The 43,660-nt window shown below is 64.7% G+C and carries 33 protein-coding genes, 2 tRNA genes and 1 pseudogene; 13 read left to right on the top strand and 23 right to left on the bottom strand.

All coding sequences use genetic code 11. The annotated features are described in order from the left end of the window. Positions 1-176: 176 nt before the first annotated feature. The 3 genes from ABE493_RS14620 to rnr form a co-directional block, all read right to left on the bottom strand. On the bottom strand, positions 177-1,364 hold the full coding sequence (locus ABE493_RS14620; protein ID WP_346499638.1) for a P1 family peptidase: 1,188 nt from the start codon (positions 1,362-1,364) through the stop codon (positions 177-179). An 8-nt stretch (positions 1,365-1,372) separates the two neighbouring features. Next, a complete protein-coding gene (gene rlmB / locus ABE493_RS14615) occupies positions 1,373-2,116 on the bottom strand; it encodes a 23S rRNA (guanosine(2251)-2'-O)-methyltransferase RlmB (protein ID WP_346499637.1) in 744 nt (247 codons plus the stop codon). Between the two features lie 156 nt (positions 2,117-2,272). After that, entirely contained in the window at positions 2,273-4,789 is a 2,517-nt protein-coding gene (gene rnr / locus ABE493_RS14610; protein ID WP_346499636.1) for a ribonuclease R, read from the bottom strand. 116 nt (positions 4,790-4,905) lie between these two features. On the opposite strand from rnr, the gene ABE493_RS14605 reads away from it, so the two are divergent. After that, positions 4,906-4,992 (top strand) — tRNA-Leu (locus ABE493_RS14605). 169 nt (positions 4,993-5,161) lie between these two features. On the opposite strand, the gene ABE493_RS14600 is transcribed toward ABE493_RS14605, so the two are convergent. The 5 genes from ABE493_RS14600 to ABE493_RS14580 are packed head-to-tail and all read right to left on the bottom strand — an operon-like array spanning position 5,162 to position 10,035. Beyond that, on the bottom strand, positions 5,162-6,724 hold the full coding sequence (locus ABE493_RS14600; RefSeq protein WP_346499635.1) for a DHA2 family efflux MFS transporter permease subunit: 1,563 nt from the start codon (positions 6,722-6,724) through the stop codon (positions 5,162-5,164). A gap of 7 nt (positions 6,725-6,731) precedes the next feature. After that, positions 6,732-7,913, bottom strand: a complete 1,182-nt coding sequence (locus ABE493_RS14595; protein ID WP_346499634.1) for an efflux RND transporter periplasmic adaptor subunit — start codon at positions 7,911-7,913, stop codon at positions 6,732-6,734. Positions 7,914-7,925: 12 nt separating this feature from the next. Continuing rightward, positions 7,926-9,398, bottom strand: a complete 1,473-nt coding sequence (locus ABE493_RS14590; protein WP_346499633.1) for an efflux transporter outer membrane subunit — start codon at positions 9,396-9,398, stop codon at positions 7,926-7,928. Continuing rightward, positions 9,395-9,838 carry a MarR family winged helix-turn-helix transcriptional regulator gene (locus ABE493_RS14585; RefSeq protein WP_346499632.1) on the bottom strand — a complete coding sequence of 148 codons (444 nt, stop codon included), beginning with the start codon at positions 9,836-9,838 and terminating at the stop codon, positions 9,395-9,397. Before ABE493_RS14585 ends, ABE493_RS14590 begins: the two co-directional genes overlap by 4 nt. Before the next feature lie 50 nt (positions 9,839-9,888). Beyond that, positions 9,889-10,035: a hypothetical protein gene (locus ABE493_RS14580; RefSeq protein ID WP_346499631.1), complete on the bottom strand. Its 147-nt coding sequence runs from the start codon at positions 10,033-10,035 to the stop codon at positions 9,889-9,891. Positions 10,036-10,052: 17 nt separating this feature from the next. Between ABE493_RS14580 and parC the strand changes: the two genes are divergently transcribed. Together parC and ABE493_RS14570 are read left to right on the top strand one after the other, a co-directional pair. Next, positions 10,053-12,296: a DNA topoisomerase IV subunit A gene (gene parC, locus ABE493_RS14575; protein WP_346499630.1), complete on the top strand. Its 2,244-nt coding sequence runs from the start codon at positions 10,053-10,055 to the stop codon at positions 12,294-12,296. Positions 12,297-12,480: 184 nt separating this feature from the next. After that, complete coding sequence (locus tag ABE493_RS14570; protein WP_346499629.1) at positions 12,481-13,137, top strand: thiopurine S-methyltransferase; 657 nt, start codon at positions 12,481-12,483, stop codon at positions 13,135-13,137. Between the two features lie 181 nt (positions 13,138-13,318). Here the strand turns inward: ABE493_RS14570 and bfr are convergent, their stop codons facing one another. Beyond that, positions 13,319-13,807, bottom strand: coding sequence for a bacterioferritin (gene bfr, locus ABE493_RS14565; protein WP_346499628.1), 489 nt, complete (start codon positions 13,805-13,807; stop codon positions 13,319-13,321). 149 nt (positions 13,808-13,956) lie between these two features. On the opposite strand from bfr, the gene ABE493_RS14560 reads away from it, so the two are divergent. Then, complete coding sequence (locus ABE493_RS14560) at positions 13,957-16,344, top strand: penicillin acylase family protein (RefSeq protein ID WP_346499627.1); 2,388 nt, start codon at positions 13,957-13,959, stop codon at positions 16,342-16,344. A 339-nt stretch (positions 16,345-16,683) separates the two neighbouring features. Here ABE493_RS14560 and ABE493_RS14555 read toward each other — a convergent pair whose 3' ends face one another. The 3 genes from ABE493_RS14555 to asnB form a co-directional block, all read right to left on the bottom strand. Beyond that, positions 16,684-17,112, bottom strand: a complete 429-nt coding sequence (locus tag ABE493_RS14555) for a RidA family protein (RefSeq protein ID WP_346499626.1) — start codon at positions 17,110-17,112, stop codon at positions 16,684-16,686. A 58-nt stretch (positions 17,113-17,170) separates the two neighbouring features. Then, complete coding sequence (locus ABE493_RS14550) at positions 17,171-18,562, bottom strand: cation:proton antiporter (protein WP_346499625.1); 1,392 nt, start codon at positions 18,560-18,562, stop codon at positions 17,171-17,173. A 92-nt stretch (positions 18,563-18,654) separates the two neighbouring features. Beyond that, the gene (gene asnB / locus ABE493_RS14545; protein ID WP_346499624.1) at positions 18,655-20,340 is read right to left on the bottom strand and encodes an asparagine synthase B; all 1,686 of its coding nucleotides are present in this window, start codon (positions 20,338-20,340) and stop codon (positions 18,655-18,657) included. Positions 20,341-20,699: 359 nt separating this feature from the next. Between asnB and ABE493_RS14540 the strand changes: the two genes are divergently transcribed. Together ABE493_RS14540 and ABE493_RS14535 are read left to right on the top strand one after the other, a co-directional pair. After that, a complete protein-coding gene (locus ABE493_RS14540) occupies positions 20,700-21,605 on the top strand; it encodes a tetratricopeptide repeat protein (RefSeq protein WP_346499623.1) in 906 nt (301 codons plus the stop codon). 103 nt (positions 21,606-21,708) lie between these two features. After that, positions 21,709-22,392, top strand: a complete 684-nt coding sequence (locus ABE493_RS14535) for a pentapeptide repeat-containing protein (RefSeq protein WP_346499622.1) — start codon at positions 21,709-21,711, stop codon at positions 22,390-22,392. An 87-nt stretch (positions 22,393-22,479) separates the two neighbouring features. On the opposite strand, the gene ABE493_RS14530 is transcribed toward ABE493_RS14535, so the two are convergent. The 10 genes from ABE493_RS14530 to map all read right to left on the bottom strand — a co-directional run bounded on the left by ABE493_RS14530 (position 22,480) and on the right by map (position 35,761). Then, positions 22,480-24,792 (bottom strand): hypothetical protein, encoded by a 2,313-nt coding sequence (locus ABE493_RS14530; protein WP_346499621.1) that lies wholly within the window; start codon positions 24,790-24,792, stop codon positions 22,480-22,482. A gap of 25 nt (positions 24,793-24,817) precedes the next feature. After that, a tRNA-Arg gene (locus ABE493_RS14525) sits at positions 24,818-24,892 on the bottom strand. Between the two features lie 228 nt (positions 24,893-25,120). Continuing rightward, positions 25,121-25,801, bottom strand: coding sequence for a hypothetical protein (locus tag ABE493_RS14520; protein WP_346499639.1), 681 nt, complete (start codon positions 25,799-25,801; stop codon positions 25,121-25,123). Positions 25,802-25,958: 157 nt separating this feature from the next. Next, on the bottom strand, positions 25,959-26,228 hold the full coding sequence (locus tag ABE493_RS14515) for a hypothetical protein (RefSeq protein WP_346499620.1): 270 nt from the start codon (positions 26,226-26,228) through the stop codon (positions 25,959-25,961). 371 nt (positions 26,229-26,599) lie between these two features. Continuing rightward, positions 26,600-29,488: a diguanylate cyclase gene (locus ABE493_RS14510; RefSeq protein ID WP_346499619.1), complete on the bottom strand. Its 2,889-nt coding sequence runs from the start codon at positions 29,486-29,488 to the stop codon at positions 26,600-26,602. Between the two features lie 57 nt (positions 29,489-29,545). After that, positions 29,546-30,673, bottom strand: a complete 1,128-nt coding sequence (gene dapE / locus ABE493_RS14505; RefSeq protein ID WP_346499618.1) for a succinyl-diaminopimelate desuccinylase — start codon at positions 30,671-30,673, stop codon at positions 29,546-29,548. Positions 30,674-30,731: 58 nt separating this feature from the next. Further along, the gene (locus ABE493_RS14500; RefSeq protein ID WP_313272720.1) at positions 30,732-31,088 is read right to left on the bottom strand and encodes a Spx/MgsR family RNA polymerase-binding regulatory protein; all 357 of its coding nucleotides are present in this window, start codon (positions 31,086-31,088) and stop codon (positions 30,732-30,734) included. Positions 31,089-31,245: 157 nt separating this feature from the next. Further along, a complete protein-coding gene (gene dapD, locus ABE493_RS14495) occupies positions 31,246-32,349 on the bottom strand; it encodes a 2,3,4,5-tetrahydropyridine-2,6-dicarboxylate N-succinyltransferase (protein WP_346499617.1) in 1,104 nt (367 codons plus the stop codon). After that, complete coding sequence (locus tag ABE493_RS14490) at positions 32,349-34,988, bottom strand: [protein-PII] uridylyltransferase (RefSeq protein WP_346499616.1); 2,640 nt, start codon at positions 34,986-34,988, stop codon at positions 32,349-32,351. The genes dapD and ABE493_RS14490 overlap by 1 nt, the downstream gene beginning before the upstream one ends. After that, complete coding sequence (gene map / locus ABE493_RS14485; RefSeq protein WP_062166453.1) at positions 34,985-35,761, bottom strand: type I methionyl aminopeptidase; 777 nt, start codon at positions 35,759-35,761, stop codon at positions 34,985-34,987. The genes ABE493_RS14490 and map overlap by 4 nt, the downstream gene beginning before the upstream one ends. A gap of 370 nt (positions 35,762-36,131) precedes the next feature. Between map and ABE493_RS14480 the strand changes: the two genes are divergently transcribed. The 4 genes from ABE493_RS14480 to ABE493_RS14465 all read left to right on the top strand — a co-directional run bounded on the left by ABE493_RS14480 (position 36,132) and on the right by ABE493_RS14465 (position 40,821). Next, positions 36,132-36,644 carry a Csu type fimbrial protein gene (locus ABE493_RS14480; protein WP_346499615.1) on the top strand — a complete coding sequence of 171 codons (513 nt, stop codon included), beginning with the start codon at positions 36,132-36,134 and terminating at the stop codon, positions 36,642-36,644. 13 nt (positions 36,645-36,657) lie between these two features. After that, positions 36,658-37,479: a fimbrial biogenesis chaperone gene (locus ABE493_RS14475; protein ID WP_346499614.1), complete on the top strand. Its 822-nt coding sequence runs from the start codon at positions 36,658-36,660 to the stop codon at positions 37,477-37,479. A 58-nt stretch (positions 37,480-37,537) separates the two neighbouring features. Continuing rightward, positions 37,538-39,793: a fimbria/pilus outer membrane usher protein gene (locus tag ABE493_RS14470; RefSeq protein WP_346499613.1), complete on the top strand. Its 2,256-nt coding sequence runs from the start codon at positions 37,538-37,540 to the stop codon at positions 39,791-39,793. A gap of 68 nt (positions 39,794-39,861) precedes the next feature. Beyond that, positions 39,862-40,821 carry a Csu type fimbrial protein gene (locus ABE493_RS14465; protein WP_346499612.1) on the top strand — a complete coding sequence of 320 codons (960 nt, stop codon included), beginning with the start codon at positions 39,862-39,864 and terminating at the stop codon, positions 40,819-40,821. Here ABE493_RS14465 and ABE493_RS14460 read toward each other — a convergent pair. Beyond that, positions 40,785-40,907: a hypothetical protein gene (locus tag ABE493_RS14460; RefSeq protein ID WP_346499611.1), complete on the bottom strand. Its 123-nt coding sequence runs from the start codon at positions 40,905-40,907 to the stop codon at positions 40,785-40,787. The genes ABE493_RS14465 and ABE493_RS14460 overlap by 37 nt on opposite strands. Before the next feature lie 221 nt (positions 40,908-41,128). Between ABE493_RS14460 and ABE493_RS14455 the strand changes: the two genes are divergently transcribed. From ABE493_RS14455 to ABE493_RS14445, 3 genes and pseudogenes are all read left to right on the top strand, one after another. Then, the gene (locus tag ABE493_RS14455) at positions 41,129-41,641 is read left to right on the top strand and encodes a Csu type fimbrial protein (RefSeq protein ID WP_346499610.1); all 513 of its coding nucleotides are present in this window, start codon (positions 41,129-41,131) and stop codon (positions 41,639-41,641) included. 8 nt (positions 41,642-41,649) lie between these two features. Next, a complete protein-coding gene (locus ABE493_RS14450) occupies positions 41,650-42,438 on the top strand; it encodes a fimbrial biogenesis chaperone (RefSeq protein WP_346499609.1) in 789 nt (262 codons plus the stop codon). A 1-nt stretch (position 42,439) separates the two neighbouring features. Next, positions 42,440-43,660, top strand: a pseudogene (locus ABE493_RS14445) (fimbria/pilus outer membrane usher protein); the annotation flags it as partial.

The following is a 43,660-nucleotide window of genomic DNA, read 5'->3' as shown; positions in this document are numbered from 1 at the left end:
CTCCGGGAGAGGGGTTGGGGAGAGGGGTTGGGGAGAGGGCTGAGGGGAGAAGCAAAAGCTGAAACGCCAGGAAGCTTATAAGCTCCCCTCATCCGCCCTTCGGGCACCTTCTCCCGCAGGCGGGAGAAGGGATTTCGCCAAGCATCGCTTGGTTCTGCAGCACTCCGAGCACCCTGCTACCTCGGTGCTTCTACTCCATGCCGCCGCAAAACCTCCCGCACCTTATCCAGCGGAATCGCCTCCACTGTCTGCCCATTGCCACTCACCGTGGTCGCCATGAACAAGGCGTTGTAAACCGACTCTTCCACCGCATCCACACTGGCCTGGAACACCGCGCTCATCTGTTCGTTCGCCAGCTCGGTGGTCTGCAACTGTGCGGCATCAAAGCCACGCCGCACCGACTCCGCCGTCGAGAACGCCAGCACATAGTCGCCGCTGCCATTGGATGCCGAACTGCCGGTACGCCCCAGCCCCATCATCCCGCGCGATGCCAGCCGCCGCAGGTTGCGATCCGACAACGGCGCATCGGTTGCCACCACGATGATCACCGAGCCATCGCCGCGATCATCAGCCAACCCGCGCACATTGCCCTGCGCAGCCACTGCATTCTGGAACGCGTAACGGTCCAGCTCACGGCCGACCGGCGCGCCTTCGACCTGCAGCACGCCGCCGAAATTGGCCTGTACCAGCACGCCTACCGTCCAGCCCCCCAGGCTCTCGGGCAGCTTGCGCGATGAGGTACCAATACCGCCCTTCCAGCCGAATGCCACGGTGCCCGTACCGGCACCAACACTGCCTTCCTGCACCGGCCCGCTGTTCGCACTTTCCAATGCCTGGCGCACCGCAGCGGCGGTGATCGGGCGTGCACGGATGTCATTGAGGCCGCCGTCGTTGGTTTCGCCGACAACCACGTTCAAGGAACGCACCTGCTGCATGTCCGGCTGCGCCAGCATCCAGTCGGCCATCGCATCGGCGGCTTTCCACACGCACAGCGTGCAGGTCAACAGGATCGGGGTTTCCAGTTCGCCCAGTTCGTTTACCTGGGTGCTGCCGACAAATTTGCCGAAGCCATTGCCCACGTGCAGTGCCGCCGGCACCCGCGAGCGGTAGACATTGCCCGGGTGCGGCAGGATCGCGGTGACACCGGTGCGTACCGTATTGCCTTCGCTCAACGTGACCTGGCCGACGCGTACGCCGGCCACGTCGGTAATCGCGTTGTTGCTGCCGGGGCTGAAGATGCCGGGCGCAACGCCCAGGTCACGCGCACGTACGCGCGGTGCGTCCTGCGCGGCGGCGCTGAGGACGCAAAGCCCCGCCAGCGCCACAGTCAATCGGAGGAAAAGACGATGCGGCGTGCGGGGCATGGTGTTCCTTACAGGCGTTGGCGGACAGCCTCGAACAATGCCACACCCGTCGCCACGGATACATTGAGGCTCTCAATGTCGCCCGGCATCGGGATGCGCACCAGCTGGTCGCAGGTCTCGCGGGTCAGGCGGCGCATGCCGTCAGCTTCGCCGCCCATCACCAGCGCCACGTTGCCGCGCAGGTCGAGCTTGTGGATGGTGGTGTCCGATTCACCGGCCAGGCCGTACACCCAGACGCCCAGCTTCTGCATGTCCTTGATGCAACGGACCAGGTTGGTGACCGACACCACCGGAATGCTGTCGGCCGCACCGGCGCTGACCTTGCGCACGGTCGCGTTGACCGGGGCGCTCTTGTCCTTCGGGATCACAACGGCGGTAACGCCAGCGGCAGCCGCACTGCGCAGGCAGGCGCCGAGATTGTGCGGGTCCTGCACTTCGTCCAGCACCAGCACCAGCGCCTTGCCTTCGGCCGCTTCGATCAGGCCCTTCAGCTCGTTCTCGTCCCACAGTTTGGGCGCGGCATAGCGCGCAACCACACCCTGGTGGCGGACCTGGCCGGCCACGCCGCCCAACGCCTGGGCGTTGACCTTGCGTACGTCGATGCCCTTGCGCAGGGCTTCTTCCTCGATTTCAACCAGGCGCGGGTTCTTGGCACCGGCCTCGATCAGGACCTCGCGGACGTTTTCGGGGTCTTTCTCGATCGACGAAGCAACGGCATTGACGCCGACGATCCATTGGTTCTGCTTGCTCATGGGCGTCACATGGGGGAATTCTGGGGGGCAATGGTACTACCGAGGAGCGAGTGAAGAGGAGTGAGAGGGGCAGAAACACAGCAGAGCCGCACCGTCCCGGCCAAACAGGGCCGGTGCTCTGCCTCACTTCCCACTCCTCTTCCCTTACTCCTGACCTCAATATTTCTGCTTGGTACGCTTGGCCGGCTTGCCGCGTTCGGGCTGCGGGGTCGGTGCTTCGACCTTGCCGTCCTTGTCCTCGACCAGGCGGAAGTCGATCTTGCGCTCTTCCATGCTGGCCTTGAGCACCAGGATGCGGACCCGGTCGCCAAGCCGGAATTCGCTGCCACGGCGGTCGCCGCTGAGCGTCTTGCGGATGGGGTCGAACTGGTAATAGTCGTGCGGCAGCTGGGTCACGTGGACCAGGCCATTGACCTTGGACTCGTACAGTTCGACGAACAGGCCAAAGCTGGTGACGCCACTGATGACACCATCGAACTGGCTGCCCACGTGCTTTTCCATCCACGCCGCGCGGAAACGCTCGTCCACCTCACGCTCGGCCTCGTCGGCACGGCGCTCACGCTCGGAGCACTGCAGCGACAACGCCGCCATTTCGCGCGGAGTGTAGGTGTACTTGTCGAGCGGGCCGCCGGTCAGCGCGTACTTGATGGCACGGTGTACCAGCAGATCCGGGTAACGGCGGATCGGCGAAGTGAAGTGCGCGTACGCCTCCAACGCCAAGCCGAAGTGGCCGTTGTTGTCCGGCGAATACACCGCCAGCGACTGGCTGCGCAGCAGCACCGATTCCAGCAGTGCTGCGTCCGGGCGCTCGCGCACCTTCTTCAGCAGCTTGGTGTAATCACCCGGCTGCACCTTGCTCCACGGCGGCAGACTCAGCTTGAATTCCTTGAGGAATTCCAGCAGGTCGGCGAACTTGGACTCCGGTGGCCGCTCATGCACGCGGAACGGCGCCGGCACATGCTTGGACAGCAGGTAGCGCGCGGCCTCCACGTTGGCGGCGATCATGCATTCCTCGATCAGCTTGTGGGCGTCGTTGCGCACCATCATGCCGGCCTGGGTCACTTCGCCACGGTTGTCCAGCACGAAGCGCACTTCCGAGGATTCAAACTCGATCGCGCCACGGCGCTCGCGCGCCTTGGACAGGATGCGGTAGAGCTGGTGCAGGTTCTGGATCTGCGGCATCAGCGGGCCGATGAAGGCCTTGGTGTCCGCGTCGTCCTCACCCACCGCCGCCCACACCTGCGTATAGGTCAGGCGTGCGTGCGAGTTCATCACCGCTTCGTAGAACTTGGACTCGCTGACCTGGCCATCGCGCCCGATCTGCATGTCGCAGACGAAGCACATGCGGTCTTCCTTCGGCCGCAGCGAGCAGATGCCGTTGGACAGCGTCTCCGGCAGCATCGGCACGACGAAACCGGGGAAATACACCGAGGTTGCGCGGCGCTGTGCTTCATCGTCCAGCGGCGTACCGGGACGCACGTAATTGGAGACGTCGGCGATGGCTACGACCAGGCGGAAACCATCACGGTTCGGCTCGCAGTAAACCGCGTCATCGAAATCCTTGGCGTCCTCACCGTCGATGGTGACCAGCGGCATGCTGCGCAGGTCCACGCGATTGCCGATCATCGACGCTTCCACCGTCAACGGCACGGCAGTGGCTTCGTCCAGCACTTCCGGCGGGAATTCGTAAGGCAGCTCGTGGCCGTGGATGGCGGTTTCCACCACAAGCGACGGGGTCAGCTTGTCGCCGAGCACGGCGATGATCTTGCCGATCGGCGGACGACGTGAATCCGGTGCATGGGTCAACTCGCAGACCACCAGCTGCCCGTCCTTGGCGCCGCCAGTAGCGTCGCCCGGGATCTGGATGTTGCGCTGGATGCGCTTGTCGTCCGGCACCACATAACTGATGCCGGCCTCCACGCTGAAATGCCCGATCAGGCGGTTGACGCCACGTTCCAGCACGCGGGCGATGGCGCCTTCGCGGCGGCCACGGCGGTCGATGCCGGTAACGTTGGCCAATGCACGGTCACCATGCATCACCTTGCGCATTTCATACGGCGACAGGAACAGATCGTCGCCGCCCTCGTCCGGGCGCAGGAAGCCGAAGCCTTCCGGGTTGGCGATCACCACGCCGGGGATCAGGCTCAACTGGCTGACCGGAGCGAAGCCACCACGGCGGTTCTGCACCAGTTGGCCGTCACGCACCATCGCGCCGAGGCGCTTGCTCAGTGCATCGGCACGATCTGGCTCGGTCAGGCCCAGCTGGGCGGCGATTTCGTCGGCGTTCTGCGGGCCTTCGCAGCGGTCAAGCAACTGCAGGATGGCCTCGCGACTGGCAATCGGCTGCGCGTAGCGCTCGGCTTCGCGCGACGCATAAGGATCATCGAAGGCAGCAACCGGCGGACCCGGCTTGCGACGACCGCGCACGAAACTCTGCGGCGCGGCGTCGTCAGTGAATTTGCGTTTGCCTGGCTTGGCTGGGCCGGAGCGCGCCGGGCCGGCCTTGGCAGGCTTGGCAACGCCTGGCTTTGCGGGTGCGGAAAGACTTTCCGGCATCCATGGCGGCAGCTTGGCCGACTTTGCTTTGGGGGCTTTGCCCGGCGCCTTGCCCGGCTTGCTGCCGGTGGCGGACTTTTGGGCCTTGTCGGCCCCAGTGGTCTTTTTGTTTTTCATCAGCCTCCATGGTACATGGACCCACGTGTACAGGGGTGCGCACAGGATCACCGCAGATGAATGAGAAAAACCGTTGACAAAGATCGCCATCCTCTTCAAACTGCGCGGCCTGAAGTGCCCAGGTGGCGGAATTGGTAGACGCACTAGCTTCAGGTGCTAGCGGGGGCAACTCCGTGGAGGTTCGAGTCCTCTCCCGGGCACCACGACTCAAACGAAACAACCCGCGAAAGCGGGTTTTTTTGTGCCCGCGATCTGCCTTTGAATTGTAGGAGCGGCGTAAGCCGCGAAGCCACTGATCCATACGATCAAAGGCCAGCCCGCGATTTTATTGTTATGGGCTTCGCGGCTTACGCCGCTCCTACAAACCAGGGGCTAGTGCCCGCCTCCCGCCGCTGCACCACCACCCGCACCGAACGGCGGCTTGGCCAGCCACACCAGGCCTATGATCAGCAGGAACACCCAGCCCAGCAGCAGGAAGATGTCGTTGAAGCCCATCTGCGAGGCCTGGTGATTGATCATCTCGTTGAGCATCGCCGCGCCATGCTGCAGGTCGCCCTGCCCCATCGCAGTTACCTGGTCGTGCATGCCCGGGTCGTACAGCGATACGTGCTCGGTCAGGTCCGCATGATGCTGCTGGGTACGACGTGCCCACAGCCAGGTGGTAAGCGATGCGGCGAAGCTGCCGCCCAAGGTCCGCAGGAAGGTAGCCAGACCTGAGCCTGCGGCAATCTCGCGCCCCTCAAGGTCGGACAGCAGAATCTGCAGCACCGGCATGAAGAACAAGGCCAAGCCCACGCCCATCAGCAACTGCACGCCAGCCACGTGTTCAAAGTTGACCTGCAGGTTGAAGCCCGAACGCAGGAAGCTGGTCATCGACAACACGAAGAACGCAATCGTCGCCAGATACCGCATATCGACCTTGTGACCGAACTTGCCCAGCACCGGCGCCACCATGATCGGCAGGATGCCCAGTGGCGCAGTCGCCAGACCGGCCCAGATCGCGGTATAGCCCATGTCGCGCTGCAACCACTGCGGGATCATCAACGCCACCGAGAAGAACGCGGCGTAGCCGACGATCATCGCCAGCGTGCCGGCGCGGAAGTTGCGATGCCGCAGCAGCTTCAGATCGACGATGGGATCCTTGTCGGTAAGCTCCCAGATCACGAACACCGCCAACATCACCACCGCGATGCAGGTCAGCACCACGATCTTGGTCGAGTTGAACCAGTCTTCCTCGTTGCCCAGGTCCAGCATCAGCTGCAGGCAGCCCACACCGATCACCAGCGTCACCAAGCCAACGTAATCCATCTTCGGCCGCTCGGTCTGCTCGACACGATGGCGAAGCTGGCCACCCACAATCGCCGCGGCAATCACGCCCAGCGGTACGTTGATCAGGAAGATCCATTCCCAGCTGTAGTTGTCGGTGATCCAGCCACCGAGAATCGGGCCGGCAATCGGCGCCACCACGGTGATCATCGCCAACAAGGCCAGTGCCTGCCCGCGCTTCTCTCGTGGATAGATCGACACCAGCAGCGACTGGGTGATCGGGTACATCGGCCCGGCCACGAAACCCTGCAGCGCGCGCGATACCACCAGCATGCCCATGCTCTGGGCGATGCCGCACAGCAGCGAGGCAATCGAGAAGGCGATCGTCGCCCAGATGAAAAGTTTCACTTCACCGAAGCGGCGGCTCAGCCAGCCGGTCAGCGGCAAGGCAATCGCGGTACTGACGGCAAACGAGGTGATCACCCAGGTCGCCTGCTGCGAACTGGCGCCGAGGTTGCCGGCAATCGTCGGCAACGAGACGTTGGCGATGGTGGTATCCAGCACCTGCATGAACGAGGCCAGCGCCAGGCCAGCCGTGCACAGGGCTACATTGGCCGGCCCTGCACTGACCGCAGGTGCGGCCGGTGCTGTGGGAGCTTGAGCGGACATGATGACCTCAGCTGGCGCGCGCGGACGGCGGCAGGTTGTCCTGGATGATGCTGTGGATCAGCGCATCGGCATCGTGCAGCTGCTTGGCATAGACCTGCGTGCCGTACACCGTGCCCTTGACGGCATCGGCCGGCAGCACCGTGCCCTTCTGGTCGTGCAGGTTGACCTCGGCCTTCATCGACAGGCCCAGGCGCAGCGGATGCTCGGCCAACTGCTTGGCATCGATGGTGATGCGTACCGGCACGCGCTGCACGATCTTGATCCAGTTGCCGCTGGCGTTCTGCGCTGGCAGCAGCGAGAACGCCGAGCCGGTGCCCAGGCCGAGATTGGTGATGCGGCCCTTGTAGGTCACGTCACTGCCGTACAGGTCCGAGCGCAGTTCCACTTCCTGGCCCAGGCGCATGTGGCGCAGCTGGGTTTCCTTGAAGTTGGCATCCACCCACATCTGTTCGGCAGGCACCACCGCCATCAAGGCGGCGCCGGGCTGCACGCGCTGGCCAACCTGCACCGAGCGGCGCGCGACATAACCGGTCACCGGCGCAACGATGCCGGCGCGGGCGTTGTTGAGATAGGCCTGGCGCAGCTGCGCTGCCGCGGCCTGCACGTCCGGCTGGGTGGCGATGACGGTGTCATCGATCAGCGCGCGGCTGCGCTCAACGCTTTCGCGCGAACCAGCCACAGCGGCTTCGGCAGCGGCCAGTTCGTCGCGGGCATGCGCCAGTTCTTCGTTGGAGATGGCACCAGTAGCGGCGAGGTCGCGGCGGCGAGCGAAATCTTCGCGGGCCCGCTTGACGGTGATCTGGCGTGCGCTCAACTCCGCCTGCGCGCCTTCTGCGCTGCGGTACAGGCCGCGCACCTGGCGCACGGTACTGGCGAGGTTGGCGCGTGCCTGCTGCATGGCCACTTCGGTGTCGGCCGGGTCCAGCTGCACCAGCAACTGGCCCTGCTCTACCTTCATGCCGTCATCGGCCGCAATGGACACAACCGTGCCGGTGATCTGCGGGGTGATCTGCACCTGGTTGCCGCCGACATAGGCGTCATCGGTGTCCTCGGCCCAGCGGCCCATGAAGTAATACCAGGCTGCAAATGCCAGCAGCAGGATCACGATGACGAACAACAGGCCGCGCAGCAGCTTGCCGCGGCGGCTGGGAGCGGCGGCTGCCGCTTCAGGGGAGGAGGTCTGGCTCATGGGGGAGGTGTCTCAGGAATTCGAATGGGCGGTAACGGCGGCAGGTTCGGCAGTGGCGTCGGGCTGGAAGCCCCCGCCCAGTGCCACACTCAGGCGCACCGAGGACAGCAGCCGCTGCGACTGCAGGTTGCTCAGCTGCTGCTGGCTGCGCAGCAACTGGTCCTGCGTGCTCAGCACGTCCAGGTAGTTGCCGATGCCGGCGCGGTAGCGTTGCTGGGCCAGATCATTGGCGGCCTGCGCGGTGGCCTGTGCCTGTTGCTGGGCCTGCACCTGCTCGCCCAGCGAGCGCAGCGCGGCGACCTGGTCGGCCACATCACGCAGTGACTCGATCACGGTGTGGTTGTAACTGGCCACGGCCAGGTCGTAGTCGGCATCGCTGCTGGCCAGGCCGGCACGCAGGCGGCCGCCGTCGAAGATCGGCAGGCTCAGCGCTGGCGCCAGCAGACCGAAGGTGGAACCGCTCTGCAGCAGGCTGTCCAGGTTCTTCGACACCACACCGCCCAATGCGGTCAGGTTGAGGCTGGGATAGAACCGGGTCTTGGCGACCTTGATCTGCTTGTCGGCCGCTTCCACCCGCCAGCGTGCGGCGACGATGTCCGGGCGCCGGCCCAGCAGTTCACTGGGCAGCAGGCTCGGCAGTTGCAGGGCAAGCGGGTTCAATTCACCTGGAACGGCGATGTCCAGGCCGCGGTCCGGGCCCTGCCCCAGCAGCGCAGCCAAGGCATTGCGGGTCGAATCGATCTGCTGCTGCGCGGCCAGCTGCTGCTGGCGGGCAAGCGGCAGACGGGCCTGCGCCTGGGTCACCTGCAGGTTGCTGTCGATGCCGGCGCGGCGACGCTGCTGGGTCAGTTCCAATGTCTTTTCGGCGCGCGTCAGTTCGTCGTTGGCCACCTGCTGCAGCTGCCCGGCATGGGCCAGCTGCACATAGGCCTGGACGATGGCGGCCGACAGATCCAGGCGCGCGGCCTGCGCATCCACTGCTGCGGCATGGCCGCTGTCCACGGCTGCTTCCCAGTTGGCGCGCTTGCCGCCCCACAGATCCACGCCATAACTGAAGTTGGCCACGGCCTGCACGCTGCCCATGTAATCGCCGCCCAGATCACCGGCCATCGATTCAGGCAGGGTCAGGCCGGTATAGCCCGGCGCCAGCGACAGGCTGGGCTTGCGCTCGGCGTTGGCGCCGGCAGCTTGTGCCTGCGCCTGACGCAGTCGGGCGTCGGCCGCGTCCAGCGATGGACTGCTGCGCAGGCCTTCGGCGACCAGCGCATCCAGCTGTGGGTCACCGAGCGCCCGCCACCAGTCGGCGGCCGGGAAACCGGCAGCGCTGAGCGGCGCGCTGGCGAGCGCACGGCCGCCGTGCAGGCTGTCGGCGTCAAGCAGATGGCCCTGCGGTTGCAGGCCACGGCTGCTGGCGCAAGCGGCGAGCGCCAGCACCAGGGCACCCGGCAACAACAGCCGCGTGCATTTCATAGGAGAAGTGTTCATGGGGGAGAAAGGGCGTCCCGTACCCGGGTCAATAGTGAAAACAATTGCTCACGCTCGGCTTCATCAAGGTCGCCCAGGGCCAGATCCATGATCCGGTCGCCACGCACCTTGAGCCGTTCCCACAAGGCCTTGCCGTCATCGGTAACCACCAACTGCAACGCCCGCCGGTCCTGTGCGTGCGGCTCACGGCGCACGGCGCCAAGCGACTCCAGCCGGTCCAGCAACCGGGTCACCGCGCTGGGCACCTGGTTGATGGCCTGGCCCAGCTCGGCGGCGGTGCATGGCGCCAGTTGCGACAGCACCTTGAGCCCGACGTAATGGGTGAAACCGATGCCAAGGTCTTCTTCGGCCATGGTGGCGTCGAGCTGGCGTACCAGCCCATCGCCCACCTGGCGCAGCAGCAGGCCGAAGCTGGTCGGCCGGGGAAAGGGTTCAGTCATGGGGCGGCATTTTATTTCCACCTGGAAATATTCTCAATGGAATATTTCCATCAAGAAGTGAATTCACCGTTACACATATGTCCATAATCGATGACACCGACATCACCCGGATCACCGCCGCGCTTGGCATCGCCGCCGCCATCCGGATAATTGATGGGTCTGGAAGCCGGCAGCCACGCCGCGGCTTCAACGTTCACAGGTAGCACCACCCGCAATGACCGATCCTGCACGCCAAGCTTTCCACGGCTTTGAACAGCAGCCGCTGCGCGAATACGCCGAACGCGCCTATCTTGATTACTCCATGTACGTGGTGCTGGACCGCGCCCTGCCGTTCATCGGTGACGGGCTCAAGCCCGTGCAGCGCCGCATCATCTATTCGATGAGCGAACTGGGCCTGGGTGCTGCATCCAAGCCCAAGAAGTCCGCGCGTACCGTCGGTGACGTGATCGGTAAGTACCACCCGCACGGTGACAGCGCCTGCTACGAAGCGCTGGTGCTGATGGCGCAACCGTTCTCGTTCCGCTACCCGCTGATCGAGGGCCAGGGCAACTTCGGCTCCAGCGACGACCCCAAGTCGTTCGCGGCCATGCGTTACACCGAATCCAAGATGACCCCGATTGCCGAGATGCTGTTGGGCGAGCTGGGCCATGGCACCACCGATTGGACGCCCAACTTCGACGGCACCTTGGAGGAACCGACCTGGTTGCCGGCGCGCCTGCCGCACCTGCTGCTCAATGGCACCACCGGCATTGCCGTGGGCATGGCAACCGACGTGCCGCCGCACAATCTCAATGAGATCGTCAGCGCACTGGTGCGCCTGATCGACGAGCCGGACACGAGCATCGCCGAGCTGTGCGAGCACGTGAAGGGCCCGGACTACCCGACCACGGCCGAGATCATCACCTCGCCGTCGGACCTGCGGAATATCTACGAAACCGGCAACGGCAGCGTGCGTGCACGCGCCACCTTCAAGAAGGAAGGCGCCAACATCGTCATCGATGCGCTGCCGCACCAGGTTTCTCCATCCAAGGTGATCGAGCAGATTGCCGCGCAGATGCGCGCCAAGAAGCTGCCGTGGCTGGAAGACATCCGCGACGAATCCGATCACGCCAACCCGGTGCGCGTGGTGTTGATGCCGCGCTCCAACCGCGTCGATGCCGAACAGCTGATGGGCCACCTGTTCGCCATCACCGACCTTGAGCGCAGCTACCGCGTCAACCTCAATGTCATCGGCCTGGACGGCCGCCCGCAGGTCAAGAACCTGAAGATGCTGCTCAGCGAGTGGCTGCGTTTCCGTCAGGACACGGTGACCCGCCGCCTCAACCACCGCCTGCAGAAGGTGGAGCGTCGCCTGCACCTGTTGGAAGGCTTGCTGGTTGCCTTCCTCAACCTGGATGAAGTGATCCGCATCATCCGCACCGAGGACGATGCCAAGGCCGCGCTGATCGCGCGCTTCGCGCTGAGCGAAGACCAGGCCGAGTACATTCTGGAAACCAAGCTCAAGCAGCTTGCGCGCCTGGAAGAAATGAAGATCCGTGGCGAGCAGGATGAGCTGGCCAAGGAACGCGACAAGATCCTGTCCATCCTGCAGAGCAACGCCAAGCTGAAGAAGCTGGTCAAGGACGAACTGCTGGCCGATGCCAAGAAGTTCGGCGACGAGCGCCGCTCGCCGCTGGTCCAGCGTGGTGCCGCCCAGGCCATCGACGAAACCGAGCTGGTACCCAGCGAACCGATGACGGTCGTACTGTCGGAGAAGGGCTGGGTACGTGCAGCCAAGGGCCACGATGTCGACGGCTCGACCCTGAACTACCGCGACGGTGACAGCCTGCTGGCAGTGGCGCGTACGCGCAGCACCCAGCAGGTGGCCTTCCTCGATACCGAAGGCCGCGCCTATTCCACGCCGGTGCACACCCTGCCCTCGGCGCGCGGCAATGGTGAGCCGCTGACCGGTCGCTTCTCGCCGGCCTCGGGCAGCAGTTTCGTCACCGTGGCCAGCGGCGACAACAACACCCGCTTCGTGTTGGCCTCCACGCACGGCTACGGCTTCGTCACCCGCTTCGAAAACCTCACCGGTCGCAACAAAGCCGGCAAGGCGATGCTCAACCTGTCCACCGGTTCGGCAGTGCTGACGCCTTCACTGGTCGCCAACCCGGAAACCGACCGCATCGTCGCGGTCACCAGCGCCGGCAACATGCTGGCCATTCCGGCCAGCGAGCTGCCCGAGCTGGACAAGGGCAAGGGCAACAAGATCATCGAGATCCCCAAGGCCAAGCTCTCCACCGAGCGCGTGGTGGCGGTGGTTGCGGTAGGCCCGGGCAACACCCTGCAGGTGCGCAGTGGCCAGCGCACCATGAACCTCTCGTTCAAGGACCTGGAAACGTATCTGGGGACAAGGGCGACGCGCGGGCATTTGTTGCCGCGTGGTTGGCAGAAGGTTGAAGGGCTGGACGTCCAGTAACAAAAGAAGGCCGGGCATTGCCCGGCCTTCTTTTTTTCGTTGTTGTAGGAGCTGCGTAAGCCGCGAAGCTGGAAATCCAACCAGCATCAGCCACCACGAATCACCATTGATCCATTGTTCTCGGCTTCGCGGCTCACGCCGCTCCTACAAACAGCCCACCAGGCAATCGCACTCGGAGAACCCCATGCAACCCGACTTCTGGCTGCAACGTTGGCAGAACGGTCAAATCGGTTTTCATCGCAGCGAAGTGATGCCGCTGCTGCAGAAGCACTGGCCCACGCTGGAAATTGCGCACGGCAGCCGCGTACTGGTGCCGCTATGCGGCAAGACCCTGGATATGCATTGGCTGGCCGCGCAGGGCCACCGCGTGCTGGGCATCGAGCTGTCACCGATGGCCATCGAGCAGTTTTTCGCCGAAGCCGGCATCACCCCGCAGCGCCACAGCAGCCACTATGGCGAGCACTACAGCGCCGGGCCAATCGAGATCATCTGCGGCGATGCCTTCGCGTTGGATGCTGGCCTGCTGGCGGACATCGCCGGCGTCTATGACCGCGCCGCGCTGATCGCCTTGCCGCCACACCTGCGTCAGCACTACCGCGACACGCTCTACGCGCAGTTGCCGGTGGGCTGCCAGGGCGTACTGATCACCCTGGAATACCCGCAGGATGAAAAACAAGGCCCACCCTTCTCGGTGGAAGAGGCCGAAGTACAACGCCTGTTCGCCACCCCGTGGCATGCCAGTCTGCTGGAGCGCCGCGACATCCGCGACCAGCAGCCGGATTTCAATCCCGAAGGGATAAGCACGCTATCCACAGCCGTATACAAGCTGCAGCGCCTGTAGTGCCGACCCATGGTCGGCAAGGGCATTACCGGCTGACCTGGTAGTGCCGACCCATGGTCGGCAAGGGCATTACCGATTGACCTGACAGACGCCGAACCAGGGTCAGCAACGGCATTACCGACAGACCTGACAGATTCCGACCATGGGTCGGCACCACAAGGCGGCTTTCGCCGCCTTCAGGTCAATGCGCCGCGGTGCCCTTGGCGTCCATCTTGCTGGTCTGGTACAGCTCCAGGCCAATGCGCTTGATCAGGCCCAGCTGCTTCTCCAGCCACCAGGCATGGTCTTCTTCGGTGTCACGCAGCTGCGCGATCAGGATGTCGCGGCTGACGTAATCACCCTGCGCTTCGCACAGCTTCACACCGGCGGCCAGATTCGCGCGCACCTGGTATTCCACCTGCAGGTCCTTTTCCAGCATCTCCATCACGGTCACGCCCGACTCGAAGGCGTGCGGACGCATGTCCGGATTGCCGCCCAGGAACAGGATGCGACGCAGCAGCGCATCGGCGTGCTCGGTCTCTTCTTCCATCTCGTGACCGATGCGCTCGTACAGCGCCAGCAGGCCCTGATCCTCGTAACGACGGGAATGGATGAAGTACTGGTCGCGCGCGGCCAATTCGCCGCGCAGCAGTTCCTTCAGGCATTCAATGACTTCGGGTTTGCCCTGCATGGGGGTGCTCCTGATGATTCGATGGTGCATAGGGTGCCCCATCTGAAAAGCCAATGATCTAATCGGAATCACTTTCAGTTGCGATTCCCTCTCTTTCGGCTTCACAAGCTGTCTACAATCGCGACAGAACCGCTACCGGGGGTAGGCCTGTGCTGCGTTGGCTGCTGCGTTCGCTTTGGGTTGTATTGGGATTGGTGCTGGTGCTGCTGCTGGTGATCTGGGGACTGCTGCGCGGCAGCTTGCCACAGCTGGACGGGGAACTGGCCCTGCCGGGCCTGTCAGCGCCGGTCAGCATCGAGCGCGATGCGCTGGGGGTACTCACCGTCCAGGCCGCCAACGAGACCGATATGGCGCGTGCCTTGGGCTATGTGCATGCGCAGGAGCGCTTCTTCGAAATGGACCTGATGCGGCGCTCGGCGGCCGGCGAGTTGTCCGAGCTGTTCGGCGCCAAGGCCTTGCCGCCGGACAGGCGCATGCGTGTGCATCGCCTGCGCGCCCATACCCAGCAGAACCTCGGCGCCGCCTTGGGCGGCAAGCGCGATGTCGTTGAGGCTTACCGTGAAGGCGTCAATGCCGGGCTTGCTGCCTTGCCGGTGCGGCCATGGCCCTATCTGCTGCTGCGCCAGCAACCGCGCCCCTGGGAACTGGAGGATTCGGTGCTGACCGGGCTGGCGATGTATGCCGACCTGCAGGACCCGACCAATACCCGCGAACTGGCAATGGCGCGCATCCGTAGCGTCGTGCCGCCGGCGCTGTACGCGCTGCTCTCCCACGACGGCAGCAGTTGGGATGCGCCCTTGTTCGGCGCGCCCCGTGGCGATGCCTTGCTGCCGGACGCGGCAACGTTGGACCTGCGTAATGGCGGCACCGCGCGCGCCCTCACTCCACCGCCTGCTTCGCAAGCGGTCCCCCTCTCTCCCGCTGGGCGGGAGAGAGACGTAGGCGGGCCCCCTGCGGCGGCCGACTCCTTTCCGGGAAGCAACAACTTCGCGGTCGCAGGCGCACTAACCTCAGACGGCCGCGCCATCATCGCCGACGACATGCACCTGGGCCTGCGCGCGCCGAACATATGGTTCCGCGCACGCTTGCGTTATGCCGACCCGACCGCGCCGGAGGGCAAGGTCGATGTCGCCGGCTTCACCCTGCCCGGCCTGCCGTCGGTCATCGTCGGCAGCAATACGCGGGTGGCCTGGGCCTTCACCAACAGCTATATCGACACCGCCGACTACACGACCCTGCCCGCCGATGCGCCGCTGCGGACCTTCAACGAGGCCATTGCTGTTGCCGGTGCCAGCCCGGAAATGCTGTTGGTACGCGAAAGCGCCTGGGGCCCGGTTCTGCATGAAGAGCCGGACGGCCGCCTGTTGGCATTGCGCTGGGTCGGCCAGCAGGCCGGTGCCGTGCGTCTGGATTTCGCCGACATGGCCAAGGCAGCCGATCTGGACACGGCCTTCGCAGTAGCCGATCGCTCCGGTGTCCCAGCGCAGAACCTGCTGGTCGGCGACCGCAGCGGACGCATCGCCTGGCGCCTGATCGGCGCGCGGCCGGCACGGGATCCCTCCTGCCATGCCGATGCAGCCGCGCAACCCAGCTGCCCGCCCTGGCCCATCCGCACCGACCAGGCACCGGCACTGATTGATCCGCCGGATCATCGCCTGTGGACAGCCAACGGCCGCGTGCTGGACGGCGCCGCGCTGGCCGAGGCCGGCGACGGCGGCTATGACTTCGGCGCGCGTGCAAAGCAGATCCGCGACGGTCTGTTTGCCCACGAAAGCTTCAAGGAAGGTGACCTGCTGGCCGTCCAGCTCGACGACCGCGCATTGCTGATGGAGCGTTGGTGGAAACTGCTGCGGCAGACCGTCGAGCACAGCGAAGACCCCGCGCTCAGGCGCCTGGAAGCGGCCAGCCGCCAATGGCAGGGCCGCGCCTCCACCGATTCGGTCAGCTACCGGATGGCGCGTGGTTTTCGCGGCATCCTGATGGACAACATGGAAGGTGCCCTGCTGGCACCTGCAAAGGCGCAGCTGGGCGAGCGTTACATCGCGCCCAATCTGGCCCAGTTCGAGGGCGTGCTGTGGCCCATGCTCAGCGAACGCCCGGCAAACCTGCTACCGCCGCCGTATGAAAGTTGGGATGCCTTGCTGGCTGACAGTGCGCGGCAGCTGGAAAAAGATCTGGCCGCGCAGGGACCCGATCTGACGCAACGCAGTTGGGGCGAACGCAATACCGCGGCGATCTGCCATCCAATCTCGGCGGCATTGCCAGCCTTGTTCAAGCGCTGGCTCTGCATGACAGCAGAACCTCTCGCCGGTGACAGCGACATGCCGCGCGTGGTCGGGCCCAAATTCGGCGCGTCCGAACGCATGGTGGTCTCGCCCGGCCACGAGGCCGATGGCATCGTGCATATGCCCGGCGGCCAGAGCGGGCATCCACTGTCGCCATTCTGGGGCGCGGGCCACGAAGACTGGGTGGAAGGCCGGCCAACCCCGTTCCTGCCAGGCAAGGCGACACACAGCATGAAATTGAGTCCGCGCTGAGAAACCAGCGCACGTCTGCATGCAGACACAGGCAGCCCCAGCTGACATCTGACATCTGACTGTGGGAGCGGCGTAAGCCGCGAAGCTGGATTTACTGAAACACTGGATGCATGTGCAACCTGATGGTGTTCCGGCTTCGCGGCTTGCGCCGCTCCCACAACTGGCGGGGCTGCATGTCATCGGTAGCCCGGGTAAGCGCAGCGCACCCGGGAAACAGGCAATACATCCGCGCACGAAGAGCGAATCGCTGCTGCCATCGATGCGGAACTTTTGAGCTTGGTCAAGCGCAAAAAGCCCCGGGTGCGCTTCGCTTACCCGGGCTACGCCTGCGCATCACGCTTACTTCAGCCGCACCGTCCACTCCACCTCGAGCTTGGCTTCGGCGTCGAACAGGCGGCTGATCTGCACCCAACTGGCGGCCGGATACTTGCCATCGGCAAAGAACGTCTTGCGCTCTGGAATGGCCTTGATCAAGCCATCCATGTCGGTGGTGAACACCGTTTCCTTCACCACCTGGCTGCTGTCCGCATCAAACTGCTGCAGGATTCTCGTCAGCTTGCCGTAGCAGTCACGCACTGCTGCCTGCATGTCCGCGCCCCGGCATGGCACACCCGAAACATGCAGCGTGTCGCCATCGCGCACCACGCCGGTGTAGCCGATATCCGTCTCCCAGCTGCCCAGTTGATGGCGTTCCAGCGGCAGCTCGGCCGCTGTGGCAACAATTGGACTACTCAACAACCCCAGCATCAACAACGGCAATGCGCGCATCGGAAATCCTTTTGAATTGGGAGGAAAAACAGCAACGGAAATAGTTCTACAAAAACACTCAACCGGCCTTTTCCTTGCCGCGCGCACTCCAGCTCAGCAAGGGGCCAGTCATCGCGGTCGTGACCAAGGCCATGATCACCAGTACCGCGAACAGGCGGTCGCCCAGCAAGCCAAGTTCATAACCAAGATTGAGCACGATCAGCTCCATCAAGCCGCGGGTGTTCATCAGCACGCCCAAGCGCAGCGAATCATGGGCCGGCATGCCCGCACTACGCGCGGCGGCAAACGTACCGAGCAACTTGCCGATACTGGCTACTGCTATCACCAGCGCACACAGCCAGAGATCGCTGACCTGCAAGGCATCGGCACGCAGGCGCAAACCGGTCATGGCGAAGAACAGCGGCAACAGCAGGGTCACCGCCAATGGCTCGACCTTGGCGATGATCAGCTCGCGCAGCTGCACATTGGCGCTGGCGGCAACACCGGCGGCAAACGCACCGAACAGCGCGTGGATGCCCAAGGACTCGGTCAACAAGGCACTGGCCAGGGTGAGCAACAGCATGCCCAGCAACCACGCGCCTTCGCGCCCGGCGGCAATCTGTTGCCGCGCAAACCATGGGCGCACTACGCCCAACATCAGCCCGATGAAAACCGTCACACAGGCCAGACTGAAACCTGCTGCGCCCCAGCCGGCCGCCTGTGTGGCCGCCACAATCAACGCGAGCATGCACCAGGCCGTCGCGTCACCCAGCGCTGCACAGGCGATCGCCGTCTGCCCCAGCGGACTATGGGTCATGCCGCGATCAGCAAGAATGCGCAGCAGCACAGGGAAAGCGGTGATGCTCAGTGAGATGCCGATGAACAGCGCAAACGAGGTGAAGCTCACACCTGCAGGGCCGTGCGCCGGATACAGCCAGATCGCCAGCAACACACCACACAGGAACGGCACCGCAATGCCGGCGTGACTGACTGCAATGGCAAAGCGTCGCCGCCCTTGCAGCCGCCCCAGGTCCAGTTCTGCGCCGGCGACCAACAGGAACATCAGCACGCCGAGCTGACTGATCAGCCCCAGAGGGCCCAGTGAGCTGGCCGGGAAAAGTGCGGTCTGCAGCTGCGGGAAGACACTGCCAAACAGCAGCGGCCCCATCATCAGGCCGGCAGCCATCTCACCGATCACTGCCGGCTGGCCGAACCAGCGCAACAGCCGTCCGGTACCCTTGGCTACCAGCAGCAATACCAGCAGCTGCAGCAGGAACAGACCCAGGGGTGAGCTCGAATGCAGTGCCGCCGAGCCGGCCTTGACGGCCTGCTGCACCGGCGCCGGCACCTCCATCCCGACGTAACGGGCCAACAGCAGCGCCGCCAACAGCGGCAGCGCGGCCCACCCCAGATAGAGCCGGCCCCAATGCACCCGCGAGCCGGGGCGATGCGTTCCTGCGTCCATGATCATCCCTTGCGTATGCCGGCGATGATACGGCCCACGGTTGCGCTGTGGCAGCTTAAAACGCACGGCCCGTATCACTACGGGCCGTGCGCCATCACTCAGCCGGCCAGTGCCTGCTCATGCACACCGGCTACGGCACGCCCGGACGGGTCGGCCATGCTGGCAAAGCTGGCATCCCAGGCAATCGCCGCCGGTGACGAGCAGGCAATCGACTTGCCGCCCGGCACGGTCTCCGACGCCGCATGGCTGGGGAAGAACTGCTCGAACACATGGCGGTAGTAATACGCCTCCTTGGTCTGCGGCGGGTTGTGCGGGAAGCGCTTGTCGGCCGCTGCCAGCACGCGGTCACTGACCTGCGCTTCAGCGTGCGCCTTCAGACCGTCGATCCAGCCATAGCCGACGCCGTCACTGAACTGCTCCTTCTGCCGCCACAGGATTTCCTTGGGCAGATAGCCTTCGAAGGCTTCGCGCAGCACCGCCTTCTCGATGCGGCCGCTGGCCTTGTCGATCATCTTGTGGCGTGCGTCCATCTTCATTGCCACGTCCAGGAACTCGCGGTCCAGGAACGGCACGCGCGGCTCCACGCCCCAGGCCATCATCGACTTGTTGGCACGCAGGCAGTCGTAGTTGTTCAGTGCGTCGAGCTTGCGCACCAGTTCTTCGTGGAACTCCAGCGCGTTGGGTGCCTTGTGGAAGTACAGATAGCCGCCAAAGATCTCGTCGCTGCCTTCGCCGGACAGCACCATCTTCACGCCCATTGCCTTGATGCGCCGCGCCAGCAGGAACATCGGCGTCGATGCGCGGATGGTGGTGACGTCATAGGTTTCAACGTGGCGGATCACTTCCGGCACCGCGTCCAGGCCTTCCTCGAAGGTGTACTCGAAACCGTGGTGCACGGTGCCCAGTGCGGCAGCGGCAACTTCGGCAGCGGCCAGATCCGGCGAGCCCTTCAGGCCAATCGCAAAACTATGCAGGCGCGGCCACCAGGCTTCACTCTGGCCACCGTCTTCGATGCGGTTGCGCGCATAACGTGCGGCAACGGCAGCGACCAAGGACGAATCCAGACCACCGGACAGCAACACGCCGTACGGCACATCGGTCATCAGCTGGCGGTGCACGGCACGCTCGAACGCCTCGCGCAGCTCAACCAGCGATACATCCACGCCTTCCACTGCGGCGTAGTCACGCCACGGGCGCTCGTAATACTTGCTCAGCGTATCGGTGCTGCTGTCATACCAGTGGCCAGGCGGAAACTGCGCAACATCGGCGCAGGTATCGGACAGCGACTTCATTTCCGAAGCAACGCACAGCCGGCCCTGCTTGTCGTGGCCCCAGTACAGCGGCACCACGCCGATCGGGTCGCGGGCGATGATCACGCGCTGTTTGGCGCGGTCCCACAACGCGAACGCGAAAATGCCGTTGAGCCTGTTCAAGTACGAGGCCGGTTCGTCTTCCCGGTACAGCGCGTTGATCACTTCACAGTCCGAACCGGTCTGGAAGGCGTAGGGCTGGGTCAGTTCCTTCTTCAGCTCCTGGTGGTTGTAGATCTCACCGTTCACTGCCAGCGCCAGTTGACCGTCGTCGGACAGCAGCGGCTGCGAGCCGCCAGCTGGGTCGACGATGGCCAGGCGCTCGTGCACCAGGATCGCCCCGTCGTCTACGTAAACGCCGCTCCAGTCCGGGCCGCGATGCCGTTGGCGCTGGGATTGTTCAAGCGCCTGCCGACGCAGCGCCTGCAGGTCGTCACCGGATTGCAGGCCAAAAATGCCGAAGATGGAACACATGGGAAAGCTCCTGGGTTGTGTGGGGACAAACATTCGAAGCAACGGCTGGTAGACCTGCAGCCGTTCGGTGTTCCCGCCCGGCCATAAAAAAACCCGCATCGGCCGATGCGGGTTTTCTGGTGTCCTGAGCGTGTTGCCTGTTCTAGCTCTGGTCGCAGTCCCGCAGTGGCCGCGCACGATTATTCGCGCGCAGATTATTGCGGTTGTTATTGTTGACGGCGGTGGCCAGGAACGAGGACATGGCGCTGACCGTAGCCCTGTTTCGGCGGGCGCGCAACTGTTGCTTTGGCAACCGATTCAGCAGCAGGGCTGGCGCGCTCCGCGATAATCCCCGCCCCCCTGCCTGGACGAGCTGCCGGATGCCCCGCCCCACGCCCCGCCTGCTGCTGTACGCCCTGCCCCTGTTCACCCTGTTCACCCTGCTCGGTTGCGCGACGGCGCCGGCCAGCCGCCCACCCAGCGATACCGAGCGCGACGCGCTGTCCGCTGCCGCCGATGGTCAGTTCGATTCGGCCCTGCGCGTCGCCAGGATGTACCAGGCCTGGAACGACCCACGCGCTCTGGACTGGTACGCACGCGCAGCAGCGACACAACCACGCACCCATCGCAGCACCAGCGCCGAAGAGCAACTGGGCACGCTACTGGAGCGCGGCCGTCTGGACAGCAGTGACGAACCACAGAAACCGCAGGACGTGCGCTTCAAGCCCTCACCGCGCAAGGCGTTCCGCTGGTACCACAGCGCTGCTTACCACGGCTCGCCGTATGCCATGGACGACCTGGCACGCTGGTACGAGCGCCAGGGTGACATGGCCGGCGCGCTGCGCTGGCGGCTGCGCTCGGCGGTGTACATGCGTGAGTTGTACAAGTTGGAGGCCCTGCGCGGCGCCACCCGCGCATCGACCGAGGCCGCGCGCCTTGCTGCTGACCGGCCCTCCACCAACGCCGCCATCGCTCGCATCCAACGCCGGGCGGCGCGCGGCGATGCCGAGGCCCAGGTCGATCTGGGTAGCTTGCACGAAGCAGGCATTGGCATGCCCGAGGACAAGACCGAAGCACTGCGCTGGTACCAGCGCGCCGGCGAACAAGGCAATGTCTACGGCCAATACTTCGCCGGGCTGGCATTGGGTCGCGGCGGCAAGGGCCTGCAGAAGGATGAGGCTGCCGCGGCGGCGTGGTTCGCCAAGGCCCACGCACAGCAGTTCTATATGGCCGAAGAATCCTATTGGCGCAAAGCCATCGCGCCGCCTTTCTTCATCTTCGAATGATGCTGCTACAGCGCTGTACACAGAATTTCTGGTGCAACAAGACTGCATCGACACGCAGTTGTCACCCACAATGAAGCATCAGCAACCGCAGGTTCCCGCAGCAATGAGCACTCCGATATTCCGCGATGAGACCATCAGCCGCGAACGCATGCAGGCGATCATCAAGGCGCATCCACGTGCTGCGGTGTTTGAGTCCTGCACGTTGGACGAAGGCGATTTCTCGCGCTTGGACATGGACGGCTTCCAGTTCAACCAATGCTCACTGACCCGCGCAAACTGGCTGGCGGCGTCGCTGGAAGAAAGCCGATGGCAGAAGTGCCGGGGCAGCCAATGCGATTTCAGCTCAGCCCAGCTCAGTGATTCGCGCTTCGATCATTGCGACCTCAACAACAGCTTCTGGCGACGCGCCACGCTGTCGTCGGTGCAGTTCAAGGACTGCAAGCTGACCGGCGCCCACCTGCAGGAAGTGAGTGGCTGGGCACTGGAGTTCCGCGATTGCCTGCTGGTCAGCGCCGACCTGCGCGGACTGTCATTTCGCAAGGCGCAACTGGAGGGCATGGATTTCTCCGATGCCGATCTTTCCGGCTGCGATTTTCGCGACGCGGTTTTCAGCGGTGGCAGCCTGCGCAACGCACAGACCCGGCTGACCCGCTTCGAAGGCGCCGACCTGCGCGATACCGATATCAGCGGGCTCAACGTGATGGACGCGAAGTATTTCAAAAAGGCGGTGATCTCGCAGCGGCAGGCTGCGGCGGCGCTGGCGGCATTCGGCCTGATTGTCGCCTAGGCGGGTTGGCTGATCCCTGGATGGACTGCGGGGAGCAGCAGGAAACATCGAGATTGCGATCTCAAACGGCATCACCCTGCGCACCAGCTAGCGGACGCTGGGCAACAGCCAATGCGGGCCGGTCGTCCAGCCGGTGAAAACCCGTGCGCCATCCGGCGCGGGCGCTTGTTGAGGCAGCGGCCTGCCCGATGCGGCCAGCCGCAGGCCCTGCATGACTGGCTCGAAGCGCGACCTGAAGTTCTCCGGTTGCGCAAAAAAATGCGCCTCGATGCGCGCGAGAGCGTGCCGCCTGCGGTCATCGTCGAGCATGGACAGAAAGAACACCATCTGCCGCCACGCGTACGCCGTGTTCTTGAGCATCACCAGCCGGCCATGCCAATGCGCGATACGCATCTGCTGGCGCCTGCAGACCCACTGGAATCCCTTTAGCGCCAGCGCGTCCAATGTCGGCTCCAACATGGCGCGAAGGCCAGCCCCTTCAAGCAGCACGGCAAGGTTATGGGTCGTCAGTATCTGGCTCTGCTCGAGAATGGTGCCGTTGGTGGCCACGTTGCCCCAGGTGTCCGCCAGCCCCGCGCGCCGCGCGGCCAGGTTCGACAACGCATCAAAGGCTTCCTTTGAGCGCCTGCTGCCCTTCGCGGTTTCCGGCCGGTGAGGCAGCGCCGCCAGCGCATCGGTGTCGATGTCGTAGTAGGCGGCATACAAGGTTCCCGCAACGGCCTGGGCCGCGCAGCGTGCGGCATCGACGAATGTATTCGTGAACTGGCCCATGAAGATATCGGCGGCGATTTCATCGACCAACGGCAGCTTCAGCGTTGCGCTGTCAGCAAGCGCGCGGAACTCGTTGAGCAGTTTGTTGGGGAGGATGGCGTGCGGAAACGCCGTGATCGCCACCGCCGCCGACTCGACCAAGGCTGCGCGTGCCATTTCCGTGCTGGCGCTGTCGGAAGCACGGTAAGCGGCGATCACCGAGACCCAGGGCAACTCGTTCAGCCGCACCTGGCTCTGGAGGTTGAGCAGCAACAACGAACGCCGCTTGCGGAACGCACGGTAAGTTGCAGCGTAGAGGTGGCGCAGCCGCGGGTCGGCCAGCTCGCTGCTACGGATTTCTGCGGTCAACGCCGGAAGTACGCGAGCGATGGTGTCGCTGGAGGTAACGATGCCGGCCTGGACAAGCTCGGCGATGGTGCCGCGCCGGCACCGCAACAGACGCGCACGCACGGGATCGGGCAATGGAAGCCCCGGTTCGATGTTGAACCTCGCGGCCTCTTCTTCGGTAATCGGTTCGCACAGAGCAGAAAAGTCGGCGATGCCTTCTGATCCCGGGTAGGCCGCCAGTCGTGCGGCAACAGCATGGCCAATACGGCGGTAAGGCGCCGAGGCAATCTCGCGCTCCTGTTGCCGCCTGCGGGCAACATGCGCTGGCGAACCAGGAGCGCCGTGTGCGCGTACAAAGTCATCGACAATTCTGCGTATCCGGCCAACCTGGCGCCCATTGAGCGCGCTCGCATCGGCGGCGCATACGGCCAGCAGCGCGAACAATTCACTGCTGCGACGCTTGTGCTCGGCGCTGTCTGCGCCGGCCGCTGAGCGAGCGTCAGCGATGCGCGCCAGCAACGCCTTGGCCGAAGCGTCCCAGCCGTCGGGATAACGTTGGCATGGCCAGCCATCGACACAGGTAGCGAGGAACAGTGCGATGGTGGCGTCGTAGAGCGGCAAACGCATCTCGATCGCCCGCCTCTGCGCTGCCAACCGCGGCTGCGCGCTCAGTTGCGACAGCCGCTGACGGACGTCGGCCGCACTGAAAATGCTGACTTCGGCGGGCAGCGGCAATGCACTTTCGGTGCGCGCCGGAAAAAACCTGAGCCTGTCGAAGAACGGCGCAATCGCCTCGATCACCTCATGCGCCTGCTCGATACGGCCCTGCTCAACCAGCCAGGCGACCATAGGCAGCGCGGACTCTTCGGGCAGATCAATGCGGTAGCAGCCTTCGCCGAGCATGCACTGGAGATGATCCAGACCGGCCTCGGTCAGGTGCCACAGGTTCAAGTCCAAACGCATCTGTTCAACACGCACACCAGGCACTGTCGCAGACAGCGTGCGTTCGTAGTCGGTCGGCTCACCACCGGCGAGCAGCCGCCCGGTAGCAAAACCACCGGTAGCCACCTCCAGCGTGGCCCACGCCGGGAGCTCGGTGAACGGTGTCCGCGAACCATAGTTTGCGGTTCCGCGCAGCGCGTGGTCGAGTATCTGCCGCCACCGCTCCGCGCGTGCCGCTGCGCGCTCGCGCACCTGCGGATCCGGGTGATGCTGCGTGCTCTGCAGCGCCTTAGCCAGCTGGAAATGTGCGTAGGCAAGCCCAGGCGTGGTGTCCGGACCGGGGCTTGGATCGGAAGTCATGCGTGCTGTTGATACCGCGATGTAATGGGTCCGGAGGCTGGATTCGAACCAGCGCCCTCCCGGTTAGAAGCCGAGCGTTCTGCCACTGAACTACCCCGGAACGTGAGCGGAATGTCGCATGGGGTGAGTGGATGTGCAATACGGCAAGTGATGGTGGATGCCTTGCTGCGGGCCAAGCACGGCATCACGGCCGCAGGCTGCCATCAGGCAGCAAGATCAACCCTGACGCCTGCCCGTATTCCCACCATGCCCTTGCCGGGCACACCAACCAGGATCCAACGCCGGGACGCTGCGCCACCTCGTACAACCAAGGCGACGCCGGTGCGCTCTATCGACCGGCGGGTCCTGCATGTGCTTCGTTGTTGCCCTGCGCAGCCGCACGACTTTGCGCGAACTCCGGGAAGGTCTTGGCCAGCGAGTCCTTGTCCGGCAACACATAGAACACGCCGCCGCGCTCGAATGTGGGAGCGACGATCTGCGCGTAGAAATCCGGCGAGATATTGATGCAGCCATGCGTCACGCGGTTGTCGTCCGGCGACGGCGATGCAAGCCGTTCGGCGCGTCTCTCAGCCGGTACGCCGGTGGCGGTGGGATGGATGGAGACAGCAGACTCGTAGTCAACCCACAACACCCGCCCAGCATCGATTGATGGGCCGAATCCACCCACAAAGCGGCCGGCCGGTGTGGTTCGATCACGGCCCGGAATCTCGCGCAGTGCCAGACCGGCGACGCCTGGCGCCGTATGGTCGCCGACCGCCGAGCCGAACAGCCCGGGCGTCGCACCGCGAAGCCGGCCTTCGCCGTCGAATACCAGAATCTGTGCAGCGGCCTTGTCCATCACCGCGAACGGATAGCCTTGGTTGTCCTTGCTTGCAACAACCCAACCGGCAAGCTCAATGACGGTGTCAGACACGTGTTGATCTGGCGGGAGCTGATCGGTGGAGGCCATCGGTTGCGCGGTGACATCTTCGGCGCTGGCCACGCCGACGCTGGCGAACGCCAGCGCAATTGCCAGCGCGCCAGGAAGGGCCCGCCCTGCAGTGTGTGTGTACTTACGGATGGGACAACTCCTTGCAATGCAGGCTGGATGAGAACAAGGAAGCCAGTGGCCAACAAAGGCCACTGGGTCCCGGCTTCATAGGCTTGTTAAATCTTGTGCCAAGCGATCAACCGCGTGGCGTGCGGCGAGGTGCTCTTTCAAGCTGCTGGACGCGGCCTTCAATTTGATCCAGCCGTTGGTTGGCCTGTTGCGCGGATTGGTTGGCGGATTCGGCACTCTGGGCTGCGCCCTGCACCTTCGAGTCGAGTTGATCAAGGCGTGAGTTGATGCCTGCAAACTCTTCCTTATAGGTTGCGCAGGAAGCAAGGCTGACGGTGACGAGCATCGCCACACCGAACGTACGTGCCATCACTATTTGTTGTTTTGTCAGAAACATTCCACTCCCTCCTTCGTCTGGGGAAGCCCGAATATAGCGGCCTTTTTGCCATTGTCGCGATCCGCTTTCAGCTGACGTTGGAACACGTGGATGGACCGTGAAGACATGGCGGGCGGTGGAGTTGCGGCATGTCTCGAACAATCACTGAAAAGAACGCGACATCTGGGCGACCGTCACGCTTTGTGCACACGTAACGATCAAACCCGGGGCGAAAGCCGGTCTTGGCCAGGCAAACCAGTCTGCGACATTTGATCCACCGCGCCTATTCAACTACGCCCTATTCATCTTTAAAACCAAGCTCGCCGTGCTCGCTACCTACGCGCTGCGCCTTTCAACGCCTTGCTGCTGTCGCAGTGTTCCAGCGCCGACTACTACCCACAATCCTGCTCATGCAGGCAGGCAACCTCCACCCGGTTGCGCCCCTCGCGCTTGCCGCGATAAAGCGCCTGATCAGCGCAGCGCAACAAGGCCATCGGGTCCTCCTCCATTATCGGAATGCAGACTGCAATTCCGATACTGATGGTCACCCGCTGTCCCGCCGCGCCGGTAACCTGCTCCACCGCACTGCGCAGGCGCTCGCCACGCACGAGCGCCTCCTGCTGGTCGCAATCAGGCAGGATCAACACGAATTCCTCACCGCCGTAACGTGCGACCAGTTCATCGCCTCCCGTCACCTGTGCGGCCAGCGTCTGCGCCACGCGGCGCAGCTGCAGGTCACCGATGTGATGCCCATGGGTATCGTTGAACTGCTTGAAGTGATCCACGTCGATCATCATCGCCGCCAACGGTTGCTGCTGCATCGCGCAATGCTGCCAGGCACGCAGCAGGGCTTTCTCCATTGCGTGCCGGTTGGCGATACCGGTGAGGCCATCGGTTTCCACCAAGGCTGAGAGGCGTGCGTTGGCGCTCTGCAGCTCGGCCGTACGTTCGTCGATCTTCTGCTCCAGCAGTCGGTTCTGCGCGTTGACAGCGCGTGTGCGCAGCCGCACCACCGCCACAACCAACAGCAGGCCCAGCGCGGCAAAGCCCAGCAGAACCCAGCCGCGCTGATACCAGAACGGCTCCACCTGCAACCGGTAGTCCATCACTTCCGTCGGCGTTCCGCCCAGCACCCGTGCCTGCAACTGGAAGGTATAAGACCCGGCCGGCAGGCGCTGGTAGGTCAGCTCACGTCCGGCGGTCCAAGGCGACCAGTTGTCGTGATAGCCCGGCATGCGATAGCGGAACTCGACCTCCGGCTCCATGCTGTGCACACCGAAGCGCAGGGCCAAGCCCGCACCGGCCGGCAAACGCTGCACCGTCTGCGCTGACAGCGGCAACAATATTGGTGGGTGATCCGCTCGCTGCAACTCGATGCGATCAAGCCGCGCCTGCGGCGCGGTTGCACCGGATTCGGCGGCAGCAGGATCCAACTGCAATACGCTGTCGCGGGTGACCACGCGCAGATTTCCATCATCGTGCAGCGCAACGCTCATGAAGCCAGGCACGCGACTGTCGCTGACCTGTTGCAGCCGGAATGTGGCGGCGCCGGGCTTGCGCCACCACAGTTGCCTTGCCGTCCACGCAAAGCTCCCCTGCGCGTTGTCCTCGCCCTCAAGCTCCGAGGGCGCCTGCAACCCCACCAGCGACGGCAATTCGGCGGCTGCAAAGCGCTCGCCCTGCAGCCGCCGAACCTGCCCGGCGGAGATCGCATACAGCACGCCATCACTACGGAATACCCGCGTGCCCTGCCCGGCGACCACCGGCAGCCCCTGCGCATCGCCGTAGCGTTGATCGGTAAGCAGCTGGCCGCTATCAGGATTGAAGCGCCAGCGGCGCGCGCCACCACCCGCATCGCCAGCCCATAGCTCGCCGGCCGCAAGCTCGTACAGACCGTCCACCGCCTTGATATTGGTTTTCCACTGCGCCACTACCTGCCAACGCCCATCGCGCTGGCCAAGCACGATGATCCTGTCCTTGCCGAGCGCAAACATCCTTCGGCTATCGAACGTTGAAGGCAGCAGCTTGATGATGCTGTCACCCAAAAGCGGTGCCAGCAGCCGTCGCGGTTGTGTCTGCCCCGGATCCAGCACGGCCAGGCCATGGCGATCGCCGATCAGCAAACCGGCACTCGTCCCCTCCACGGCAAACGTTTCCAAATCCCGACGTGGCCACTGCAGCTGCGAGAACATCGGGGTGGCGACTGCGGAAGGCTGCGCACGCCACACCCCAATGCTCGCCACCCACAGATGGCCGTCATACCAGGTGCTGTCGAAGATCCGTCCGCTCAGGCCGTGCAGGCGCCCAAAGCGCGTCCACGGCAGCGACCAGCGCAGGCGCGCGATTCCGTTTTCACCGGATACCCATACCGCGCCTTCGTGGTCTTCCACCAGATCATGCATCTCACCTGCACAGGCGGCGAAGCTGTCGAGCAGGCGCAACCCCGGCGAGAAACGCATCACGGTGCAGTCAAAGCTGCCAACCGCGAAGCCGCCATCGGCCAAGGCGATGCCTGCGTATGGCTCATGCAGGCGAAAGACGGCGTCGGCCTCGGTGTCGAGCTTGCGCAGGCGCTTGCCATCGCTGAAATGGAAGCCATCGGCGGCGGCGAACAACAGCCCGCCGCGATACGGCCAGGCCGCAGGGACACGCAGCGTGGCCAGGGAGTCCATGCCGTCCACCAGAACCAGGCCGGCCCCGTCCACGCGGTACAGACCTTCCCCCGGAACCCGCAGGTAGACGGCGTCGCCGGCCACCAGCGGGCGGCTACGCGCGCCGGCAGGGAGCTGCAGCCGCGTGGTGCTGCCGTCCTTTTCCAGCACGAACAACGCCCCGGCGCTGGTCGCATGCACGCCCCGTGAGGTTTCGCCCAACGAGAAAACTTCAACCGGGGCCTGCACCAGGCCTGCACTGGCCAGGCGGGGCAGCAGATCGACGAAGCCATGGGTACCGTCGGCCCGCCGCAGCAGCTGCCCGAACAGCCCTGCACCGGCGACATAGATACTGCCGTCGCGCGCCAGCATGATCGAGTACACCGGCACCTGGCCGGCTGCCGCAAGCAGCTCCCACACGCCACTGCGGTAGAGCATCACCCCTTCGCCACTGGCGGCATACAGGCTGCCTGCGCGGTCAACGACCACGCCCGGGTAGGTCGGCGAGGCCGGCAGCTGGCTTGCCCCGAACTGACGCAATAACGGCAAGCCATGCATCGCGGTGGTTGCATGCGCCAACGGCAACATGCAAACCAGCACGAACACCATCAGTCCATTGCGGAACCACATTTGAACGCCATCCATCTCGCCCCCCCCGGCAAGATTGTGCACCTGCACGGTAACAGCTCAGTCCAGCAGTTTTTCTATCAGTGTCCGGTAAAGGTCTGGTAGCGCCTGCAGATCGCCCACGCGCACGTTCTCATCAACCTGGTGGATGCTGGCATTCACCGGCCCCACCTCGATGCACTGCGCGCCCAAGGGCGCGATGAAACGGGCATCGGAGGTGCCACCGCCGGTGCTTTCCTCCGGCGCGGCGCCGGCAAACCCGGCCAGCACCTCACGGGCGACGCTGCGCAGGCGGCCTTCCGGGGTGTAGAACGGCTCGCCGCTGCGGTGCCACTGCAGGTCGTAATCCAGGCCGTGACGATCGAGCAGCGCGCCGATCTCGGCTTCCAGCCTGTCGGCGTTCCAGTGCGGGTTGTAGCGCAGGTTGAACATCACCTGCAGCTCGCCCGGGATCACATTGTTGGCACCGGTGCCGGCATTGATGTTGGAGATCTGCAGGCTGGTGGACGGGAAACTTTCGTAACCATCGTCCCAATGCCTGGCAGTGAGCTCAGCCAAGGCCGGCGCGGCCAGATGAATCGGGTTGCGGGCCTTGTCCGGATAGGCGACGTGGCCCTGCACGCCCTTGACGCGCAGCTTGGCCGACAGGCTGCCGCGCCGGCCCACGCGCAGCAGGTCACCGAGCTTGGCGGTGGACGAAGGCTCGCCGGTAATGCACCAGTCGATGCCCTGCCCGCGCTCAACGAACAGCTTGGCAATGTGGCGCACGCCATCAATGGCGTCGCCTTCCTCATCGCTGGTCAGCAGCACCGCCAGCGTACCGGGGTGGTTCGGGTGGGCGGCAACAAACTGCTCGGCGGCCACCACGAAGGCGGCGACGCTGCCTTTCATGTCAGCAGCGCCACGCCCGTACAGCACGCCGTCGCGCACTTCCGGCTTGAACGGATCACTGCTCCAGGCCTGGACCGGGCCGGTGGGCACCACGTCGGTGTGGCCGAGCAGCACCAGCACCGGCGCGCCGCTGCCGTGGGTAGCCCAGAGGTTGTCGACTTCGCCCAGACGCAGGTGCTCGCAGTTGAAGCCTGCGGCGTTGAGGCGGCCGGCAATCAGTTGCTGGCAACCGGCATCTTCGGGGGTTACCGAGGGGCGTGCGATCAGGTCGCAGGTCAGGGCGAGTACGTCGTTCATGGGGGCCTTATGGATCGGTGGCTTCGCGGCTTACGCCGCTCCTGCATGCAGTGGCGGATCAGGCGATGTTGAAGCGGGCCTTGAAGCCGTTGTCGCTGAAACCCTGGCTCAGGGTGCCGTCGTCGGTGATCACCAGCGGGCGCTTGATCAGCTGCGGGTATTCGCGCAGCAGCAGCTTCCACTCGGCATCGGATTCGGGCGACTTGCGGTTGTCCGGCAACTGCCGCCAGGTGGTGGACGATTTGTTGATCATCGCCGCGAAACCGCCGGCCTTGCCGGCCCACTCCAGCAGCGTTTCCGGGCTGGGTTTGTTGTCGCGGTAATCAACGAAGGTATAGGCGACGTTGAAGCGATCCAGCCACTTGGTGGCCTTCTTGCAGGTGTCGCAGTTTTTAAGTCCGTAGATCGTGGTCATGGTTCCAAGCTCGCGGTGATGTAGCCCCTCTCCCTTCGGGAGAGGGGTTGGGGAGAGGGTAAGGGTGAGGCCTCATGCAGGCCAGGCACTGCAGCGCTTCGCGCCAACCCTCATCCGCCCCGTTGGGGCACCTTCTCCCGCAGGGAGAAGGAGAAACTCAGTCCGCCAATCCGCGCAGCAGGTCATTGACGCTGGTCTTGCTGCGGGTCCTGGCGTCCACCTGCTTGACGATCACCGCGCAGTACAGCGAATGCGTGCCGTCCTTGGACGGCAGCGAGCCGCTGACCACCACGCTGTACGGCGGCACATAGCCATACGTCACTTCGCCGGTGGCGCGGTTGTAGATGCGGGTGCTCTGGCTCAGGAACACGCCCATGCCGATCACGCTGTGGTGGCCGACGACCACGCCTTCCACCACTTCCGAACGCGCGCCGATGAAGCAATGGTCTTCGATGATGGTCGGGCTGGCCTGCAGCGGCTCCAGCACGCCGCCGATGCCAGCACCGCCGGACAGGTGGCAGTGCTTGCCGATCTGCGCACAGGAGCCCACGGTGGCCCAGGTATCAACCATCGTGCCCTCGCCCACATGCGCGCCGATGTTGGTGAAGCTCGGCATCAGCACCACGTCCTTGCCGAAGTGCGTACCACGGCGCGCGATCGCACCCGGCACCACGCGCACGCCGGCCTGGCGGAAGGCGGCTTCGTCATAGCCTTCAAAGCGCGACTCGACCTTGTCCCAGAACGGGGCCGGGGCGCCGTCCATCACCGCCATGTCGTTGACGCGGAAGTACAGCAGCACGGCCTTCTTCAACCATTCGTTGACCTTCCAGCCACCGTTGCCATCAGGCTCGGCAACACGGAACTCGCCGGACTCCAGGCCATCGATCACGCGGTTGACCAGCGCGCGGGTCGAGCCTTCGATCTCGTCCATCGTCAGCATGGTGCGGCGCTCGAAGGCGCTTTCGATGCTGAACTTGAGCTCGGCCACACCCGGTGCCGGCGGCTTGCGCAGGCTGCGCGGGCCTACCGATGGCGTCGCCGGCTTGGCCGACGTCGGCTTGGCAGCTGCAACCTTCTTGACCGGGGCCTTCACTGCCTTGACTGCCTTGACTGCCTTGGCAACAGGCTTGGCGGCGGGCTTGGTCACGGCGGCGGCCTTTTTCTTCGGCGCGGCGGCCTTGCTCGGCGCGGCTTTTGCAGGCGCAGCCTTCTTGACGGCCTTCTTGGTCACGGTCTTCTTGGTTACGGGCTTGCTTGCCATCAGTGGGGGTCTCCTGGCTTGTTGTCGGGATCCAGGCAGGCCAGCAATGCGTCGCGCAAAGCCTGCATGGAGGTTTCGGTAAGCGGGTGATCGTGTCGATCGGTAAGCTGGAATTGATCTTCGGCGCGCTCGCCAAACGTGGCGATGCGCGCATCCTGCACGCGCAGGCGCTGATCACGCAGCACATGTGCCACATCGGCCAGCAGCCCGGGGCGGTCCGGCGCCACCAGGTTCAACACGGTGCGGCCTTGATGGCTGGATTCGAGGAACTCGATGCGCGGGGCGAAGCGGAAATGCTTGAGCTGGCGCGGCATCACCCGCCGCGACGGGCGCAGTATCAGGATATTGCCGGCCAGTGCCTTGCGCAGCACCGCTTCCAGGCGCGCGGCGTCGCCATCGGCAAAACTGCCTGCGGGCGTCACTTCGAAGGTATCGAAAATAGTGTCGTCAGGACCATCGAGCACGCGTGCACGGTGAATGCCGTAGCCGGCGCGGTCCAGGGTCATCACGATGGCGGCGAACATGCCGTCGCGGTCCGGCGAATGCACGAATACTTCCAGCGCGTCACTTTCCGGCGTGATCCGCCGCACCTTCACCAGAGTGCCGCCCTTGCGTATTTCAATCAGCGAGGCGGCCTGCCACACCAGCTGCTCGGGGCGGAAGCGCACAAAGCTTTCGTCGGGCATGGCGGTGAACTGGCGCTCGATCACCGCGTCGGCATGGCCGAGCAGGCGCATCTGTTCACGCACGTTGTCGCGCGCTTCCTGCACCCGCTCCGCCTCCGGCAAGGGATGCTCCAGGCCTTCGCGCAGCGCGCGACGGGTGGCGAAGTACAGGTCAGCCAGCAAGCGGTCCTTCCACGCATTCCACATCTTGGGGCTGGTGCCGGCGATATCGGCGCAGGTCAGCAGGTACAGGTAATCGAGACGATCACGGTCACCCACCAGGCCGGCAAAGCGATGGATCACTTCCGGGTCGGTGATGTCCTGTTTCTGCGCGGTGATCGACATGCGCAGGTGCTGCTCCACCAGCCACGCCACCAGCTCGGTATCCGAACCACTCAGGCCGTGCGCACTGCAGAACTCGCGCGCATCCACCGCGCCCAGTTCGGAATGGTCACCACCACGGCCCTTGGCAATGTCATGAAACAGGCCAGCCAGCAGCAGCAATTCCGGCTTGCGCAGGCGCGGCCATACTTCATGCGCAATGGAGAAACGTTCATCGGCACGGCCACTGGCGAACAAGGCGATGTTCCGCAGCACCATCAAGGTGTGCTGGTCCACCGTATAGACGTGGAACAGGTCGAACTGCATGCGCCCGGACACCGCCGCGAATGCAGGAATCCACTGCCCCAATACGCCCAGCCGCGCCATGCGCGCCAGCGTGTCGACCGCGCGCGGGCCACGCAACAAAGCCATGAACTGTTCGCGGACGCTGTCATCAACGGCCGAATAGGCCGGGATTTCATCCAGCATCTCGGCCAGGCCGCGCGCGGTCATCGAGTGCAGGCCGCGCACATCGGGGGTCCGCGCCCAGCAGGCAAACAAGGCAAATATGCTGCGGATGTCGCCATGCGGCCACATCGGATCATCGGCGGACAGGTAACCGCGGCGCAGCGAGAAACCGGCACCCACCGATTGCGGTGTGGCTTCGCCGTCGAACTGTTCTTCAAAGCGTTGCAGCAGGCGGTCGCTGATGCGGCGGATCACCGTCGCACTGCGATAGAAGCCCTGCATCATTTTTTCCACGCCCAGGCTTTCGGCGTCGTCGCCAAAGCCCATGCGTGCGGCCAGGGCTTTCTGGTAGTCAAACCGCAGCCGCTCTTCCGGGCGTTGCGCCACCAGGTGCAGACCGAAACGCAGCTGCGCCAACACCAGCCGTTCACGCTTGAGCGCAGCGGCTTCATCCAGGCCCAGATGGCCCAGCCCGACCAGCGCATCGATATTGCTGACGCCGAAGGCGCGCAGCGCCATCCAGCCCAGCGTATTGAGATCGCGCAGACCGCCCGGGCCATCCTTGATGTCCGGTTCCAGATTGTCGGCGGTGTCACCAAAGCGTTGGTGACGGGCCAGCAGCTCTTCGCGCTTGGCCAGGAAATATTCGCGCGGCGGCCATACCAGGCTCGGCGCGATCGCCCGCGCCAAGCCATGCTGGGCGGTTGCGTCAGCCGCCAGCGGACGCGCTTCGATCAAGGCGGTGAGCACCGTCTGGTCGGCGGCGGCGTGCACGCATTGCGCGGCTGAACGCACCGCGTGGCTGGCCGGCAGGCCGGCGTCCCACAGCAGCGCGAACAGGCGCGCCAGGGTGGCTTCGTGGCGTTGCTGGACGTCGTTTTCGGCCAGCACCAGCAGGTCGATGTCCGAGCGCGGGAACAACTCGCCACGGCCATAGCCGCCTACCGCGAACAGCGCCAAGCCGGCACTCGCGGGAACGCAGCGCTGCCAGGCTTCAACGATCAGCTGATCAACCGCCCGCGTGCGCAGGCCAAGCAGGCGCTCGACGTTGTCGGCCTGCTCGAAGCGCTTGCCAAGGCGCGCATCGGTGTGGGCAAGCGACTGCCGTGCATCGGCAGCCCATTGCGCGTCACCGGCGGAATCGGCCGGCGTGTCCAGACTCGGGCCCGCCGGCTGTGGGGTCATGCCTGCGCGGTTTCAGCCGGTGACAACGTCAATACCTCAACGCCGTCTTCGGTCACTGCGATCATGTGTTCCCACTGTGCCGACAACTTGCGGTCCTTGGTCACCACGGTCCAGCCATCGGGCAGCACCTTGGTGTAACGGGTGCCTTCATTGATCATCGGCTCGATGGTGAAGGTCATGCCCGGCTTCAACACCAGGCCCTGGCCCGGACGGCCGTAATGCAGCACCTGCGGCTCGTCGTGGTAGACCTTGCCGATGCCGTGGCCGCAGTACTCGCGCACCACGCTGAAGCGTTCGCCTTCGGCGTATTCCTGGATCGCGTGGCCCACATCGCCCAGGGTTGCGCCCGGCTTGACTGCGCGGATGCCGCGCCACATCGCTTCCTTGGTGGTTTCCACCAGGCGCTTGGCCATCACCGACGGGGTGCCGACGTAATACATGCGGCTGGTGTCGCCGTGCCAGCCATCCTTGATGACGGTCACATCGATATTGATGATGTCGCCATCCTTGAGCACCTTGGCTTCACTGGGAATGCCGTGGCAGATGACGTTGTTGACCGAGGTGCACACGGTCTTGGGGAATCCGCGGTAGCCCACATTGGCCGGGACGGTGCCCTGCACATTGATGATGTGGTCGTTGCAGATGCGGTCCAGCTCTTCGGTGGTGACGCCGGGCTTGACGTGCGGAGCGACGATGTCGAGCACCTCGGCCGCCAGACGGCCAGCGATGCGCATCTTCTCGATTTCTTCGGGGGTTTTCAGTTGGATTGCCATGTGCCGATTATCCCCCATTTGGGTTATTTCGCTAAGTATTTCACATTAATGAACGTGGAATAGGCCCTCTGGCCTCGGCGTTCCTCCGAACCGGACCGCCGCACGCAAGACCGCCCCCGCCGGCACCGCTGCGGGCTTTCCATACCCCTGCGAATCGTCTCAATCCGGGTCACCAAAGACGCCAAAACCCAGTTAGAACAACGCTAATTTGGCGCACGCGCATCACAGAAAAACCCGCCTTGGGACATATCTCATACTCCTCACGGGTGGCTTGGGAACAGACTCAATCCGCACCTGCCGCACCGTGTTTGCCGCTAGCCGGCCAGCTCGGAACAGGACAGGCGCGCTGTCTTTTCTCCAAGGATTCACCATGAAACTTCGCAATGTCCCCCTGTTCGCCTTCATCGCCGCCACTGCCTTCGCAGGTGCCGCCCACGCAGCGACAGACACCACGCAGTTCCAGGTCAAGATCACCATTACCGAGTCCTGCGACGTGCACACCGTCAACGCCAGCGACATCGACTTTGGCACCCATGTCCGCTCCACCAGCGCCACCCCGATCGACAACCAGGGCGCCCTGCAGCTCAACTGCAGCCGCGGCACGCCCTATCAGATCGCGCTGGATCCGGGCCTCAACTCCAGCAGCCCGACTGCGGCTGCCGACAACCGCCGCATGACCAACTCCGATGGCGGGCTGGTGCCCTACGGCCTGTACCGCGACGCCGCCCGCACCCAGTTCTGGGGCCGGGTGCTGGGCACCAACACCGTGGGCGGCACCGGCACCGCCGCCCAGCAGTCGATCCCGGTCTACGGCCGGGTAGCGGCCACCGATGTCGCTGCCGGCGTCTACCTGGACACCATCACCGCGACCGTCACCTACTGATCAGGCCAGCCCCATGAACCATCGCCACCCGCGCAGTTTGCGGGTGGCGAGCCTGGCCCGGCTCGCCACCGTATTTCCTGCACGATTACCTGCACTATTACTTGCACTCTCTTTACTGGCGTCCTTCCCCAGCAACGCCGGCAACCTGCAGGTCGCCCCCATCCTGCTTGAGGTTGCCAACACCCAGCCCTCGCAGACCCTGTGGCTGACCAATTCCGGAACCGAAACCCTGCGCGCCCAGGTCCGTGTACAGCACTGGACCCAGCACGACGGGCAGGAGCACCAGCAGCCCGGTGAGGGCCTGCTTGCCAGCCCACCCTTGGTGGACATCGCCCCCGGCCAGTCGCAATTGGTGCGCATCGTCCAGTCACAGCCAGGCAAACACGCCGGCGAACAAGCGTTCCGGCTGACGATAGACGAGGTGCCAACCGTAACCGGCAGCGCCACCTCCAGCCTGCGGTTTCTGCTGCGCTACTCCGTCCCGGTGTTCGTATTGCCACCCGGCGCGACACCGCAGCTGGAACGCAGTGGCAAACGCCTGCGCACCGATGCCACGCAGCTGCAGGGCCACTGGCAGGCAGGCAACGGCCAGGCCGCCCTGGTCCTGCACAACCATGGTTCCCAGCGCATCCGCATCAGCCAGCTGAGCTGGATCCCCGCCTCCGGCCCCGCCATCGAAATCACCCCCGGCCTGCTTGGTTACGTGCTGGCAGGCCAGCAGATGCGCTGGACGCTCCCCTTGCCCAAGCCCTTGCCCGCCGACGGCTTTCTCCACGCCAGGCTCAATGACGATGTCGACCCACAAGCCCTGCCGCAGGTCGCTGCTGAGCATTAGCCTCGGGCTTGCCGCTGCAGCGTTTGCCTGTTCACCGGCGTCTGCCGGAGAAGCAGCATTGCCCGCAACGGCGGCCGAGGACTACACGCTGCTCCTGCAAACCAGCATCAACCAGGCCGACACAGGCCAGTTGACGCCCTACGTGGTACGCCAGCAGACGCTGTTCGCCAGCCCGCACAGCCTGCGCCAACTCGGGCTCGCGCTGCCGCCCGAATTCGCCGAGCAGGCGTTGATCCCGTTGCCGGCGCTGGCCGGCGTCAGCAGCGACTACGACGCGGCCCTGCAACGCATCAACCTGCAGGTGCCGCTATCGATGCTGGACCGGCCAGCTACCCACAGGGATCTGCGCCGCATGGACTCGCCACGTCCAGATCCGGTTCAACGCAGCCCCGGTGGCGTGCTCAACTACGACCTGCATGCCCGCCACGAGGGGGGTAACGCACACCTGAGCAGTTTCAGCGAACTGCGCCTGTTCGGCCCGGGCACCGGCATCGCCAGCACCACGCTTGCCCACCTCGTCGGCAACGGCCGTACCCACAGCACACGCCTGGACAGCAGCTGGCGAGTGGATTGGCGTGATGCCATGGTCAGCCTCAGCGTGGGCGACAGCATTACCGCAGGGCACGAATGGACGCGTGCGCTGCGCCTGGGCGGCGTACGTGTGTCGCGCAATTTTTCCCTGCAGCCGTATCGCCTGACCACACCGCCGGCGTCCTTTGCCGGTGAAGCCATCCTGCCTTCGACCGTGGATCTGTACATCGATGGCATCCGCCAATCCAGCCAGCAGTTGCCACCCGGGCGCTTCCAGCTCGACAGCAGTCCTTCGCTCAATGGTGCTGGCCAGGCAAGACTGGTTGTCACCGACATCACCGGACAAAGCCAGACCCTGGACTTCGCCCTGTACGGCACACCGGAACTGCTGCAGTCCGGGCTGGCGGACTGGTCCTTGGAATTGGGAGCCATCCGCCGCGACTACGGCCTGCATTCCTTTGCCTACGGAAACCATCCGGTTGCCAGTGCCAGCCTGCGCTACGGGCTCTACGACAGCCTTACCCTGCAGGCCCATGCCGAAGGCAGCCGCGGCATCCAACAAGCTGGCGCAGGCACCGTGCTCCTGCTCGGCCGTCGCGGCGGGGTGCTCACAGGCTCGATCGCCGCCAGCCAAGCGGGCAGCCTGGGTGGCCAGCAATACGGCCTGGGCTACCAATGGAGCGCTCGCCGGTTCAGCGTCTCTGCCAGCAGCCTGCGCCGCAGCGCGGGCTACCGGGATGTGGCCGCCGTGCATGAGCGGGCCACCATGCCACGCCGCAGTGAGCAGGCATTTGCCGGCTTCAGCACCGCTGCCGGCCAGTTCAGCCTCAGCTACGTCGCCCAACACCATCCGGAGCTGCCGCGCAGCCGCTACGCCGGTGTGAACTGGTCACACGCGCTGAGCAACAACGCTCACGTAAGCCTCAACGTGAATCGCGACCTCAGCGACAAGGGCGGCAACAGTGCGTTCGCCTACTGGTCGCAACCACTGGACCGTCATACCAGCACAAGCGCTTCAGCCCGCCATGGCCGCAACGGCAACCGACTGTCAGTGGAAGCCAACCATGCCGCCAGCGAACCTGCTGCATTGGGTTGGCGTGCGCAGGTCAGCAGCGGCGGCGAGCGCCAGCGCGGCCTGCGCGCGGAAATCAACCAACGCGGCTTGCGCGGGCAATGGTCGGCAGGAGTCGAGCATGACCGCGCGGAAACCAGCTACACCCAGGCCTACGCCAGCGGCAGCGGCGCATTGGCCTGGATGGGCGGACGCATGCACACGCTGCCACGTGTTGATGATGCGTTCGCGCTGGTCTCCACCGCGGGCGTGGGCGACGTGCCGGTGCTGCTCGACAACCGCAGCGTCGGCAGCACCAACAGGCACGGCCAGCTGCTGGTGTCCCAGCTCAGCGCCTGGCAGCGCAACCAACTGTCCATTGATCCCCAGCATCTGCCAGCCGACATGCAGCTGGACAGCACCAGCGCGGAGGTGGTGCCGGAAACCCGCCGCGGCGTGCAGGTGGTCTTTCCGATGCGACGCACGCTTGCCCTGCATTTCGGCGTGCGTGACCGCGACGGCCAATGGTTGCCGGCAGGCAGCCGCATCACCGTGGAAGCCCCCGGCCATCTTCCCCAAAGCAGCATCGTCGGCCACGAAGGCAAGGTGTATCTGCTTGATCCCCCACCGCAGTCGCGCCTGCACTTTGACGCCGGCCAATGCAGCGCCCCTCTGCCCACTGCCCCGGCAAACGAAGGCAGGCTCAACCTCGAGGACGTGACATGCGAATAGTTCGTGCAGCAAGGCCCGGAACAGGCAGCAGGCGGCCCGCAAAGCGCAGCAGGCACTATCGGCGGCTGATGCTGGCGTTGACGCTGTGGCTGCCGTTGTTGCAGGCCGATGCAGCGCCGTACTGCAGCACCTCCAGTTCACCCAGCATCAATTTCGGCGCAGTCCCGGCCAGCGGCTACCAGGACGCGCAAACCGCCGTCGTGCTCAATTGCAATGGCGGTGTCAGCACACTGCTCACGCCGGCAATCTTCCGGGTCTGCCTCTTCATTGGCACCGGCACCTCCGGCGCGATGGCACCGCGCCTGATGCCCAACGGCAACGGTGACTTCATGCGCTACGACCTGTATGCCGATGCCTACCGCAGCCAGCTGATCGGTCCGCAATCAAGCGGCTATCCGCTGTACAGCCTGACGTTCCGGCTGGCCCCGCGCGAGAACCTGAGCTTCAGGATCCCCATCCATGCCCACGTACACGCCGGCCAGAACCTGCCGGGCAGGTTTCCTTACAGCGACATGCCGTACAACTCTTTCATTCGCTACAGCTATGGCTATATCCATACGCCGACCGAGAGTGATTGCCGCGAGCGCTACCCTGGCTCACTGGGCGGCGCAGGCGACATCAGCTTCAATTGGAATGGCGTGCAGGCAACCGTGACGCGCAGCTGTCGCATCAGCACCCTTTCGCAGATGAACTTCGGCGCCACCACTGCCTTCGAAGGCAAGCGCGAACAGACCGCATCACTGCAATTGAAATGCACCCGCGATGTCGCCTGGCAGGTGAGTCTGGATGAGGGAATGCATGCCCAATCCGGTGACCGCTTCATGGCTTCGGCCGATGCGCGCCTGGGCTACGAACTGTATAGCGACGCAAGCCGCTCCAGCCGCTGGGGCAACACCCAGAGCAGCGCTGTCAGCGGCGTCGGCAACGGTGAAATGCAGGGTCTTACCGTCTACGGCCAAGTGCCTGCACAGCCCGGCGCCCTGCCCGGCAACTACCAGGACACCATCACCGTGACCTTGACGTACTGATGCTCGCCGGACGCGCCAGCCAACGACAGAACCACTGGCATCTCGATACCGGCCTGCAATCGATCCGGCGCAACGACAAGTGCCATCCAGCTGCTGCAGATCGTGCAGGCGCAGGCAACATCTGACGTCAGCCAAATGCAGCAACGCTGCACGAATTGACCCAAGTTAGCAGGATCGCCCGTTCAGCCGAATCGGACGCAGCAAACCTGCGCCAAGCCGGCAAGCGCGTGCTTAGCTTTGCGCGCCCGCCGATGCGATGCCTCATCACATCACGTCACGCATTGGCATCCATAGCCGGGGTATCGACATGCGCAGGCACAGCATTTTCATCACGCCACTCAGTATTGCCCTGGCTGCCAGCGCTGCGCTGGCATCAGCGGCAACCCAGACCACGCAGTTCCAGGTCCGTATTGTCATCACCGAGTCCTGCAACATCCAGGCGGTTGCCGCCAGCGACATCGATTTCGGCACGCTGACCCGCTCCACCGGCACCCCCGTCGACGCCCAGGGCACCCTGGAGGTCAATTGCAGCAGCGGCACGCCCTATACCATCGGCATGAACCCAGGCACCAATGCCACCAGCACCACGGCAGCGGCCGGCAACCGGCGCATGTCCGACGGCGGCAACAACTTTCTTGCCTATGGCCTTTATCGCGACGCCGGCCGGCAGGATTTCTGGGGCGACGTGGTTGGTACCGACACCCATGCCGGGACCGGTAACGCGAGCACACAAAGCGTAGCCGTCTACGGACGCGTGCCTTCCACCGACGCCCCGGCCGGCAGCTACAGCGACACGGTTATCGCCACGATCACCTACTGAGCACAACCATGAGCGTGTCGTGCCCTCCGTCGACAACCTGCGCGGCCAACCGTGGCCGCCGCATAGCGCTGACCGCAGTGCTTGCCTGTGCATTCGGCAGCAACGCCGGCAACCTGCAGGTCGCTCCCATCGTGCTGGAGTTCAGCGAAAACCAGCAGGCCAACGCACTGTGGCTGGAAAACAATGGCGACCAGGCCGTGCATGCACAGATCCGCGTGCAGCAGTGGTCGCAGACCGGCGCAAGCGACGTGCTTGCACCCACGCAGGCCTTGCGCGCAAGCCCGGCGATCATCCAGGTACTTCCCGGCGAGCGCCAGTTGGTACGTATCGTGCGCCCGGCGCCGTTGCCTGCGACCATTGCCTACGAGCAGGCCTATCGGGTGTGGGTGGACGAGCTTCCCGAGGCCAATGCACAGCGACCTTCGGGCCTGCAATTCCTGCTGCGCTATTCCATACCGGTGTTTGTTCTGCCGCATGCCGCCCTGCCGCGTGAGCAGATCAGCACCGCCATGGAGGATGCGCACCGCCTGCAGACGAGTTGGCAGTTTGCGACCGGCGTGCTGGTCCTGGATGCGCACAACGCAGGCAACCAGCGCGTGCGCCTGAGCGAGCTTGGTTGGCGCGCGGACAACGGCACCGTCACCCCGCTGCACCCAGGCCTGCTCGGCTATGTCCTGGCCGGCCAGGACATGCAATGGAAACTGCCGCTGACGACGCAACTCCCCCACCCGGGCCACTTGCAGGCCAGGCTGAACGATGCCCCCGCAGCGCAGCCGCTTCTTTCTGCTGGCCGTTAGCATGGCCCTGGACGTCGCAGGCGCATCACCGCCGACCGCAGCGCGCCCGCTCAGCCTGCCTGATCCGTTCTCGGCCAGCGTCATCCAAACCCAGGAGCTGTACCTGGACGTCCATGTGAACCGCGAGCAGAACGGCACGTTGGTCCGCCTCAACTTGCAGGGCCAGACCCTGTCAGCCAGCGCATCCAGCCTGCGGGAAATCGGCCTGCGACTTCCAGGCGGGATAGCCGCCGATGCGCCTTCGATCACCTTGGATCAGCTTCCCGGCGTCCGCATAAGTTACGACCCGCGCAACCAGCGCCTGGACTTGCAGGTGCCGGTGCAGATGCTGGACCGTCCAACCACGCGACTGCGCGCAGGTGCGGCTGGCGATGCGCTTGCAGTCAGCGACAGCAGCCCCGGCTTGCTGCTGAATTACGATCTCTATGCGCAGCAACTGCGCGGCAATCGCGATATCAGCGGCTATAGCGAACTGCGCCTGTTCGGGCTGGGCCCAGGCACCTGGAGCACAAACCAGACCTCACGCTTGAGCAGCGGCCAAGGCGGACGCACTGCCGGCAGCATCCGCCTGGACAGCCAATGGCAGCTGGACCTGCCGGGCCCGATGCTGAGCCTGAGAGTGGGCGACCAGCTCACCGGCGCACTCGACTGGTCACGCTCGGCGCGCATCGGCGGCCTGCACCTGTCGCGCAATTTCAGCCTGCAGCCCTACCGGGTCACAACGCCGCTGGCCTCGTTTGCCGGCGAGGCCGTGCTGCCCTCGACGGTGGACCTGTACATCAACGGTGTGCGCCAGGCCAGCCAGCGCGTCGCCCCGGGTCGCTTCCAGCTGGACAGCACACCCGCGCTCAGCGGCAGCGGGCAGGCGCAGTTGCTGGTCACCGACATCAACGGCGACAGCCGCTCGCTGGAGTTCGCCCTGTACGGTGCGCCCGAGCTGCTGCAGCCCGGGCTGTCGGATTGGTCGCTGGATATCGGCGTATTGCGCAAGGACTACGGCCTGCGCTCGTTCCGCTATGACCGCCGGCCCTTGGCCAGTGCCAGCCTGCGCCGCGGCCTGAGCGACCGCCTGACACTGGAGACACATGCCGAAGTGGCCCGCAACGTGCGCGTGGCTGGCGTCGGGGGGGGGGGCGGCGGGGGGGGGCGGGCGCGGGGGGGGGGGGGGGCCGGGGGGGGGGGGCACCGCCCCCGGGCCGGGGGGCCCCGCCGGCCCCCCGGG

It is taken from the genome of Stenotrophomonas terrae (assembly GCF_039674165.1).
Taxonomy (GTDB): Bacteria; Pseudomonadota; Gammaproteobacteria; order Xanthomonadales; family Xanthomonadaceae; genus Stenotrophomonas; species Stenotrophomonas terrae_A.
This window is presented reverse-complemented; position numbering and strand designations above follow the sequence as displayed.

Bases quoted from the DNA above. Each gene is read 5' to 3' on its own strand.
- ABE493_RS14620 (WP_346499638.1), bottom strand. From the start codon at position 1,364: ATGCCCCGCACGCCGCATCGTCTTTTCCTCCGATTGACTGTGGCGCTG.
- rlmB (WP_346499637.1), bottom strand. From the start codon at position 2,116: ATGAGCAAGCAGAACCAATGGATCGTCGGCGTCAATGCCGTTGCTTCG.
- rnr (WP_346499636.1), bottom strand. From the start codon at position 4,789: ATGAAAAACAAAAAGACCACTGGGGCCGACAAGGCCCAAAAGTCCGCC.
- ABE493_RS14600 (WP_346499635.1), bottom strand. From the start codon at position 6,724: ATGTCCGCTCAAGCTCCCACAGCACCGGCCGCACCTGCGGTCAGTGCA.
- ABE493_RS14595 (WP_346499634.1), bottom strand. From the start codon at position 7,913: ATGAGCCAGACCTCCTCCCCTGAAGCGGCAGCCGCCGCTCCCAGCCGC.
- ABE493_RS14590 (WP_346499633.1), bottom strand. From the start codon at position 9,398: ATGAACACTTCTCCTATGAAATGCACGCGGCTGTTGTTGCCGGGTGCC.
- ABE493_RS14585 (WP_346499632.1), bottom strand. From the start codon at position 9,838: ATGACTGAACCCTTTCCCCGGCCGACCAGCTTCGGCCTGCTGCTGCGC.
- parC (WP_346499630.1), top strand. From the start codon at position 10,053: ATGACCGATCCTGCACGCCAAGCTTTCCACGGCTTTGAACAGCAGCCG.
- ABE493_RS14570 (WP_346499629.1), top strand. From the start codon at position 12,481: ATGCAACCCGACTTCTGGCTGCAACGTTGGCAGAACGGTCAAATCGGT.
- bfr (WP_346499628.1), bottom strand. From the start codon at position 13,807: ATGCAGGGCAAACCCGAAGTCATTGAATGCCTGAAGGAACTGCTGCGC.
- ABE493_RS14555 (WP_346499626.1), bottom strand. From the start codon at position 17,112: ATGCGCGCATTGCCGTTGTTGATGCTGGGGTTGTTGAGTAGTCCAATT.
- ABE493_RS14550 (WP_346499625.1), bottom strand. From the start codon at position 18,562: ATGATCATGGACGCAGGAACGCATCGCCCCGGCTCGCGGGTGCATTGG.
- asnB (WP_346499624.1), bottom strand. From the start codon at position 20,340: ATGTGTTCCATCTTCGGCATTTTTGGCCTGCAATCCGGTGACGACCTG.
- ABE493_RS14540 (WP_346499623.1), top strand. From the start codon at position 20,700: ATGCCCCGCCCCACGCCCCGCCTGCTGCTGTACGCCCTGCCCCTGTTC.
- ABE493_RS14535 (WP_346499622.1), top strand. From the start codon at position 21,709: ATGAGCACTCCGATATTCCGCGATGAGACCATCAGCCGCGAACGCATG.
- ABE493_RS14530 (WP_346499621.1), bottom strand. From the start codon at position 24,792: ATGACTTCCGATCCAAGCCCCGGTCCGGACACCACGCCTGGGCTTGCC.
- ABE493_RS14515 (WP_346499620.1), bottom strand. From the start codon at position 26,228: ATGTTTCTGACAAAACAACAAATAGTGATGGCACGTACGTTCGGTGTG.
- ABE493_RS14510 (WP_346499619.1), bottom strand. From the start codon at position 29,488: ATGTGGTTCCGCAATGGACTGATGGTGTTCGTGCTGGTTTGCATGTTG.
- dapE (WP_346499618.1), bottom strand. From the start codon at position 30,673: ATGAACGACGTACTCGCCCTGACCTGCGACCTGATCGCACGCCCCTCG.
- ABE493_RS14500 (WP_313272720.1), bottom strand. From the start codon at position 31,088: ATGACCACGATCTACGGACTTAAAAACTGCGACACCTGCAAGAAGGCC.
- dapD (WP_346499617.1), bottom strand. From the start codon at position 32,349: ATGGCAAGCAAGCCCGTAACCAAGAAGACCGTGACCAAGAAGGCCGTC.
- ABE493_RS14490 (WP_346499616.1), bottom strand. From the start codon at position 34,988: ATGACCCCACAGCCGGCGGGCCCGAGTCTGGACACGCCGGCCGATTCC.
- map (WP_062166453.1), bottom strand. From the start codon at position 35,761: ATGGCAATCCAACTGAAAACCCCCGAAGAAATCGAGAAGATGCGCATC.
- ABE493_RS14480 (WP_346499615.1), top strand. From the start codon at position 36,132: ATGAAACTTCGCAATGTCCCCCTGTTCGCCTTCATCGCCGCCACTGCC.
- ABE493_RS14475 (WP_346499614.1), top strand. From the start codon at position 36,658: ATGAACCATCGCCACCCGCGCAGTTTGCGGGTGGCGAGCCTGGCCCGG.
- ABE493_RS14465 (WP_346499612.1), top strand. From the start codon at position 39,862: ATGCTGGCGTTGACGCTGTGGCTGCCGTTGTTGCAGGCCGATGCAGCG.
- ABE493_RS14460 (WP_346499611.1), bottom strand. From the start codon at position 40,907: ATGGCACTTGTCGTTGCGCCGGATCGATTGCAGGCCGGTATCGAGATG.
- ABE493_RS14455 (WP_346499610.1), top strand. From the start codon at position 41,129: ATGCGCAGGCACAGCATTTTCATCACGCCACTCAGTATTGCCCTGGCT.
- ABE493_RS14450 (WP_346499609.1), top strand. From the start codon at position 41,650: ATGAGCGTGTCGTGCCCTCCGTCGACAACCTGCGCGGCCAACCGTGGC.